The following is a 57,671-nucleotide window of genomic DNA, read 5'->3' as shown; positions in this document are numbered from 1 at the left end:
TGGAAAATTAGAATACTTGGAATACCCATTACTTCATATGTACCGGCAATTCCTTCTATTTCATCTGTATTTACCTCATACCACTCATAGTTATTAAACTCATCCAGAATTCCATCGATAAACATGTCCATTCTCTTACAATCCGGACACCAATCAGCAAAGAATTTTATAATCACTGGTTTTTCGCTTTGAATAACCTCATTGAATCTATCCATTGTTTGAATGTATTCCATATAATCAACTCTCCTTTAAAATCTTATCCCTATTGTATCTATTAAACAAACGTTTGTCTCACAGTTTGCCTACTCTTTATATTCTACTTTTCCTAATATATATGCGACAAATAAACCAGCTGCAAAAGTAACAACACTTAATAATAATGAAGTGGTTGATTCAGGCCAACCTGGAAATACAACAAAGATTGATCCGATTACTAAACCGATAATTAAAGAAAATGTTGCATTTCGATAATTAATTAGAAAGAAATTGATTATCTTGCTCATCGTAATGATACCAAGAAGAATCCCGAAACCGACAACAGCAATAATATCCAATTGCAGATTACTAATGGCACTAATAACTGTTGAATATACACCAAAAACCAGTAAAATAAAAGAACCACTGATACCTGGAAGTATCATTGCCGCACTAGCAATAAAGCCAGAGAAAAATAACAAAATATATGTTGAAAGGGTAATATTCTCTATTACCATTCCTTCACTTTCATGAAGAAATATCATCGAACCCACAGCTAAGGCTCCAATAACAAGGAAAATATAATGGTTTACTTTGAAGTTCACCTTAACATCTGCTTGGTTAAATAAATATGGCAATATCCCAATGATTAGCCCCAAAAAGAAAAATTGGGTTGGGCCAGGATAATGTTCGAACAACCACTCGATTAAGTGGCTTAATAAAAGAATTGCAGATACGACACCAATTCCTAACGGTACAAGGAAGCCTAATTGTTTTTTCCAGTCCTTGCTAACTAAACCATTAATAGCAGCTATCAATCGATCATAAATTCCGAGTAATACCGCAATAGTTCCACCACTAACACCAGGAATTACATCACTTGCCCCCATAATCAACCCACGATAAATATTTTTCCACTCCATCAAATAATCCCCTTTATTAAAATCTAATTATTATCATACCAAATAATGGTTGCAATTTATAGAAAAAGCAGTATACTAATAATAGGCTACTTTGCATAACAAGGTAGCGACTTTTATGTTCGGTAACTTGTTATACAAGGTAGGTGAGATAAATGTCATTAAGAAGTCAATTGTTAAAAGGGGTATTGGAAGGATGCATTTTATCCGTCATTAACAGGCAATCCACCTATGGTTATGAGCTGTCGTTGCGGTTGCAAGAATATGGTTTATCTGATGTTAGTGAAGGCTCCATTTATCCAATTTTACTCCGACTTCAAAAAGAGAATTTAATTGAAGGGACTATGCAAAAATCAGAATTAGGTCCTAAGCGAAAGTACTATCATCTTACAGAAGATGGTGAAAATGCATTGCGTGAATTCATGGAGCAATGGGAAAATATTAAACTTCCTGTTGATAACATTATAAATAAAGGAGGAGAAACTAGGTGAATTCTAAAGATTTTATTAAACTGAACAATGACATGCGAGAAAAATTATCAGAAGAGAACAAAGAGATTTATGAAGATATGCTTGTTTATATCCGCTTAAACGGAAACAAATCTGAACAACAGACAGAAGAAGTGCTATTTGAACTTTTGGAACACTTACTTGAAGCACAAAAAGAGGGTAAAACAGCTCGTGATGTATTTGGTCATAATCTAAGAAAATACTGTGATGAGTTAATTGCAGAAATACCTGGCGAGAAGCAATCATTCGCATTGCTATTTGGAGCCTATATCGTAATTTACTTCCTTGGTATCCTTAGCACTTTTCATGGGATAGCTAATTTTGTGTTACACCAATTCTTTGATGTCGGTTCTAATGATTTTACTTTTTCAATTGGTAGTGGAATTACAGTTGTCATCATTGATTTAGTCATATTATCTGGCTTTATATTAATCATTTTAAGATGGCTTAGAAACTCCACTTTTAAAGAGAAAAAACCTAAAAAGTGGGTTGAGTTTTTACAATTATGGTTCATTAGCATGATTTTTATAGGAGCGACTGTTTTAGTTCCAATCATAATGCCAAGCTTTGGTTCAGAAATCACCATTCCGGTTCTATTCTTTGCCGTAATTGGAGTTCTTCTATTCTTAATTTCTTTTGTGTTAAACAAAAAATTTAGAATTACTAAGTAATGCTTTTTCAAAAAGGAAGCTATATGGTGAATTGTTCATCTTTAGTTACAACTACTTTGTTCATAATTTCTATATAAGATATAACGAAGATTTACTATGCAGGAAAGAGAATATGTAGTTAATTTAGATACACAAATTGTGGAAGCCTAGCACTTATATAGCTAGGCTTCTGGCAACTTCTAGATGATGTCCTACAAATATTATTCTTCTATAAACTTTAAATCTGGTACCCAGATTGACATGTGTTCTTTAATCTCTTCATAGTGCTTGCTGGCATTTGGTAAGTCTTGATCGGTTAATTGGTACATTGGAATAACCTCATAATCTTGCCAATTTGAATATTTTACATACGTAGGTAGAAATTCTGGTGAGTGCACCTTCACTTCCTGCTCTCCACCCTTAGTTGTTTTTGAAATATAAAATTTAAATATACCACCGATTTGTCTATAAAATTCATCTTGACCCGACAGAAAATTCCCTAAGGAATAGACAACCAGTGTACGACTTCCCTCTGCACTTGTGACCCAATCAATTGGTTGCAAGACATGTGGGTGGTGCCCAACAACAACATCAGCTCCCTGGTCCGCAACAAATTGAACAAGGTCTTTTTGTATTTGGTTCGGCATCCGCTCATATTCATTTCCAAAGTGGAGGCTTAATACAACTACATCGGCTTTTTCCTTTGCATCTTTTATTTCCCTGGCTATGAGCTCTTGGTCAATTAAGTTTACTAAGTAGTCCCTTCCAACCGGAACTGGAATTCCATTTGTTCCATAGGTATAGGATAAAAAGGCAACAGATATCCCTTCTTCAGTCTCATACACTCTTACCCGGTCACGGTCTTGGCTATTCTTATATGCCCCTGTATACATCATATCAATGGTTTCCCAATGTGTAATAGCTCGCTGGATCGCTTCTTCACCACGATCTAACGTATGATTATTAGCTAGCGATACAACATCGACTCCAGCCCATTTTAAGGCATCACCAACCTCAGTAGGACTGTTAAATGTCGGATAAGACGATAAACCTAATTCGACCCCACCAATCATTGTTTCTTGGTTTGCAATAGAAATAGTAGCATCACTTAAAAAAGGTTCCACCCGTTTAAGCATAGGTTTAAAATCATATCCTTGTTTAACCTTTGCATCATTATAAACACTATTGTGTATGAGCATATCCCCAATTGCGGTTATCGATATTTCTTTTGTTATTTCAATTGATTCCTTTGGCTCTCTGGAATCCGATGTTTTTCCAGCATGTGAACCAGCAGTTCGATTTTGGTCAATATTTCCTTCCGATATATCTTTACCACACGAAACTAATATTACTACCATTAGCAATAATAGTATTACCTTGATAACTTTCCCCCTAGTCATAGACCATAACTCCTCATACTTTTTTACTAATTATACCATGTTAACAGGAAAATAATTCCTTATTATTCAAAAATTCTACAATTAGCGTTAGTTTGTCCAACATGGTTATTCTTAATATGACAAAATAGTAGTAGGAGCGTTCCAAAATGAAAATTGAAAAGTGTATAAACGACCAGAGTCTTAAGTTTATTGGTTTCCAACTAACCGTTTTCTCAAAAAAAAAACAACTGCCAATTTAAGCAGCTGCTTTTACAAATCTATTCCACTCGCTCGATAATGGTAGCATTAGCCATCCCCATACCTTCACAAATAGCTAGTAACCCATAGCGACCATTGATTCGCTCTAATTCGTATAACAGTGAAGTCATAAGCTTTGTTCCTGTTGCACCTAATGGATGCCCTAGTGCAATTGCCCCTCCATTTACATTTAACTTATTAGGGTCTGCACCTGTTTCTGCTAGCCATGCAAGTGGTACTGGTGCAAAGGCTTCGTTTACTTCATAGCGGTCCATATCCTCTATTGAAAGACCTGATTTCTCTAATACATGTTTCGTTGCTTCAATAGGTCCTGTTAGCATTAGGGTCGGATCTGAACCTACGACAACACGAGCTATTATTTTTGCTTTCGGTTTCAAACCTAATTCACTTGCTTTTTCACCAGACATTAGCAGAACAGCACTCGCTCCATCACTCATTTGACTAGCGTTTCCTGCCGTTATTTTACCGTCTGCTTGAAAGACTGGTTTAAGCGAGGAAAGTGCTTCCATAGACGTATCCTGTCTAGGGCCCTCATCTCTCCTAATGATTTGCTTATCTCCTCCTGCATCCTCTACCTCAACCGGTAGGATTTCCGCTTCAAACTTTCCCTTCTCTATAGCAAGCAATGCTTTTCTATGACTCTCTAGCGAATATGTATCTAGTTGCTCTCTAGTTAATCCCCATTCGTCTGCAATCTTTTCAGATGATACACCTTGATTTACAATTTCATATTTCTCTAGAAGTTTTTTACTAGGTTTTATTTTGCCCATATTTGCAAACATGGGAGCACGTGACATGCTTTCAACCCCACCAGCAATTACAATATCCATATCTCCTGCTGCAATTGCTTGGGCTGCAAAATGAATGGCCTGTTGACTAGAACCACATTGACGATCAATGGTTACCCCAGGTACATAAATTGGGAATCCCGCAATAAGCGCTGCAGTGCGTGCAATATTCCCACCTTGCTCATTTACTTGTGTCACACAACCTAAAATAACATCTTCCACACTACTTTTCTCAATAGTTGACCGTTCCACCAATTCCTCTAATACCATTGCAGCCAAATCATCCGATCGATAATTTGCGAATGCTCCACCTTTTCTACCTACAGCCGTACGTACCCCATCGATTATTACTACTTCCCGCACAATCTTCCCCCCTATACTCTTTACATTATATAATATTTTATTTTTTTAAATAATTCTACATTTTCTTTTTTATACTTTTTTTAGTAATAAATGAAACAATTATGAGGTAAAATCGTATAAAATAGCAATATACATATTAAGGGAGGAATTATTGTGAAACGAACTGCAGAAATGACACTTGGAATTATTGGTGCGGTTTTCTATGTATTCTCTGTAGCATTTGGAATACTTCGACTATGGATGGAAAATAATAAGGGATATTTAGAAGATTATATGATGGAAAACCAATCTGAATTTGACTTAACCTCAACTGACATGACAGCGTTAGAAGAAATGTTTAGTATGAACCTTGCACAGGGCGGAATATTAATAGTAATCTTGCCAATAATTGCTATCATTTTAGGTATTGTGGCTATGGTTCTATTAAAAGGAAATAAACGTCCAGTAGCTGCAGGGATCATCCTCATTGTAACTGGAGTTGGCTATGCTATTATTACTCTTGGTGGAGGTATCCTGAGTGGAATTCTTTATCTAATAGCAGGTATCCTTTGCTTAGCCCGTAAACCAAAGACGATTATTGAAGGTTAATAATTCATGATGTAAAAACTATGTAAAATAGGAGAAAAGTCTCACACTTTTCTTATACTATGTAATATAATTAACTATGATGTTTTAAGTAATCACCATACTCGAGGTGTTTTAAAATGAAACGCTATTTAACCGCAATATTTCTTGCATTAAGTGCGTTGATATTGTTATTCGGTTTACGGATTGATTTACAATGGACTGGAGTAGCTACTTGGGGACTGACCCTCATTTGTTTAATTTTTGCTGCATATTATACAAAATATATTCCAGATGAAAGAAGTAAAAAAAAGAGGTAGTAAACAATCATTTGTTTACTACCTCTTTTTCTCTTCAAAAAGAACTACCGCAACATATGGATTGGGATAAATATTAACCGATCATCATTTGCATATGGGTTTCCTCGTCCATCTGTATTATTGGTAATAACATATAACCCCTGATTTGTTGCTAACACATCACGTACACGTCCTAGTTCAGATAGTGTTTCATCCAGCATGTTTGTTTGAAGGTCATATACTCGAATACCCTCTCCTCTTAAAGAAGCAAAATATAATTTCCCCTCTAACAGCGCCATCCCTGATGGTGCCCATGTTTTCTCATGAGAATGGACAATCGGGTTTAACATTCCTTCTTTTGTCTCATCCCCTTGAATAATTGGCCATCCATAGTTCTTTCCTTTTTGAATATGATTTAGCTCATCATGTGCACTTGAACCATGTTCCGACGCATATAGATTACCTTCACTATCCCAGGCTAGTCCTTGTGGATTGCGATGTCCATAGGAATAAACATAGTTGTTTGGAATGGGATTATCAGAGGGAATCGTACCATCGATATTCATTCTCAGTATTTTACCGGCTAAGCTTGTTACATCTTGAGCTAGCTCAGGTACTGTTGCATCTCCAGTGGTAATATACAACTTTTGATCTGGCCCAATTTTAATTCTGCCACCTTGATGGAACTTCCCCCCTGGTATCTTATCCAGTAAAACATTCGTTTCCTGCCAGTGGTCATCTATTAACTGAATTTCAACAACACGCTGAAAAAAATCATTACCATCAACATAAGAATAATATGCAAAAGCCTTATTTGTAAAATTGGATGGAAAAGCTATTCCTAATAATCCCGCTTCAGGCTGGTTAGACAATCCCTTCTCCAGTCTGACAGGTTGCCGAAAATAGTTGTCCTCTTTAATTTGTACGATGGAACCAGTTCTTTCACTTATGTAAATGGTGTCATCCAACTTTGCAATTTCCCATGGTATTTCTAAATTTGACGCAATCACTTCATATTCATTTTGATTAATTGTTGATTCAGTCTGATAACTGGATGTGTCTTCTTTAGAACAACCTATCACGAAAATCAAAAGAAAAATTGGAAATAGTATACGTATGTCGATTCACTCCTTTAATTATATTTATAGCTAATTCTAGAGTAATTCATAACAATTTATAAGTAGAAAATTACAAAAAATAAATAAAGAAGATATCTGAAGGAGGCACTTCCCTAGATATCTTCTTACCGTTTAAACCAATTTTGCACGTTTTGCTGCTTTTTCACGTTCATTTTTATTTAGGATTTTTTTACGAAGACGAATAGATTCAGGAGTTACTTCGCAGTACTCATCCTCATTCAAATATTCTAATGCTTCTTCGAGTGACATGTTTCTAGTTTTACGAATTACCGAAGTTTGATCCTTTGTTGCAGAACGAACGTTGGTCAGATGTTTTTCTTTCGTGATATTTACGGTTAAGTCATTTTCACGATTATGCTCCCCAACAATCATACCTGCATATACGTCTGTACCAGGATCTACAAAAATAATTCCACGGTCTTCAAGACCCATAATCCCATAAGTTGAAGCTTTACCATTTTCCAATGCTACAAGAACTCCTTGGCGTCTGCCACCTACTTGCCCTTTAATAACCGGTTCATAAGCTTCAAAAGTATGGTTTAGAATTCCATAACCACGTGTTTGTGACATAAATTCAGTTGAGTACCCAATAAGTCCACGAGATGGCACTTTAAACTCAAGACGGACTTGACCATTACCAAAGTTCACCATATCGAGCATTTCGCCTTTACGTGCACCAAGAGACTCCATGATTGCTCCAGTATGCTCTTCTGGTACGTCCACTTGCACTCGCTCAATAGGTTCACAAAGAACACCATCAATTTCTTTTATAATTACCTTTGGTTTCGATAGTTGAAGCTCAAAACCTTCACGACGTAAATTCTCAATTAATATTGATAAGTGTAGTTCCCCACGTCCTGAAACAATCCAAGCATCTGGAGAATCAGTTGGATCAACACGTAAACTTACATCTGTTTCTAACTGTTTTAATAGACGTTCCTCGATTTTACGAGATGTAATATACTTACCTTCACGACCCGCAAAAGGACTATTGTTTGTAACAAATGTCATCTGAAGAGTTGGCTCATCAATGTGAAGAATCGGAAGTGCATCAGGATGATCTTGAGGACAAATAGTTTCCCCAACATTTAAATCATCAAGACCTGAGATTGCTACTATCTCACCTGCACCAGCTTCTTCAATCTCTAATCGTTTTAAACCGAAGAAACCAAATAGCTTACTAATACGGAAAGACTTTTGTGTGCCATCTTTTTTCATAACAACAACCTGTTGGCCAACATGAATTTTACCACGAGAGATACGTCCAATACCAATACGCCCAACATAATCGTTATAGTCTAATAAGGTTACTTGGAATTGTAGTGGATCTTCACGATTATCCACCGGGGCAGGAATATGTTCCAGAATCGTTTGGTAGATTGGTTCCATTGTTTCCTGTTGATCATCTGGTTCAAGTCCTGAAGTTCCGTTTAGTGCAGATGCATATACAACTGGGAATTCTAACTGGTCATCGTCTGCACCTAGTTCGATGAATAAATCTAAAACTTCATCAACTACTTCTGCTGGTCTTGCATTGGGACGGTCGATTTTGTTTAATACAACGATTGGTGTTAATTTCTGTTCAAGTGCCTTTTTTAACACAAATCGAGTTTGTGGCATTGTTCCTTCGTAGGCGTCCACTACTAAAGCAACACCATCAACCATTTTCAAGATACGTTCAACTTCGCCACCGAAATCCGCGTGTCCTGGTGTATCTAAGATGTTAATTCTTGTATCGTTATAGCTAATTGCTGTATTTTTTGCCAATATTGTGATTCCACGTTCACGCTCAATATCGTTAGAATCCATCATACGTTCATCAACTTGCTCATTTTCACGAAAAGTACCAGAGTATTTTAGTAACTGGTCTACTAATGTTGTTTTACCATGGTCAACGTGAGCAATAATTGCGATATTACGAATATCTTGTCTTAATTGCATAAAGTACGCTCCTCTTATTTCCGAGTAGAATGAAACTAGACAATTATATCATAAATGTCGATTGATGTCTTAACTTTTTTTAATTCTCTAATCTTACCAGCGGTCCTAATACACTTCGCTTTTACTTCCAGCATAGGGGTGAGTAACCACAGTACCAGGGAATGCTTCGTTAGCGACTCATCGCACGCGTAGAAAAAGTGCTTTCTCAATTCAAGGATTCTCCGTTTATTCGGACCGCTCAGTGCAAATATTTAGTCTTACTCATCTCTTTATTTCTAAACAGAATAGACCCTCAATGAAGCACACTAGGGAAGGTTAGGGTGAATTTGGCCCCGCCTAGTTGGGATTTTGCTGCCTGGATTTTTCCGCCGGATTGTTCGATGATGGCTCTTGAGATGGCGAGTCCTAGGCCAGTCTCTCCATTCTTACCTTTCACAAATCGGTGGAAAATATGTGGCATTAATTCTTCAGAAATACCTTCTCCGTCATCTTCAATAGTTATCTGCGTTTGACCATTTTGTACCAAAGCAGAAATTAGAAGTGTATTATGACCATGCCGTATTCCATTAACCGTTAAGTTCAAGAGGGCACGCAACATTCGTTCTTCATCACCCAAAAGATACAGATTCCCATCGACTTCTTTCCTAATCTCAATATCCTTCTCCGTTGCTAGAGGCAAAGCTCGCTCCACTACCTTTTCCAATAGAGTTGATAATTTAATCTTTTCATTTTGATAGGAAATCTCTTCACTTTCTAGTTTTGCAAGTAAAATCATTTCATTAATTATTTTCTTTAGTCGATTAACCTCTGAAACGATTACTTCCAAGCCCTTTTCTTCCTCTTGCTTATCAAATACTTTTTCTTTTATTCCTTCTGCATAGCCTTGAATTGTCATAAGGGGTGTTTTAAGTTCATGACTAGCATTTTGGAAGAAAGTCTGCTGAGTATTTATATACCGCTGCAACTCGCTTGCCATATCATATACACTTTGTGCTACCTCTTTTATTTCTCCAGAAGCGCTAATTGGTTTGATTTCATCAAACTCTCGCTTTTCGACTTTTTTTAGTTGGTATTTAAGCCTTGTTAAAGGAGTGACCAATTTTCTAGTAAGAAAGTAACTTAGACCAATAGCCGCAATTGCTCCAAATATGAATACAAGTAACATACGCATAATAAAATCTTGTTGGACTATTTGGAGGTCCTGTAAAGGGGTAAGTAGAATCAATTCTAATCCAAGGCTTTTTGGAACAAACAGGATACGTGATGTAACGTATTTCTCATTACCAAATGCCCAAAGTTCTTCATCCGAGTTCTTAAAGTCATTGTTCATAAACAATCCGGTCACAATTGGCGTTGGTAAAGTAGAGTAGAGCACGGAGTTTTGCTCACGATCATACAAGAATAACTGTAAATCCTGTTCCTTCAGAAATTCATTAAAACCAATGATATTTTCCCTTGATATAAAAGCCTCGTCTAAAACGTTAACTAAAATCTCACCTTTTTGCTCTAACTGTCTTTGTTCATCTTGAATTAGCAAATTTAGAATCAAGGAGTAAATCACATATCCTGTTATTGCCATGATAATTAGAAGTAAGGCGGTAAATGCAGCATTTAATTGATATTGCAGTTTCATCTATTAGTCCTCTTTATCCCGCAGACGATAGCCAAAGCCCCAAACAGTCTCTAATGGAATATCTTTGATTTTCTTGCGGAGTCTTTTCACTAAATCATCTACTGCCCGGTCACTTCCAAAGTAATCGTCTCCCCATACCCGCATAAGAAGCTCTTCACGAGAAAACGCCCGGTTGACATTTTCTGCAAATAATAGCAACATATCGAATTCTTTTGTGGTGACTTCCTGCTCCTCTCCATCCCAGAACACACGACGGTCACTCTTATTAATTACTAACTGCTCCACCATCACTCGATCATTGTTCTCAATCGGTTCTTTTTCCTCAGGTCGGTAACGCTTAAAAAGGCGCTTTACTCTAGCCATTAATTCTCTTGGACTAAATGGTTTTGTTAAGTAGTCATCTCCTCCAAGTTCAAGCCCAAGTATTTTATCAATTTCTTCATCTTTAGCAGAAACAATAATGATTGGGACATCACTCTTATTACGAATTGTTTTACAAAATTCATACCCATCCATCCCTGGCAACATAATATCGACTATCCACATATCCGGTGGATTAGACTTCCATAGCTCTAAGCCCTTTTCAGCAGAATCCATCACAGAGACATGATATCCTTCTTTTTTTAGGAAGGCTGATACGATGTTTTGAATATTTGGGTCATCTTCTATAACAGCAATATGATAATGATAATTCATTTTCCTCACCGCTTTTAACTGTTTTTTCTTTTATTTTTACATTATTAATAAGAGGAAACAATATATTTTGCTTATTTCCACATTTATTCCACAATTATCCCAAAGCTATTCCATTGCTTCTGGATATGCTATACATACAGTCTTTAAGGAAGGATGTATGGTAATGGAACATAATGAAAATGAACAGCAACCATTAGATTCAAAAAACGATAGTCACCAACAGCATCATTCTGAGGATTCCGATCATACTACTTATCAAACACATCAGACGAATGTTGATAACCTGGGGTTAACTAAACCAAATTCAGAGCTCGAAATGAAAAAGGATAAGACTAAAGGACCAACTACTATTAAATCTTTCCTTTCTGGCATGCTCGGTGGATTCATTCCTGTAATCGTGTTACTATTACTTATTTCTAACAATGTAATATCTCTTGAAAATATAAAAGATACAGAACTAGCTGCACAGAATACAACTAAAACAGATCCTGAAATCATCACAACCATGGCAGCAGAGGACGCTAAAAGCTCGACAAACCTTGCTGAAGTTGCTGAAGCTGTTGTCGGTGTAACAAACCTACAAAAACAAAGTATCTGGACAAATAGTCAAGAGGCTGGAACTGGTTCTGGTATCATTTATAAAAAAGAAGATGGAAAAGCATATGTAGTTACAAACCACCATGTTGTAAATGGTGCAGAACAAGTGGAAGTTGTATTATCCAATGACGAACGAGTTCCGGCAAAAGTTCTTGGAACTGATGAATTAACAGATTTAGCTGTGCTAGAGATCGATGGTGAAAATGTTAACCGGGTTGCTAAATTAGGGACAGCTGAAGGCAAACAAGTTGGAGAAACCGTATACGCAATCGGAAACCCACTTGGTATAGAATTCGCTAACTCTTTAACAAAAGGAATAATTAGTGGACTTGAACGATCTGTATCGGTTGACACAAATGGGGACAGTATAGCCGATTGGATTACTGAAGTTATTCAAACAGATGCGGCCATTAACCCTGGAAATAGTGGTGGAGCACTGGTTGATTCAAATGGTGAAGTTATTGGTATCAACTCTATGAAGATTGCTAGCACCCAAGTTGAGGGTATTGGATTTGCCATTCCGATGGAGTCCGCTCTACCAATTATGGAACAGTTAGAGACAACTGGTAAAGTGCAACGTCCATTTATCGGTATTAGCATGGCTCCGTTAAATCAAGTACCAATGCAATATCGCCATAATGTTGTCCTTCCAGAAGGTGTAGAAGAAGGTATGGTTATTGCAAGCGTCGAGCCAGGCTCTCCTGCAGCCGATGCTGGTTTACAACAATTTGATGTTATCACGAAGATCAACGATCATGAAACACCGACCGCTCTAGAACTTAGAAAATATATGTATTCTGAAACACAAGTTGGTGATTCAGTTAACCTTGAGATTTATCGAAACGGTGAAAAACAAATCGTCGAATTAAAGCTTACAGAACGATATGAATAAGTTGCGCCAAAAGAAGGGTACCTCCCCCCTTCTTTTTTTATTGGTGTTTTAATTCTATTAGACAGTTTTTCCTGGTTTCTCACTTATTTTGTCCGTGAGAAGCTTTCTATTAGACAGTTTTTCCTGGTTTTCTACTTATTTTGTCCTTGAGAAGCTTTCTATTGGACAGTTTTTCCTGGTTTCTCACTTATTTTGTCCATGAGAAGCTTTCTATTAGACATTTTTTCCTGGTTTTCCACTTATTTTGTCCTTGAGAAGCAATTATATTTTTAAGTTTTTTCCTTATATATTAAAGAAGGGTTTGATACACAACTTATTTGAGTATCAAACCCTTTAATCTTATCCAAAGAACAAATCTATAATGTTCGACCCTGTTGAACTGCGTTTGTTATAGAACTCCGAGTATCCACAATTCTTGCAGTAAACCACTATAAATTGATTATGCTGCATGTCGAACATTTTTGACAATCCTGTACCTGTCATCGCGACTTCCTTCTTATCCGCATCCATACTTCCACATTTGATACAACCTTTATTATCACTCATTCCCCATCACTCCTTTTACTATTTTACGGATTTATGGTGAAAAAGTTTCAAAAAATGCACAGCACATCCTATTGGACTGCTGTGCATTTCTTAATCCATATCTAATTCATTCTCATATTTATTATGATTCGGAGTTACCCCTGTAAAATTCCCATGCTGATCGGCTGCAACAAATCCTTCGATATCCTCTACGTTACCAACATTTTCATCACTGTTCGGATACATTTCATCAAAATTCTCCCGGTCACCGTAAAAGTCAGAAGCTGTTTCCGAAGTTCCGTAACGACTTACATCTTGCCACGCATCTTCTGCATCATAGCCAACTTGTTCTTCATCTGTTACTTCATCCGGGTTTATATTCGGACTAAATACTTCTTCTTCAACCGGTCTATTTCGCTCAAAAGTATCACTACTTGCATGATTGACACAACGATCAGCAGTTGGAACTGCTTGTAATCGTTCAAATGGGATGTCTGCTCCGCATTCTGTACATATGCCATATGTTCCCTCTTCAATTGCATGTAATGCCTCGTTAATCTCCTCTAGTTCTTTCTCTGCATGCTCATTTAAAGCAATGTCTTTTTGTCTTTCAAATAATTCCGTTCCATGATCTGCTGGATGGTTATCATAATTAGAGAGCTCACTCATGGACTCCTTCAATAACTCTAATGATAAACCATAATGGTCTTGAACATGATTAATCAATTCATTCTGCCGAGCTAATAATGCTTCTTTACATTGACCTAACTGTTCACCTGAAATCATGTAATAGCCTCCTCATAAAGCAATAATCCGTGATTACTTGAAAAAGGTTGCTAATCATACTATATGTAAAAGCATTAGATTGATTCTTTTATATCTACTTGAATTGCATGTCAATATGTGGTATTCCATCCTCTAAATATACGTCAGAAATTTGTATAAAACCTAATGAACGATAAAAGTCTTTTAAGTAGTCTTGCGCTTGTATTTTTATATTATTTTCCTTCCACTCATCAACGATAAAATCGATTGACCTTTCCATGATTTCCCGCGCAATGCCATGTGACCTAAACTTTTTGGAAACCAATACCCTTCCAATGGCAGCTGCATCTTCATACTTAAGCCCTTTGGGTAGCAACCTAACATAGGCGGCAATCTCATTTTTTATTGTTCCATAGTAATGGATTGATTCCTGATCATAATTATCTAATTCCGGATACGCACAATTCTGTTCTACAACAAAAACATCCGTTCTTGCTTTTAAGATTGAATATAATTCATGATTAGTTAATTCGTTAAAATTCTTACTATGCCACTGCATTTTCATCATTCCTTAATTGATTTTCCTTTTACAATATTGAAAATAATTATATAGTAAAAGCAGGAGGGAGTGGTGTTTCATGCTTAAAAATATCGGATTTATTGGAACTGGTGTTATGGGAAGTAGTATGGTTCAAAACCTGTTAACGGCTGGATATAACGTTTCTGTGTATACTCGTACAAAATCGAAAGCCCAACCATTACTTAACCAAGGTGCCATTTGGAAAGATTCTATTTCTGAATTAGCTTCTACAGTAGACGCTGTCATCACAATAGTTGGATACCCACAAGATGTAGAAGAGGTATACTTTGGAGATAATGGGATTATAGAAAATTCTAATAAAGGGACGTATATCATTGATATGACGACATCCAAGCCTTCTTTAGCAGTAGAGATTTATCAAAGGGCCAGAGAAAAAGGAATCTTCGCCCTTGATGCACCTGTTTCTGGTGGGGATATTGGCGCTAAAAGTGGAACACTTGCTATTATGGTTGGCGGAGATCCGGAAGCATTTGATGCCGTATTGCCAGTGCTAAAAGTAATGGGAGAAAATATCATCTTGCAAGGACAAGCTGGTGCAGGGCAGCATACGAAATTGAGTAATCAGATTGCCATTGCTACCAATATGATTGGGGTTTGTGAAGCAATCGTATACGCTAAAAAGGCTGGACTTAATCCAGTTCGAGTTCTGGACAGTATTACAACCGGGGCTGCTGGAAGTTTTTCTTTATCGAAGCTTGCCCCACGCATGATAGAAGGGGACTTTGCCCCAGGATTCTATGTGAAACATTTTATAAAAGATATGACCATTGCCATTGAGTCAGCAGAAGAATTAGGACTATCAACACCTGGGTTAGCACTATCATTAGAGCTATATAAAGAGTTAGCAGAAAATGGTGAAGCAGATAGTGGCACCCAAAGCCTAATTAAATTATTTGATTCATCGTATTAAAGCTTTTCTTCGTCAACTTTCGACTGAACAACACTTGCTAGATCATCGTTCCCAAAAAGTTGTAAGACATGTATAACAGTTTGAACTGAAATTTCGTCTGATTCCTCTTTGGGAACGGTTAATTCTATTGCTTCTTCTAAAGCCTTGTTGTTAACTTGATAAGGGTACGCTGTTTTATAAAGTTCTTCAGGATCCATATCGTTGTTTACACACCACTGTGCAAAAATTAATATCATCATTTTTTCATCGCTTTGATGATTTTTAATGATTTGTTCTTCTAGTTGTTTTTTATCCAAACTATTCACCTACTTTTCGAAGCAAAAATACCCACATAAAACTTAGGGCCTGTTTTAAAACTACTGGTAAATCCTGATGGTGCTCTTCTCTTACGCCTTCTTTATAAACACCAAGTTCATCCACTAATGAAAATCCTAATTCTTTAGCAAGTTTAAAAAACTCCCAGGGCATCATCGTATTATTTATGGATTTCTCACCAAATACCTTTGGATAGCTACTCGACCGCGGCCCAGCAGTGGGGCCCAAAATACCCACGCAAAGTATTCCATCCGGTTTTATCACTCTATGTATTTCTTTCAATGCAGTTGCAGGTACTTCAACCCACTCTAGAACATTAATGCTTAAAATAGCATCCACCGATTTATCAGCAAGTGGTAATTGATTCACATCTGCAACCTGAAATGGAACTTCTTGGAGACGTGTTCTTGCCAGTTTAATCATCTCTTCTGAAATATCAACACCCATTACTTCATGACCTAATGTATGTAATTTAAATGTCCCGTAACCATCACCACAACCAACATCGACAACAGTCGCTCGATGATCTAAATGTTTATCCAATAAGGGAACAATATCTTTTCGACTGCCATGATCCCACATACTTTGACTACGGGCACTCCAAAAATCAGCTCGGTTATTCCACTCTTCCTTTGATTTTTCTTTCCAATTGAAAGATCCCAAATCATGTCACCTCGAGTTCTCATCTACATAAAAAGGCTTATCTCAAACAGAGATAAGCCTTGTGGGTTTGTGTTAATTATAGTTTAGTTACGTTAGCTGCTTGAGGGCCACGGTTACCTTCAACGATTTCAAATTCAACATCTTGACCTTCTTCAAGAGTTTTGAAACCATCAGTTTGGATAGCTGAGAAGTGTACGAATACATCGTCACCGTCTTCGCGCTCGATGAAACCGAAACCTTTTTCTGCGTTAAACCATTTTACTTTACCAGTCATTTGTATGACCTCCTTATCGAATAGCTTGCAAAGTACAATTGAACCTTTAATACTTTTACACCTACTCTGATAAAGAGAACGTAAAGTATTACCAATTTCAATTTCCTTTTGCTACTATTAACTTTACCCTTTTGGTTAGAAAAATGCAAGTAAATCCGGATTTTTTAGGAAAAAAAATTATATTTTAGTCTTTACTACCTATTTATCTTATGATAAAATCTGTCGCATTTTGTAAATCGATCTAAATTCACAGTGACTTTACAATTGTACTGGGATAGACTTAGATTAAAACCAATTGATTTAGGGAGGTTTTCATATGTATACCATAACGGACCACCTCGGAAGAACAGTTACATTTTCACACCCACCCAAACGTATCATCTCTCTTGTTCCTGCTATTACAGAAACAATGTATCACCTGAATTTAGAAGATACTATAGTAGGTCGAACAAGATTTTGCATTTTCCCACAGGAAAAAGTCCTGATGGCTAAAAATATTGGCGGAACGAAGGATATAAATCTTGACCGCATTAACCAATTAAAACCTGATCTTATCCTAGCTGAAAAAGAAGAGAATACAAAAGAGATAGTTAAAACACTTGAAAAGCATTATCCTGTCTTCGTCTTCGAAGTACAAAAGGAGCTAGATGTTTACCGTATGATTAAGGATCTAGGGCGTTTAACCAATCGCAATGATGAATCCTTTCAGATGGTAAAGGAAATACAGCATCAATTCGATACCCTTCCACATGTTAATGGTAAAAGTGCAGCATATGTTATCTGGAAAAATCCCTACATGGTAGTTGGAAAAGATACATATATTCAATCTACTTTAACAAAGATGGGATTCATTAATCCTTTTACTTCATTAAATGGAAGATACCCTGTTGTAACAGAAGAAGACTTTCAAAATGCAGATCTAGATTATATTCTCCTAGCAACGGAGCCGTATCCATTCAGGGAAAAGCATATAAAGGAATTTCAAGCGATGGTACCACATGCAAAGATCATTATTGTTGATGGGGAAATGTTTTGGTATGGGGCTAAAATGATACAAGCTGCAGATTACTTTAAGAAAACGTTTGACGCATTATAGATACTAACTCGATAAACTTATAACCACTACTTTAACAAAATTGAAACACAAATCCTTACAGCACCTATTGAAATTTTTGTTGAAAGTTGCTAAACTATACTCTTGCAAGATAATAAAAAAGTAAATAAACACTACCAACATTTATATCTTGCAAATATGAATGATAGGTGGTAAATAACATGGAAAATTATCGAATATTATTGTACTACAAGTATGTAGACATCGAAGACCCTGAAACTTTTACAAAAGAGCATCTTGCTTTTTGTAAGGAAAATGATCTAAAGGGCAGAATTTTAGTAGCTAACGAGGGAATTAACGGAACCGTTTCTGGTACTGTTGAAGCAACAAACAATTATATGGAAATGATGCATAATGACCCTCGATTTAGCGATTTAACCTTTAAGGTTGATGAGCATGATGGCCATGCATTCAAAAAAATGCATGTTCGTCCACGTAAAGAGTTAGTGACACTTCGCTTGGATGAGGAAGAAAATCCAGATCCAAAAGAACTAACAGGTGAATTCCTTTCACCAAAAGAGTGGCGTGAAGCAATGGAACGTGATGACGTTGTTATTTTTGACACACGTAATGACTACGAGTACGAATTAGGTCACTTCCGAGGCGCATTAAATCCGGATATTGATAATTTCCGCGAACTACCAGAATGGGTACGTAAAAACAAACATTTGATTGAAGGTAAAAAAGTTCTTATGTATTGTACAGGTGGTATTCGTTGTGAGAAATTCACTGGTTGGATGATTAAAGAAGGTTTCGAAGATGTAGCACAACTTCACGGTGGAATTGTAACTTACGGGAAAGACCCAGAAGTACAAGGTGAACTATGGGATGGACAATGCTACGTTTTTGATGAGCGTATCTCAGTTCCAATTAACCGTAAAGAGCATGTTATCGTTGGTAAGGACTACTTTGACGGTGAGCCATGCGAACGTTTTGTAAACTGTGCAAACCCTGAATGTAATAAACAAATTCTCTGCTCAGAAGAAAATGAGCATAAATATATGCGAGGATGTACACATGAATGTCGAGTACACCCACGAAACTTATATGTACAAGAACAGAACCTTTCTCCAGAGGAAATTGAAAGTAGATTAGCAATTATTGCTGAGGAGAAGGTTGTGCAAGAAGCTTAAGATTAGACGGCCAAATGGTCGTCTTTTATTTTTCTTAATTTCTTCTATTTGTTATGATGAACAAAGGAGGGGATTGGCTATAATGAGTATATACGAATTGTCCGCAACAACACTTCAAGGTGATACAAAGGATCTAAACGATTATAATGGATACGTTTTATTGATTGTTAACACTGCAAGTAAATGTGGATTTACTCCTCAATATGAAGGACTACAAGAATTATATGAATCTTATCATGACAAAGGTTTAGAAGTGCTTGGTTTTCCGTGTGATCAATTTGGAAACCAAGAGCCTGGTACTAGTGAAGATATTGCAGGATTTTGCCAAAAAAATTATGGGGTTACCTTTCAAATGTTTGAGAAAATTGAAGTGAAAGGACCAAATGCACATCCTCTTTTCACTTACTTAACTAAAGAGGCAAAAGGATTTCTGACTGAGGAAATAAAATGGAACTTTACAAAGTTTTTAGTTGACCAGAATGGGAATGTAGTCAAGCGCTATGCTCCTCAGACAACACCTGATAAAATAAGTAAGGATATTGAAAAACTTTTACAATAGGAAAACTCGGGTGAGGACTGCTCACTCGAGTTTTTTTATAATAGTAACGGACATAACATCAACTAAAAAACGTGTCACATCAATTGGAATCGAATTAATTTTTGCCATGTTGCGAAAACAGTCTCTACAGTACTTTAGACAAAAAATCTTCCGCCCGCTTCGTCTTCGGATTCGTAAAGAATTCCTTAGGGTTACCTTCTTCCATTATCTTCCCTTCATCCATAAAGATAATGCGATCAGCAACTTCCCTGGCAAAATTCATTTCATGCGTCACGACAACCATTGTCATCCCTGTTTGGGTGAGGTCTTTCATCACATCTAATACTTCCTTTACCATTTCAGGGTCTAATGCAGAAGTTGGTTCATCAAATAGCATAATTTCTGGTTCCATAGCTAATGCTCTTGCAATAGCAACACGCTGCTTTTGCCCACCTGATAAACGGTTTGGATATGCATCAATCTTATCTTTCAGACCAACCTTTGCTAGTAATCCCTTCGCAATCTTTACCGCTAATTCTTTTTTCATATTTTTGACTTTAATAGGTGCATACATCACATTTTCTAGTACGGTCATATGTGGAAACAAATGAAAATGCTGAAATACCATACCAATGTCTTTCCTAATTTCTACTTTTTTAACCTTTGGACTTGTAATTTCTCTATTCTTTATCCAAATATAACCTTGCGACGGATTCTCTAATAAATTTAAACATCGAAGCAAGGTTGATTTCCCAGAACCCGAAGGACCGATAATTGCGACAACTTCACCTTGATCAATTGTGGTGGTGATTTCTCTTAATACAGTATGTTCTCCAAATGTTTTCGTCAGATCGATTGTCTTAATCACTTTTTCTCATCCTCCGTTCCAACCAATTACCAATATTTGTTAAGATAAAAATCATTACCCAATAAATAATCCCCGCAAATAACAATGGTTCAAAATTACGGTATAATTGAGCACCAACTATCTCGGCTCTTCTCATCAAATCCATATAACCAATAGTAGAAACCAGTGCGGACTCTTTAGTCAATGTAATAAATTCATTCATCAATGCAGGTAAGATATTTTTCGTTGCCTGTGGAAGAATAATGTTCATCATCATAGGCTTATACCCCACCCCTAAAGCTTCAGCTGCTTCTATTTGTCCTTTATCAACTGCCATAATTCCAGCCCGGATAATCTCTGATACATATGCAGCTGAATTGAGCCCGAATGCAAGAACTGCGCTTAAAAATACAGGAATATCATATTCAAATAATTGCGGTATAGCATAATGAATGATCATTAATTGCAGAATTAATGGTGTCCCTCGAAAAATCGATGTATAAATATCGGCAGGCAACTTTATCCATTTCTTGTTGCTTATTTTAAAAAGCGCTAGAATGGTCCCCAATACTAAGCCAAACATAATCGATACACTAACAAATTTCAATGTTGCTCCAATTCCCTCTAATATAAAAGGAATTGAAGGCACGATCTGGCTAAAGTCCAAATTCATGCCTTCCCACCTCACTCTCTAGCTGAAAAAAATTATTCGTAATCAGATAACCATTCATCCTTTAATTTTTGTATTGTTCCATCTTCTTCTAACTGCTTTAAAATTTCATTTACTTCCTCTACTAGTTCACTTCCCTTTGGAAATGCGATCGCCATTCCTGGTGAACTTGTAGTCGGATCGTCAAAACCTTCAAAGTCCTGTGAGTCGATATAACCAGTCGCAACTGTTTTATCCATATATGCAACATCAATACGATTAGAATTTAACTCCTGAATTAGAATACTTGCATCATCCACCTTCTTGACTTCAAATCCGTATTCTTCCGCTAATGCTTCTGCCCCTTCTTCTTGAATCGTCCCTAACTGTACACCCACTACTTTTCCTTCTAGGCTAGCTAGGTCCTTGATTTCATCTTCAGACTTAGCAATGAACATTTCTCCAGAACGATGGTACTCCGTTGAAAAGTCCACATTTTTACGTCTATCTTCTGTTGAGCTCATTCCAGCAAGAACGATATCAACGCGCTTTGCTTGAAGAGAACCGATTAAACCATCAAAATCCATATCCTCAATTTTCAACTCATAACCCAATTCATTTGCAATTGCTTTCGCTAGCTCAACATCAAATCCAATGAATTTCCCTTCGTTGTCATAGGATTCAAATGGAGGAAAATCAGCTGATGTTGCCATTTTTAAGACTTTTTGTTCTTCCTCATTAGTACTTGCTTCTCCTGAACCACAAGCTGCTAATAAAACTAATAATAAAATCCCCGTGATACCGAACATGATTTTTTTCATTAAAATCTCTCCCTTATAAAAATAAATAATTATGATTAAATATACATATATTTGTATAAAAATTATCTATTACTGAATTCCTTCATGATAGACGCTAAAAGCGTGCTATCTGTTAAAATATCAAATCCTGTATAGGCCAGTGCTAATGCACCAGACATTAATGTTTCGAAACCATCCTCCGTAATAGTTTGATCTGCAAATTCTTTTGTATGGGCAACAAGACCGGGCTTATTCAAACCAATATATGGATGAATTGCCGGAACAACCTGACTAACATTTCCCATATCAATAGAGCCATAAGAGCTTTTAGGCTCAAAAATTGGTAGATTACTAGTTTGTTCTAAGTTCTTTGTAAATGCATTGGATAATGAATGGTTCGTTATCATTTCATCATAGCTAAGTTCATAATTGGAAACCTCTAGACTTGCCCCGGTCATGAGTGCAGCACCACTAGCAATGTTTTTGACCTTTTCTACCACTTCATCTAAGTAATCACGTTTTTTGGCTCGGATATAAAATTGGGCAACAGCATAATCCGGTACAACGTTGGCTGCTTTTCCTCCTTCTGCTATAATCCCATGAATCCGTACATCTGATGGTAAATGCTCCCGTAGAGCATTTACTCCGTTAAACAATTGGATGACACCATCAAGAGCATTTATTCCTTTCTCGGGGGAGGCTGCAGCATGAGAAGCTCTTCCAGTATAGGCAAATTGAATGGCGTCCATTGCTAATGAATCTCCACTAATATAGGACTGATCTCCGGGATGTAGGATCATTGCTACATCGATATCTTCAAATATCCCTTGCTCACTCATTGGGACCTTTGCACCGTTCGTTTCCTCTGCCGGTGTACCAAGTATAACAATACTCCCACCCGTCTCCTGGATGAGTTTGCTAAGGGTAATACCTGCGCCAATGCTCATTGTTCCAATTAGATTATGACCACACCCATGCCCTACACCAGGTAATGCATCATATTCCGCAAGATAAGCGATTTTAGGACCTGGTTTTCCACTATTAAACTCTGCCTTAAACGCTGTCTGTCTTCCAACCATCCCGGTTTCAACTTCAAATCCATGTGCCTTTAACAAGATAACTAGAAGTTTCATAGATTCAAACTCTTGATCGCCTAATTCAGGGTTTTCATACAGTTGCTTACATATCGTCCAAAGATCTTGTTCTACTTTATGCAGTTCATCATTTAATAACTCTTTCATGCTTATTCACCCTTATGAATATTTATTAAGTAATATGTATATTTATACCATCTATTTTATAAAAACACAACACTTTATTTAAATATTTTTAACATAAAAAAGAGGGCCAAGATAACTAGGCCCTCTTCATCTTATTATTTTAGTATGCTTTTGCCCAATACACTTCTTCCTTAGCTTCTTTACCACAGCAAACGCAAGTATCGGCTACTTCTTCTTGTTCGAATGGAATACAACGGGAAGTTGCTGTTGTATCCTCTTTAATCTTTTCTTCACAAGCAGTATCGCCACACCACATTGCTTTAATGAATCCACCTTTTTCATCAAGCGTTTGTTTGAATTCATCCATGTTTGTTGCTACAGTAGTCTTTTCATTACGATGTGCAAGTGCTTTATCATAAAGATTTTGTTGAACTTCTTCTAGTAAAGCAGGCAGACGATCATTAAGTTCACTTAATGCAACGAATTCTTTCTCTCCTGTATCACGACGTACAAGGACAACTTGGTCTTTTTCAATATCCTTTGGTCCCATTTCAATACGAACTGGAATACCCTTCATTTCATACTCATTAAACTTCCAACCAGGCATTTTATCACTTGCATCGATATCAACCCGTACTAGAGATTTTAATTGGTCACGAAGCTCATATGCTTTATCTAATACACCCTCTTTATGTTGGGCAATTGGAACAATCATCGCTTGTATTGGAGCAATTCTTGGTGGTACAACTAAACCACGGTTATCTCCATGTACCATGATTAATGCCCCCATAATTCGAGTTGAAAGTCCCCAAGATGTTTGGTGTACAAATTGGCTCTTTCCATTTTCATCTAAATACGTTATATTGAATGCTTCTGCAAATCCAGAGCCAAAGTGATGAGATGTTCCAGATTGCAGTGCTTTACCGTCATGCATTAGTGCCTCAATTGTTAAAGTATATTTTGCTCCTGCAAACTTTTCTTTTTCTGTTTTACGGCCACGATATACTGGTACTGCCAAATAGTTCTCCACTAAATCAGCATATACTTCTAGCATGCGATCCGTTTCGTTTGCTGCATCTTCATCTGTTGCATGAGCAGTATGACCCTCTTGCCAATGGAATTCAGAAGAACGAAGAAATGGGCGGGTTGTCTTTTCCCAACGCACAACATTTCCCCATTGGTTATAAAGTTTTGGTAAATCACGATATGAGTGAATGTTTTTAGAATAGTAATCACAGAATAAAACTTCTGACGTAGGACGAACCGCAATTCGTTCTACCAGTTCCTCATCTCCGCCATGTGTAACCCAAGCAACCTCAGGAGCAAATCCTTCCACATGATCTGCTTCCTTTTGTAGTAAGCTCTCAGGAATAAATATAGGAAATTGCACATTGGAGTGACCTGTTTCTTTAATCATTCTATCCAATTCATCTTTAATGTTCTCCCAAATCGCATAGCCATATGGTTTGATGATCATGGTTCCGCGGACTTGACCGTATTCGACTAGTTCCGCTTGTTTGACAACATCTGTATACCATTGTGCGAAGTCATCTTCCATAGAAGTGATTTTCTCTACAAAATCTTTGTTTTTCTTTCCCATTACTAGACACCTCTTTATATTATTAATTTATTCATTTAAAAACATATTGTAAAAAATTCTACCTATCCATGTCCGCAGCCCGAATACACTACGCTTTCACTGCCAGCAGAGGGGCAACATCTGCTCGAAAAAACCATCGCAGTGTCTAACTTGCTGTGGGGCCTCACCTATGCCTTTCCTCCCACTCAAAATCAATATTTCTTTGAAGAAAGATTTTTAAAACACAAAAAAGCCTCCATCCGCATAAGGGACCGAGGATTGGTGGTACCACCCTTGTTTACTGCCCATGTCTTTCAAGCAGTACACTTCGTTTGATAACGGTCAGGGACCGCGCACAAATTCATGGGGAAGACCCAATCCAAAGGCGAACTCCAAGGCAGGTTCCAATTTATGTCTATGGAAATTCTCACCAACCATTTCCTCTCTGAATAGACGAGCTAAATTGTACTAATCCTTTTCAACGTTTCGTTATTGTTATTATGTTTAATATAATAATCTACTGAGTGAAAGTCAAGCTTAGCGAAGGAATGCCTTTTCATAAAGTGAAAATTTATCATTTCCTTCACCAATATGACCCATGAATCGAAATCCAGCATCCAGGTAAAATTTATTTAGAGCTTCATTGTTGCCTACACAATCTAGACGAATAAAACCATTTTCAATCGTATGATTTTCATCCATCCACGCTAATAATCTCTTCCCTATTTGTTTATTATGGTGCAGTTGACTTACTGCAAGTCGATGAATGTAAAAAGCATTGTCATTCCGCTTCCCCCACATATCCACATCCCATTCATTTTGCTCATTGGAAAAATTAAAGGTTGCTACCATTTCTTTGTTTTCATTTTCCATAATATATGTATTTCCAGCTAAAATGTCCGCTTCTATTTCATGATCCTCTCCGCCTTCTAGTAGATAACCCCATTGGTCAATACCTTTATCCTGTACCCATTTAGCAGCTGATTTAAGCAAATCTAAAACAGACCCTAAGTCTTCCCGAATTGCTTTTCTAACAATAAACCCTTCTAAGTTATTAGTCTTAAACATCAAATACCATCTCCTTTCATTCACTATAAAGGAATTGTTCTCATTTGCAATCCCCATAAAAGATATAGATATACAGCAGCTTCCGTTCATCATTACCAAAGCCGCTGTATCAAAGTTAGAATATTATGCTAAATATAAATAGAATAATCATCACGATTTGAATAAATACTTTCGCAAACGTTCCACTTAGAAAGCCTAATAATGAACCAATCGAGGCCTTGAATGCTTCATGAATGGTCCTTTTTTGTACCATTTCAATGACGAGAACCGCAATAAATGGAATTATGATAATACCAAATGGCGGTATGATAAAAGATCCAACGATTACAGCGATTGCAGCACCTCGTTCTCCCCATTTACTTCCGCCAAACTTTTTAACAAAGAAACTATTAGCGATAATGTCCGCAGCAAATAGAATGACCGTAAATACAACCATAATGGTCCAGAAAATGAATCCTAATTCATCTTCATTGATACCAAACTGGTACAATAAGAAGCCGATCCATATTAAGAGTACAGAAGGTATTATCGGATAGATAACCCCGATAAAACTTAGTATAAATAGTGCGACAATGATAATCCAAATAATAATATCGACCATTTGTTACCCCCAAGTCATTATTTTGCCTTTTTCTGAAACATGCTAGATAGCTTTTTCTCTTCTTTACTAATAATACGTTTATAATTCTCCAAATGTTTCATAACACTTAACAGGGACAGAAATATTACTATCATTGTTGGCTCAATCCCATAGAAATAATACGTGGTAACTAAAAAGGAGATATACATCATGAGCACACCGATAACCAGATAGTCGGTTGCGAATGTAAAAATTAATAAAATTCCTATACCAATTAGTGCAATCTTCCAGTCAATGGCCAGTAATATTCCCACGAGTGATGCTGTACCCTTTCCACCACTAAACTTCATGGTAACCGGGAAATTGTGACCCACTATAACAGCTAATGCTGTCACATAAACTAAAAGGATCTGAGCGTCTCCAGCTAAGCCATTTTCATTTAAAATATAGAGCATCAACAATACTGCGAGTGTTCCTTTAAATATATCGATTAGTGCAACCAGAATGCCATATTTCCATCCTAATAGAATAGTAGTATTGGATGCGCCTGCGTTTTTAACTCCTGATTTTTTGATATCAATCTTTTTATACTTTCCAATTAATTGAGAGCCATGAATACAACCGAAAACATAACCAATTAGAATACTAATTAGGACATACATCATGTTTCCCCCTTTGTTTTGATAAACATGTGCTAGTATTATTTTAATATAATTGAGTGGAATTGGATACAATCTTTTCTGAGGGATTGAATGTAGACAATTTGTTACATTTTCGGTAAAATAACATTATCTCGAATTAGAGATACTTTAAATAAGGAGGTTTTTATATGTATTTAAAAGGTATTCATCACGTCTCCGCTATTACCGCCAACGCGAAGAAGAACTATGATTTTTATACAAATGTGCTGGGTATGCGCTTAGTAAAGAAATCGATTAATCAGGACGACCCCTCTGTTTATCATTTATTTTACGCAGATGAAATCGGTAATCCAGGAACTGATCTTACATTTTTTGAAATTCCGAACGCTGGGAGGACACATCCTGGAACCAACAGCATTTCTGGAACCTCTTTACGTGTACCAAATGATAAAGCGTTAGAATATTGGGTTGATCGCTTTCATAAATTTAAGGTGAATCATGATGGAATTACAGAACAAAACGGGAGAAAAGTAATTCATTTTCGCGATCATGAAGATCAACGATTAACACTTGTATCAGATGAACATAATCAAGGTGTTTCTGGAGGAAAGCCCTGGAAATACAGTAGTGCATCAGTTGAAAATGGAATAATTGGATTAGGTCCTGTAAAGCTCACCGTTCCTGATGCACAGCCAACTATTTCTGTATTAACAGAGGTTTTATCCTTTGAACAAGTTGGGAGCTATCCATCTTCCATCCAAGGGGAAAGTGATATCCTTATTTTTGCTACTGGTGAAGGTGGAACAGGTGCAGAAGTCCATGTGGAAGAACGAAAAGATTTACCAAGAGAAAGACCTGGCAGAGGAAGTGTTCATCATGTAGCTTTTCGTGTGGAGAATGATGAAGAATTAGAAAAGTGGAAACAACGTTTGGTGGAAGCACGCTTACCGAATTCTGGTATTGTGGATCGTTATTATTTTAAAGCATTATACTTTAGAGAGTGGAACCGAATTCTTTTTGAATTATCTACGGACGGACCAGGATTTGCAACTGACGAGGATGTTGAACATCTTGGTGAAAAATTAGCCCTGCCCCCGTTTTTCGAGGACAGAAGAGAAGAAATCGAGTCCAAATTAGAACCTTTAGATACTAGTAATATATATGATTAGTTATAAAGCTCAGAGTTGCTCTGAGCTTTAGTTAATGTTAAAAAAGTCTATATTTCATTTATTGTGTGGGACGAGAAGTCGAGTCTCCATTAATATCTTCTTTTTCTTCCTCTACATCCGATGGAAGCGGATCAACAGTATGCTTATATCCATAACCCTTATCTAACGTTAAAATAGATAAAAAGACCACAATTACAGTAATCACGATACAAATAACTGCAACTATCCAAATCATGACTATTTTCCCCCTTTGTCGCTAAGAGTCTCTGTTTACTATTCTAACACGATTCCTGCATATTACGATTAAATAGATTAAATCTTTCTGTCGAATCTTCAGGATTCCAGAGCATGAATAACGATTAACTAGTATCTTTAAGAACAAAGGGGCTCTTCCAGTCACACCCTTGTCAATCCGAAATAATTTAAAATTATCTAAAAATATCAAGTTTGAATCCTCTTTTGTAACCCGATACCATTATACATGTAACTGTTTACAACTTACATATACTTTTTACCTACTCCTAATTCATTGGGTTTCTCGTACATTCTACCTCAATCAGTTACTTTCCTTTAACTTTTTTCATCTATTTATCAATACATCTGACCAATGTGTTAGAGTATTTAAAATTTATAGGAGGTCTTTATATTTTATGAAGAAAATATTATTAGCTCTGATCTTATGTTTAACAGTTGCTTTTGTTGCAGCATGCGGGTCAGAGGAAGAAAGCAAATTGGCCAAGCTTCAAGATGAAGGTAAGGTCACAATTGGATTCGCCAACGAAAAACCTTATGCATATGAGGAAAATGGTGAACTTAAAGGTGCTGCAGTGGATATTGCAAAAGCAGTCTTTGCAGAACTTGGAGTAGAAGAAGTAGAGTCGGAATTACTAGAATTTGGTCAGCTTATTTCGGGACTAAACGCTGGTCAATTTGACGTAATAACAGCTGGTATGGCCATTAAGCCTGATCGTTGTGAAAACGCAGCATTTGGAGAACCTGAAATGATGTATGGAGAAGGATTAGTCGTACAAAAAGGCAACCCTCTTAATCTAGAAAGCTATGAAGATATTGCAAATAACCCTGAAGTTACTATTGCTGTAATGCAAGGCGCTACAGAAAATGACTTCTTAAAAGATTCTGGTGTAAGCCCAGATCAAATTCTTTCCGTGCCAGATATACCAGCTTCTATTGCTGCAGTTCAATCTGGCCGTGCTGATGCAACAACAGCAACACAATTTACCCTTCAGGATGCATTTGAATCGGCTGGTACAGATGAGCTAGAGTTCGTAGAGTCTTTCCAACAACCAGATGTAGATGGCGTACCTAGTTATGGGGCAGCAGCATTTAATTTAAACGATACAGAGTTACTAAACGCATATAATGAAGCGCTTGCCGATTTAAAAGCTGATGGTACAGTTGCTGAGTTGTTAGAAAAGAATGGTTTCAGTGCACAAATGAATGTTGTACCAGAAGAAATCACAACTGAAAAGGTCTGCAACGGTGAGATTTAATTTATGATTCAACAAGACTCCATAGGGTTTTTCCCCATTAGGGGTCAGTCCCTATGGAGTTTTTTTATAAGGAATAAGAAGTAATTTCAGGAGATGTCTAGCTTCAGGCGCCAGCGACTAGCGAGACTTCCCTCACCTCCGCACTTCGCTAAGCGGGCGCCTTGCGCTTTTCAAAGGAGTGATTATGATTAATGCATTAATAGAAGTTTTCCCTGTATTGATGAAAGGGATTAATATTACGATTACGGTTTTTATTCTTTCAGCTATCTTTAGCTATCTGTTCGCTTTTATTGCAGGTCTTTGTCGAGTATCTAATAATAAATATGTCAGAGGAAGTACTAGTGTCTATGTGGAAATATTTAGAGGTACCTCTCTAATTGTTCAATTGTTTTGGCTCTACTATGCGATTCCGATGTTATTTGATGTTGGTATTGATAACCGACTCATGGCTGGTGTATTAGCAATTTCTTTAAATTACGGAGCTTATATGTCTGAGATTGTTCGCGGATCTATTCTAGCCGTGGATAAAGGACAAACAGAGGCGTCCATTGCATTAAATCTTTCTCGTGCACAACGCATGAGAATCGTTATCTTCCCTCAAGCTCTTCGCATGATGTTACCGGAGTTTGGAAATTATCTCATTCAAATACTTAAAGCAACGTCACTCGTTTCATTGATTGGAATGACAGATATTCTATACCATGGAAACATCTTAAGAAGTACTAATTTATCAGCAGCACCTACCGTGTATTTACTATTACTAGTATTCTACTTTATTATGGCATTGCCACTAATCTTCCTAACTCGTAAAGGGGAGCAGATTTCGAAGAGAGGAGTGGCTAGTTAATGGACATTAATTGGAAATGGGATATGTTTTTTGAAGCATTTCCTTATATCTTACAAGGATTAGGAGTTACAGTAGGACTAACATTTGCATGTTTTTTATTTGCTTTGATTTTTGGATTTGTATGGGTCTTTTTGAGAAGAATTAAATTCAAACCCGTGAATTGGCTTGTTACTTGGGTGATGGAATTTATTCGATCCACGCCTCCATTGATCCAATTATTCTTTATTTATTATGCTTGGCCAATGGTTCCAGGAATTGGGGTATCCCTTTCTTCGTTCGAAAGTGCTATTCTAGGTCTCGGTATACACTTTAGTACGTATATTGGTGAAGTGTATCGTTCAGGGATAGAGGGAGTTGATAAGGGACAGTGGGAAGCATCTACTGCATTAAACTTTTCAACTAGACAAAAGTGGACTAAAATCATATTACCACAAGCAATACCACCGACAATTCCAATGCTTGGGAATTACTTAATCATTATGTTTAAGGAAGTACCTCTCGCATCAACAATTGGGGTAGTAGGTATCTTAGCTCTAGCAGAAACATATGGTACGGATAACTTCCGCATGCTAGAATCCTATACCATTGTAGCGCTTATTTTCTTAGTGTTAAGTTATCCTTCAGCTATTTTAATTAATAAATTGGAAAAGAAAATGAACCGCCGCTTTAATAAGAAAGCAGCGCTTCAGGAAAGTAAAGGAGCGGTAGTATAATGGTTGAATCATTAAAAGAAGAAAATAATTCAAGTGCCTTCGCATCAAATATGGAACCTATTGTTGAATATAAAAATGTCCATAAATCATTTGGGGATGTGGAGGTTTTAAAAGGACTTGACTTAAATATTTTCCCTGGCGAAAAGGTTGCGTTAATTGGTCCAAGTGGTTCTGGAAAAACTACGATTATTCGTATGCTAATGACTCTAGAGCAACCCACTTCAGGTGAAATTATTGTTGATGGTAAAAATCTTTGGCATATGGAGAAAAACGGAAAACTAGTTCCTGCAAATGAAAAACATTTACGCGAAGTTCGTGGGGATATAGGAATGGTATTCCAGCATTTTAATCTTTTCCCACATATGACAATTCTACAAAATTGTATGACTGCACCAATCCAAGTGCAAAAGGAAGATAAAGAAGGTGCCAAAAAACGTTCGATAGAAATGCTGGAAAAGGTCGGGCTAGGGGATAAATTAGATAATTATCCAAGTCAATTATCTGGTGGACAGAAGCAGCGTGTTGCGATGGCTCGTGCTTTAGTTATGCGCCCAAAAATTATGCTATTTGACGAAGTTACTTCTGCTCTAGATCCAGAGCTTGTTGGTGAGGTTCTAGAAGTTATTCGTGACATTGCCGAAGAAGGTGAAATGGCGATGGTTCTTGTTACACATGAGATGGATTTTGCACTTGAAGTTGCAGATCGAGTTATTTTCTTAGATGATGGTGTAATTGCTGAAGAAGGATCACCGAGAGAGGTTCTTGAAGAATCAGATAATGAGCGATTACAACAGTTCTTGTATCGTTTTAGAAGTTAATTTATTATTCTTTTGGTTTAATAAAAACCATTTTAGGTAATACTAATACAGTAAATATCTTCCCCTTGATATTAAAGAAGCTGTGCGTCAATCGCACAGCTTCACTTTTTTATTCTAAATCCTCACCAATAATCCGTACTTCACGTTCAAGAGAAACTCCAAATTTATCCTTAACCGTAGTTTGAACATGGCGAATCAATCGAATATATTCTTCTGCAGTAGCATTATCCTTATTCACAATAAACCCAGCATGTTTTAACGAGACTTGGGCTCCACCAATTTGAGTGCCCTGCAATCCACTATCTTGAATTAACTTACCTGCAAAATATCCTGGTGGGCGTTTAAACACACTTCCACATGATGGATACTCCAGTGGCTGCTTTGATTCGCGTTTAAAGGTAAGATCATCCATTACTGCCTTTATTTCCTCATAGTTGCCTTCTTTTAAGGCGAATGTACCTTCTAACACAATATAGCCTTTGTCAGGTATATTACTTCGACGATACTCCAAATCTAATTCATCCGCATTTAGAGTCAGTAAATCACCATTTCGGTCAATAACAATCGCACTTTCCAAACAGTCTTTTATCTCTCCACCATACGCACCAGCATTCATGTATAAGGCCCCGCCAACAGAACCAGGTATACCACAAGCAAATTCTAATCCTGTTAGATTTTGCTTTAATGCCTCGCGGGATGTATCAATTATTCTTGCACCACTTTGGGCAATGACCTTTGTACCATCGGTTTTAATTTCGTTTAATTTATTTAGATTCATAACGATACCACGAATACCACCATCTTTAACAATCAAATTCGAGCCATTTCCTAGTAACGTAAATGGTACTCCTTCTTCGTTAGCAATCTTTACAATTCCCATAACTTGCTCATATGTTTCTGGTGTAACGAGTAAATCAGCTCTTCCACCAAGTCGTGTATACGTATGATTCTTTAAAGGCTCATTAACCATCACATTTTGCTCTGATGTAATGTTATTCAGTTTTTCATATACATGATGATTGTTCACTAAAAATCATTCCTTTGTAATATTCCTTAAATTAACCATCTGTACTATTGTAGGTTATTTTTTGCTTTCATGCCACCTTTTAATAATACTTTATCGTATTTATATGCCTGTATATAAATGGCATACCTTTTAATTAAAGATGGGCTTTTACCAATGTTTTTTGTTTTAGGATAAACCACGTAAAATAGGCAGCAATTCCTGCTAATAGTAGTTTCACGGCAACTAACGGTATTACAAAAAAAATGGTGAAAAGCATGGATACCCAAAGTAAGGATACTCCGACAATTTTTGCAGTTAATGGAATACCATTACCTTCTCGATAATTTTTAATATATGGGCCTAAGTACTTATTTGTGATTAACCACTGGTATAATCTATCTGAGCTTCTTATGAAGCAGGCAGCTGAGAGTAGTAATAATGGCGTTGTGGGTATGAGTGGCAAGAAAATCCCTATGACGGCAAGTCCTAGTGATAGTAGTCCTGAGATTACCAAAAATAGTCTTTTTATATACATTTCAACACCAGCTTTTTGATTTTGTTTATATTTATTATATCACTTGGGCTTTTTTAATCTGGCTGAAATTAGTACTTTTTTATGAAAACTTCGCTGTAAGAGCATTTCGGTTTATAATTCAAAACCAGGTTGAAATGATGTTTAGAGCTTCTATTCCTCATTACAATGCAAATCCCATTGCAAAATGATTTATAGCACCTTCTCAATCTTCATTTCTACCCTAATTTCCTGTCAAAATGATGCATTGCATAACACCTCTCTCCATTCTCTCAAAAATTTCCTGTTTAAAAATCAAGAACACATGACAATTTGCCATGTGTTCCCCTTAATTTAGATATGTTTATTAATTTCAGCTTGTTTCATTAGTTCTTCTACTTTTTGTTGAAGTGCATCTGCTTGTCTTTGGGATGTTAATTGGTTTTTGATAATTGGTTCCGCTTCTTCAAATGTCATGATATCATCCATATCTTTCTTTAATTGCTCATATGTTTCTTTAATGTCTGCATCTGTCACTTCTTCTACTTTTATTTCTTGATCCATGTAGTTACTTAATGTTTGAGAAAAGCGAATTTGATCCTTTAATGATTCCTCTGTTAATTTAAATTTCTCAAGATAATCATTAAATGTACCCTCATTTTGTGATTTTAATTCTTCAAACTCTTTTTGAACTTCTTCATCAGAGACTTCAATACCACTCTTTTTCGCTTCCTGTTTTATTAATTCCTGAGCAATAAGCTCGTTCATGGTTACTTCTTTTATATTCTCTTTATCCTCTGTATCTTGGCCAAACTGTGCTACTCGCATTTTTGTTTGTAAATAGATTGCATTATAACGGTCACCTTTAACTTCTGAGTCATTTATTTCAACCACAACTTTGTCGTCCGCGACCATTTCATCTTTTTCCATCGTAACTTCCTGTGGATTTGTATTGGCTTCTTTACTATCGTTATCTTCCTTTTCGTCGTCGCCACATGCAGCTAATAATATGATTAACCCTATTACAAGTATACTAATTATCTTTTTCATGATATACCTCATTTCCTAAAGTTGTATTTCTATTCAAACATAGTTGGTATGTAAAATGCAAGAAAGGCTGTTACAATATGAAAGAGCAACCCATGTTTAAAACCGGATTGCTCTTGATATCTATATTATTTACCTATTTTAATTCAGCTAGAATTTCCTCAATTTTAGCTAGTTCAGATTGTAAACCGCCACCACTTAAATACCATAGCGGACCATCTAAATAAACTACACGATCATTTTGATAAGCAACCGTTTGTTTAATAATGTCATTTTCTAAATCTTTATCAATATTAGATTCCCCACCTACAGCTGCGGTACGGTCAATTACAAATAATACTTCTGGATCAAGTTCTAGAATAGCTTCAAACCCAAAGTTAGAACCATGAGAGGAAGATTCAATATCCTCTGTTACCGGTTGGAATCCATATACATCATATACATACCCAAAACGAGAGTTTGTAGAAAATCCTGATAAATTACCCTCATTGTACATCGTTACTAAGCTAGTTTCGTAATTTCCAGCTAGGTTTTTAACCTCTTCTAACGCTGCATCAAACTTAGCTAGGTATTCTTCCGCTTCTGCTTCTTTTTCGAACATTTTAGCTGCAATATCGACAGAAGCTAAAAACGTGTTCCAGTAATCTTCTTGTACCGCACCAACAAATACAACATTTGGAGTGATTTCTTTTAATTGTTCATAGTAAGGAGCTTGACGGCCAGAGATAAAAATAACATCAGGGTCTAAGGCTGCAATATCTTCAAGTAACGGTTCTTTTAATGTACCGATACTTGCATACTCATCACCTGCATATTTTTCAAGGTGTTCTGGTAATGTAGAGTCTTTCGCAACCCCAACAATTCCTTCCACACCAAGTGCATCTAATGTATCCAAGAAACCATAGTCAAACACAACAATATTTTTAGGTTTTGACTCAAATGTTATTTCATCAAACGTATAAGATTCACTTCCATCTCTGTTTTCACTAGCACCTACAGTTGGAGAAATAGTCATTGGATATGCAGAACTAGCATCGTCTGACCCTTCTTCAGCTGTTTTAGTATTACTGCTAGAATTTTCTTCCTCTTTATTTGAATTCTCTCCGCCACATGCAGCAAGAACAAAAATAACCAATATAAACATGATGCTTAACAATTTCCAATTTTTCATTTAGGTTTCCCCCTATATGTATTTTCATTAATAATGAGAATCATTATCACTGATAACTATTCTCATTATATGTCGGTGTTTACCAATAGTCAACATAAAAATGAAATATTTTCTAAAATATTTTAACTAATCAGTGAATCTATTGAGAGACACGGGTTTCATCGCTTTTACTCAACTAATTCTCAATAGTCCCATAAAAAAACGTCTTAAACAAATAGCCGCTATATACGAACTCTTTAGTTAAGACGTTTTCATCTTATTTTACATTAGTTTTATCCATGAGAATTAAAATATACACAAATACGACAGCCATTTTGCACTTGAACTGGAATATCCATATCGTAAATTTCCCGAAGAGAAGTTGAATTAATAATTTCACTAGTAGGACCATCTTTTACTAGTTTTCCATCCTTTAAAGCAACAATACGATCGGAATAAACTGATGCAAAATTAATGTCGTGCAATACAATAACAACCGTTTTACCAAGTTCATCAACAAGCTTACGTAAAATCTTCATAATTTGAACGGAATGTTTCATATCTAGGTTGTTTAATGGTTCATCAAGTAATATATAATCTGTATCTTGTGCAATAACCATCGCAATAAATGCTCGTTGCTTCTGTCCACCAGATAGTTCATCTATAAACTGATCCTGCATGTCACCTAAATTCATATAATCAATAGCTTTGTCTACGTATTTTTCATCTATTTCTGTTAGACGACCTTTAGAATAAGGATAACGTCCGAATGAAATCAGTTCTCGTACAGTTAAACGCACATTCATAAAGTTGGATTGCTTTAAGATAGAGACACGTTTTGCAAACTCATCTGATTTCCACTTTTTCACATTATTTTGGTCTAGTAATACTTCACCTGTATCTGCTTCTAATAGACGACTGACCATGGACAACAATGTTGATTTACCTGCACCATTTGGCCCAATAAACGAAGTAATCGTACCAGGTTTAATAGTGAGTGAAACCTTTTCCACAACGCTCTTCTTTCCATAGCGCTTTGACAATTCTTTAATATTAATCATCTTGCAGCCCTACTTTCTTTAAGTAATAAGTAAATGAAGTATACACCACCGACGAAATTAATAATTACACTTAATGTTGTGCGTAATTCAAGTATATGTTCAACGAGGAATTGCCCTCCAACTAACGCAATAATACTAATTAAACTCGCACCTAAAATTAAAACCGAGTGCTTGTATGTTACTAAAAACTGGTAGGATAAGTTTGCCACAATTAATCCAAAAAATGTAATGGGGCCGACTAATGCTGTTGATGTAGCAATCAGTACCGATGATAAAATCAAGATGTTCATCACCATTCGGTCATAATTTATTCCTAGGTTCATCGCGTTCTCACGTCCAAGTGACATAACATCCAGCTTTGTCATGATACGGAAACCATAAACAAATGAAGCAATTAAAATAACAATAGCGATATATAATAATTCTGCTTTCACTTTGGTAAAGCTCGCAAATAGCATAGACTGTAGACTTAAATATTCAACCGGATCAATTATTACTTGTAAAAATGTAACGAGACTACCTAACAGCGTACCGATAATCATCCCAATTAGTAGTAGCAAATAAATAGGATGTTTATCCGAGCGGAATAGAAATCTGTAAAGTATTAGCGCAAATAAAACCATTGCAACTATAGCTGCTCCAAAGTTTAAATATTTATTAACTACCCATATCGACATGGAACCTGCAAAGAAGTATATCAACGTTTGGACTACTCCATACATGGAATCCATCCCCATAACAGATGGGGTCAAGATACGATTTTGAGTTATCGTCTGGAACACAACGGTAGCATATGATATCGCAACACCAGTCACAATCATTGCAGTAATCTTTAAAACACGCCTAGGAAAGGCATAATCAAAGCCACCTTTGATATCATAAAATGCATAAAGCAATATAGAAATAATGGCTAATATCGTTAATGAAATTAACTTTAGACTATTTTTTCGCATATGCTCTCCCCCTAAATAACATCACTAGGAAGATCGCACTTCCGATTACGGCAACAGTAACGTTTACTGGTATCTCATACGGATGGATGATGACTCGCCCAATAATGTCACAGATTAATAGAAACACAGCACCTAATGCCATTGTATGGGGGATAGTTTTTCTTAAATTGTCACCCATATAAAGCGAAACAATATTTGGTACAATTAGCCCTAAAAATGGTATAACACCTACAGTTAACACGACAGATGTTGCAATGATGGCTACGAGAACTAGCCCGATATTTAACACGAACTTATAACTTAAACCTAAGTTCTTGGCAAAATCCTCTCCCATACCAGCTACTGTAAATTTATTCGCATACAGGTACGCTAATATAATCGCGGGAACACTTACATAGAGCAGTTCATAACGACCTGCAATTATTAATGTAAAGCTCCCCATTAACCAAGATGATATATTTTGAAGTAAATCTGCTTCGTACCCCAAAAATGTAGTTATGGATGACAAGATGTTTCCATACATTATCCCAATTAATGGAACAAAAATGACATCTTTAAATTTTATACGATCTAAAATTTGCATAAAAATAAATGTTCCTGCCAATGCAAATGCAAAACTAAAAATAATTTGCTGTGTATAGGTTACATTCGTTAAGAATAACATGGAAATCATAATTCCTAACTTAGCCGCATCTAATGTCCCAGCTGTTGTTGGGGAGACAAATTTATTACGACTCAAGCTTTGCATGATGAGTCCAGCAATACTCATTCCCGCCCCCGCCAAGATAATCGCAAGTAAACGTGGTACTCTACTCACTAAAAAGATTTGTAGCTTATCAGATTCAAAGTCTAGCAAATCACTTATACTTATATCTATAGCACCTATAAAAAGCGATATGATGGACAGGACTATACCTAAAATTATTAACATCCACAATTTCATATGTCTTCCTCATAACCTGTTTATTCTTAGAATATTAATTGAAAATGATTATCATTCCAAGTACAACACTAATTATATAAATAGAACACAATAAAATCAAGCACATAAGGTAACCGGTATCACCATTAATGAAAAACTTCTACAAATAAAGTTCATAAATACTGCTCTTATTCGTTTCGTGAGTGCTGAAATCACAATCAAAATACGGCATAGCCAAGTACAGTCTGATTACTTATTACATAAAAAAAACTTGCTAGATACATAGCAAGCTTCCAATTACATGTTATTCATCTTCAACTTCACAATCTTTTCCCATACAATAAGTAGTCTTTGAATCAGATTTATTCAATGATTCTAAAGCAGGATTTTTACATTCTTCTTCCCAAACTTTAACAAGAACTTGTTCAAATACATCCTGTGGTTGTGCACCGGATAGAGAATATTTTTCATTAAAAACAAAGAATGGTATACCTTGTACGCCAATTTGTCTTGCAAGCTCCTTGTCTTCTAGCACACGGTTTCTAAAACGCTTTGTCTCTAGTACATCCTCTACTTCTTCCTCATCAAGACCAACTTCCATAGCAAGTCTTTTTAACGTTTCGTAATCACTAATTAATTCCGAGTCAGTAAAGAACGCATGTAACAACTTCTCCACTAGCTCTTTCCCTAGGTTTTTTGTTTCCGCATATTTGGCAATCCGATGAGCATCAAATGTATTGGTATGCTGCATTGTATCAAAATTATATAATAAACCAACTTTAGCAGCCTGGTTACCGACATTCTCATTCATTTGATTTGCATACTCTAAAGGCATCCCTTTTTTTGATTTAGCATCTGGGGCAAGTTCATAACTTTTAAACTCAATTCTTACTTGGTCCCGATGCTCAAAGTTTTCTAGAGCTAATTCTAGTTTCCTTTTACCGATATAGCAAAATGGGCATACAAAGTCGGACCAAACCTCTATTTTCATGTACCGCACCTCTCTCTATTGCTTACAAATATATTACCATAACATGATTTGCGGTAAATAATGTTGTGCTTATTAATAAAAAAAGAGGGGTAAATGTAATGACCATAATTTGAAATTAAATTAGAATCAATGCTCATATATGCCTTAGAAAGACGTTTGTTTTTGATTCAAGAATTTATAATGGAGAAAAGACAATTTATCTTCTCTCCCTTACTCTAGTTAATTCTGTTCATCTAACAGAGATCTTCCCATAATATTAACTCTATTTGTGTTCTTTAATTCCCCCAAATCCCTGGCACCAATACCGAACATTGAGATTTTTAATTCAAACTCAATTTGCTCCATTACTTTTGATACAGCCTCAACTGATTCTGTTGCCGCTTGTAGCAGTGATCTTGCAAATCCAATGACATCTGCACCAATCGTTATTGCTTTTGCAGCATCTAAACCAGTCTTCATTCCACCACTTGCTACTAACGGGACGTCCTCTAATTTACTACGTACAGAAACAATACAATCTTTCGTAGGGATTCCCCAGCTATTAAAGGCTTCCGCTGCAGCTTTTCGTAACGGGTCCTGTGAACGCAATTTTTCTACTTGGCTCCAGGAAGTACCACCAGCTCCAGCCACATCAATGAATGTTACACCCACGTCTTGCAGCTTTTTGGCAATAATACCATCAATTCCAAATCCAACTTCCTTTACACCAACCGGAACGGTTAACGACTTACAAACCGCCTCAATTTTAGGTAGTAAATTGTCAAAGTTTAGATCACCTTCGTCCTGGATAACTTCCTGGAGGGTATTTAAATGAAGATAAAGTGCATCCGCTTCCGTTAGGTCTACTATTTTTTGGGCATGTTCTGGCCCATAGCCATAATTAAGTTGTACCGCACCAAGGTTTGCAATTAATGGAACAGTAGGTGCCTGTTTTCTTATTAAAAAGGAATCTTGATGTTTATCACTTTCAAGTAGTGCTCTTGTGGAACCAAGTGCAATGGCCCAACCTCTTTGTTCCGCTGCCGAGGCAAGGTTCTGGTTAATTTCTGTTGCTAACTCAGATCCACCTGTCATAGAGCTGACTAGGAAAGGAGCCTGAAGTTCTTTATTTAAAAAATCGGTATTTATATTAATATCATTAAAATTAATTTCTGGTAATGCATTATGGATGAATGATATTCCTTCTAATCCAGTTGACTTATTCACACCTTCTACTTGATCAGTAAGGCATAATCGAATGTGTTCTGTTTTACGTTTATTAATTCCTTGTTCAGCCATATTCACACTTCCATTCCAATTTATCTACCTATAGTTTACTTGTTTCTTAAAGGGATTGAAAGTAAAGTGATGATGAAATGAGCTATACTTCATTAGGTGCTTTTCTTGGGAAAATTGTATAACTAAAGCTAATAACAAAATCGACTACTAGTATGAGTGACCAAAGCTTCAGTGTACCGATGAGTGCCTCTGTTTGATCTGTATTATCAATTAGTATAATAATACCAATCAATGTAAGACTACCCATAACCCATGCTAGAAAATGTCTAAACCAACCAACACGTTCAAGTTTTGCATGTTCGGCTCCATACTTTTTTCCACCTACCGGCTTTTCCCCACCGGCAAAGTAATAAGAAAATTGTTTATCAGCCCAAGCAATCATTTGATGTCCAAATGCAATACTCACTCCAATATAAATAGCCGCTATACCATGAATGGTAGAGGCAACTGCACCATTCTTCAAATCGATAAAGGTCACAATTAGGAGAACTATATCCACAATTGGCGTACAGATAAGAAGAACATTACTAAGCTGTTTGTTTTTTAGTATATATCTTGAAAATAAACCTGCAATAACAAAGACCCAAAATCCAATTTCACAGGCAATGATTAGCCATCCAATCAATCTTCACATCCCCTTTTTGATACAATTGTACTAATAATATAACAAGTTATTTTATTTAATACAACTGTGTTATACTAAAAATATGCCAAAGATTGTAAATCATAACGAAAGAAAAATTAAAATTGCAGAATCTACTTGGAATGTCATTGTTCGTGAGGGGCTCGAAAATGCTTCGGTTCGCAAAATTGCAGCTGAAGCGAATTTATCGGTCGGCTCCCTTCGTCACTACTTTCCATCACAATCAGATTTATTCCTGTTTTCGATGGAACTCGTATCAGAAAGGGTTAGAAAGAGGATCGAAGGTAAAAATTATGACGGTCCCCCACTCGAAATGTTTCAGGAGGCATTATCTGAAGTACTTCCAATTGATGAAGATAGAAAAATTGAAATGGAGGTTTGGTTAGTCTTCTCAGCAAAGACCCTTGTTGATCGGAGATTGGAAGAGTTAAGTAAGAACGTTTTTATACAAATACGAACAGGAATTGAAAAGATTATCAACACTCTTGATTCTCTCGAATTACTAAAAGAGAATGTTGATCAACATGCAGAAGTAATTCGATTGCACGCACTTATTGATGGATTAGCAACTCATCATATCCTACATCCAAATACAGTAACAAATAAAGAAATGATTCTTACACTTCGGTACCATTTACTTTCCCTCTGTAGGGAAGTGTAAAAAGTTAGGAGAGGCTATCATTGAAGGAGAAAGCAAAGGAATTTGCCACTAAAGCCCATGCGGGGCAAAAAAGAAAAAACTCAAATGCGGATTACATTACCCATCCTATTCGAGTTGCCGAACGATTGGAGAAAGAAGGATTCTCAGAAGAACTAGTATGTGCAGCCTACCTTCATGATGTCGTAGAAGATACCGTTTATGAAATTAAAGACATTGAGAGACTTTTTGGAAAAAGGGTGGCTAGTATCGTTGCAGCTCATACGGAGGATAAATCAAAATCGTGGAAAGAACGAAAACAACACACTATTGATACCATCAAAAGCGCGGATAAAGAAGTTAAGTATTTAATCGTTGCTGATAAGCTTGATAATTTATTAGGGCTGGAAAATGACCTTCATGTAAATGGACCAGTTGTATGGAACAAGTTTAATGCAGGTATCAAAGAACAGAAGTGGTACAATGAGTCTATCGTAAAGCATATGCGGGCAGGTCTATCTAACCGTGAAACACCTGGTTACTTTGATGAGTACGAACAAGTGGTATCTCGTGTTTTTGATTGACGCTACTTTATACCTATCCAATGGAAATCTATGGTACTTACGAATCATTCTTCCAATATACTATACAATTTTTTCCCAAACTTATATATCATGAGAGGTAAGTATTTTGTATTGGAGGAATGAATAGAATTATGGAAAATCAAGATCAGGTAATAATAGAAAAACCGGAAGGACCTAATAGAAAAGAGCAACTAGATAATTACTTTCAATATGTCATTCAAGCAATAAAAGACCCGGATCACCTTCTTTCAGATGAAGTGAAAGGCAAACATCAATTTGGACTCATAACCTTAATAGCTTTTCTCGGTCTCGTATTATTAAGTAATTTAGTAGGGATCTTTCAGTACTTAGATGCATTGAGGTATCTTGGTTTCAGTGATTACTTTGACTACTTTGATCGTACTATTTCATACGGGGTAACACTAGCATTATTAATTCTTTTTTTCAAAAATAATGCGTCTAAAATTGACAACAGATATGATTTAAACTTCTTCTTTGAAAAATTTGGAGCATTACTCGCTATTCCAAGTTTATTATTATTATTATCCATACCGTTAGAATTGTTGGATGTCACAATCTATTTGTGGTTTAGTTCATTAGCCTATACACTATTGTACCTGTCTGTATTTATGATTTCTTATCTATATGTTGCTAAAAACAACATAAAGACAGCAATTTTCTATGTTGCTGGTTTCTACTTTGTTTATCAAATTGTGTCATTAATTCTGTAAACCAAAAGGCATTTGCCCATAACTGGACAAATGCCTTTTTTACCTCTTTTTATGCCTATAATTTTCCCTTTGTGTCTTACTAATCTTCTTCCATTTACTTTTTTCTTCAAGCTTTGCTTTTTGATCTTGCTTTCTCTTTTCAAAAGCAATTTCTCGTTGTAGCTTTACATAACTCTTATATCGTTCTTCAGAGAGCTCGCCATTTTCCAATGCCTCTTGAACTCGGCAGCCGGGTTCACTTTTATGACTACAATCTACAAATCGACATTCCTTCTCAAAAGCTTCAATATCTTGGAATGTTGATTCCACCCCAGATTCACCATCCCACAGCTGGATTTCTCGCATTCCTGGTGTATCAATAAGCATCGCTCCATTTGGAAGCATAAACATTTCTCGATGTGTCGTGGTATGGCGCCCCTTACTATCATCTTCCCGAATATCCTTTGTTTCCTGTATCTTTTCACCGAACAAAGCATTAATTAAAGTGGATTTCCCAACACCCGATGAACCTAAAAGAGCTCCAGTCTTTCCATTTGGTAATTGGTCCATGAACGTCTCTATTCCATCTCCATTTAAACTACTAATAGCAAGAATTGGAACACCTATTGCAACCTCACTAACTAATGAAATAGCACTTTCAACTTCTTCTTCCGTCATCTGGTCCTTCTTCGTTAATAATACAATTGGCGCTGCTCCACTTTCATAAGCTAATAACATATATCGTTCAATTCTTCTTACATTAAGATCATGATTAAGAGAATTAACAATAAATACCGTATCAATATTAGCAGCCACAACTTGAGCATCCGTTCTAAGGCCAGCAGCCTGTCTAACAAATTGGCTCTTCCTTGGAAGTACCCTTTTGATAACTGCCTTCTTTTCGTCAGGTAACTTCTGAACTTCTATCCAATCACCAACTGATGGAAAATCTAACGAACTTATTGCCTCATTGATAAACTTACCACTTAAATGTGCAAGATATTCTGTTTCCCCATCAGAAATGCGATAACTATTTTTCTGTACCGTCATCACACGAGCAACATGTTCTTCATTTAAATCATGGTCGTTTTTCCAGCCTAGTTTTTCTAAATTATGCAAGTAATTTTTCCTCCTTGGGTTTCATGGAGGATACGTTCTTATGCCGACCGTTCCTCCATCTTAAAAGTTTTATTCTGTTTTATTCCCATTCTTTTCATTTCTCTCATAAAACATCACTCCTCTTTCTAATGGATGAACCATTTATTTACATTAATAGTCTACTATATTTTTTCGAAAAAGCTACTATTTTCCAAAAATATTCTTGCCTGATATTAAATCATTATAGGATAATGGTCATATTACGATTGTTTGGGGGATAATTATGTTAGCCAACTTTCATGAATTAGATCATGTCCACTTCATGTCTGACGCTTTAAACGAGGCAGAAAAGGCTGGTAAACGTGGTGATAGGGCAATTGGAGCTGTCATTGTTCATCAAAATGAAATTATCGCTAGAGGTTCAAATCAAATAGAGTCCGCTGACAGTAACCTCATCCACGCAGAAATTGATGCCATGAATAAATGTGCTTCTTATCTAAGAAAACATGCAAGGGAATGTGTCATATACACAACAGTTGAGCCGTGTATTATGTGCTTATCCACTATTGTAATGGCCAATATACGTAATATTGTTTATGCCACGGAAGATAGGTACATGAATATGAAACCATTTATCCAATCAAATCCGTATATTGAAAAACGTATACATAATTATTTGGGTGGAATACTGGCAGAACGCTCTATTGAATTATTAAAAATGTATTCACCGGAAACTGCTGAAGTTGTACTACATGGTCATAAGTTATAAAAGAGATGCAAAGGAGAAATATCCTCTGCATCTCTTTCTATCTATTTATTATTAAACTCCGCTGGATCTGGTCCGTTTCTATGATTACGATTTAATCCTTCAATCTTTTTCATATCCACATCACTTAATTGAAAATCAAACACATTGAAGTTTTCCTCAATTCGGGAAGGTGTTACCGATTTAGGAATTACAATATTGTCGTATTGCAGATGCCAACGAAGTATAACTTGTGCTGCGGTTTTGCCATGTGCTTCTGCAATTTCCTTTATCACTTCATCATTCAACACGTCCTTACCATTCATTAACGGACTCCAAGCTTCCACGTAAATACCATGTTCTTTACAGAAAGCCTTTAGTTCTGTTTGCTGAAGATATGGGTGACACTCCACTTGATTTAGAACTGGGATAACTTTACATTCATCTAAAAGACGTTGTAAGTGTTCAATATGGAAATTACAAACGCCAATTGCTTTCACTTTACCATCATGATAAAGCTTCTCTAATGCCTTATATGTTTCAACATAAGTATTTTCTTTCGGCATCGGCCAATGTATTAAGTACAGATCAACATAATCAAGGCCCAATCTTTCTAAACTGGCATCAAAAGCCTGTAATGTTTCATCATAACCTTGATCTGAATTCCAAAGTTTCGTTGTAATAAACAGTTCTTCTCGTGGTACACCGGAGGCAGCAATTGCACGGCCTACACCTTCTTCATTTTTATAGACCATCGCCGTATCAATGGATCGATATCCAACTTCAATTGCGTTCTTTACAGCGGTTTCTGCTTCATCATCTGGTACTAACCAAACACCAAAGCCTAGCTTCGGCATTTTTAAGCCATTATTCAATGTTACATATTCCATATAATCGCTTCCTTCTCTATAAGATCATTTCCATTTTAACATAACCAGTTTGCAAGAAAAAATTTCCTATACGGTGTTGTATAATAAAGGATTTTTTTAGATCTTGTCGAATATTTAAAACAAGACAAATTATGATTGCGAGGGATTGCATGCTCAATCATGTATGTGTTTTAACCATTAAAGTACAGGATATAGAAAAAGGCGTCCAGTTTTACACTGAAAAACTTGATTTTAAAGTATCGAAAAAGTATGGAGAAAACATCATTAGTTTAGAACATAATGGGCTGCCTTTAATTCTAGAAAAAGCAGAATCAAATAATGTACCGGCTTCTTCCAATGTATTACTAGCAATTCAGTCTAGTAATATTCAAGAAGATTTCAAGAAACTTCGAGACAAAGGTGTAAAAGTAATTTCTAAAGAACCAATGCCTTGTCCTCCAGGGTATTTCTTTGTAATAGAAGATAACTCAGGAAACCAATTAGAGATTGTTGAATTTGTAAATTAGGGGATGATGATGTGGAAACAAAAGATTTATTAGCTGAAATTGAAGCCTTAGAAAAAGAAATACATGATAAGAAAAATAGGCTTGTGGAGTTGAGAAAATCCGCACCTCATGTTGAAGTTGAAAATTATATATTCAAAGTCCCTTCAGGCGGAGAAGTGAGTCTACTAGAATTATTCGCTGACAAGGATGAATTGATTATTATTCAGAACATGGGAAAATCATGCTCTTATTGCACCATGTGGGCAGATGGGTTCAATGGTGTATATCATCATATTGTGGAAAAGGCTGCATTTGTGGTTGCTACACCTGATTCACCGGCAGTACAAGATGCCTTTGCGGCAGAACGCAGATGGCATTTCCCCATGGTTTCTACCATGGGAACATCCTTTAAAGAAGACCTAGGCTTTGAGAAGGATGGTTACCAACATCCAGGGGTTTCCACTTTTCAGAAAGACAAAGAAGGGCGAATCTTTCACATTGCCGATGCTCCCTTTGGCCCTGGAGATGATTTTTGTTCGGTTTGGCCACTTTTTGACCTCCTTCCATCCGGCCAGAAAGGTTATCACCCAAAAAGAAAAATTAATAAAGAGTCCGATTTTGATTTGACTAATAATATAGCAATCCGAGTTCAAAATCAGCCAGAAGCTATTAATTTCTATACTAATATACTCGGTATGACAAAAGCATGGTCCAATGAAGATGAAACTAAGCTAACATTTGGAGGACAAAATTTTTATATTGAAAAGAGTAACGGAAACAAAATATTCTTCGAGTTAGCGGTGAAGGATTTTAAGAATGCGAAAGAAACTCTACTAACTCACGGTTGTGTAGTAACAAAAGAATACAATGAAAAAAGCCTGATGTTTGCCGATCCCTATGGATTAAATTTTCATTTATTTGAACGAGCATAACCGAAACAGGAGATGTTATCTACTTACATGAGGAGAGATATTAATGACAAATGTATTCCTTGAAGCTGGTGTAATCGAATTGCAAGAAGCTATGGAATCGGGTAAACTAACTGCAAAAAGTCTAGTCACGGCATTCCTTGAACAAATTGCAACCTATAATCAAGATGGCCCAAAACTGAATGCAATCTTAGAAATCAATCCAGATGCACTATTCATTGCAGAGTCTCTTGATAATGAACGGACTGAAAATGGCGCTAGAGGACCACTTCATGGTATCCCTGTCTTGATCAAGGATAATATTAACACGGGAGATAAAATGCATACTACTGCAGGTTCTGTTGCTTTAGCAAACCATTATGCTACGGAGGACGCATTCCTAGTAAAGCAATTACGAGATGCTGGCATGGTGATCCTTGGAAAAACCAATCTAACCGAATGGGCAAACTTTATCGCAATGGATATGCCAAACGGTTTCAGTTCCCTTGGCGGTCAGGTACTAAACCCTTATGGTCCTGGAAAATTTGATGTTGGTGGTTCAAGTGCTGGAACAGGTGCAGCGATTGCAGCAAACTTTGCCCCTTTAGGTATTGGAACAGAAACAAGTGGATCGATTTTGAGTCCTGCTAGCAGTAATTCCCTTGTTGGTATAAAACCTACTGTCGGATTAATTAGCCGTACTGGTGTGATTCCTATTTCAAGTTCACAAGATACTGCTGGGCCGATGACAAGAACTGTAGCAGATGCGGCTGTCTTACTTGGTGCACTCACTGCGGAAGATACTAATGATTCAGCAACTTCTACAAACCCAAATAGACTGACCGATTATACTGAATACTTGAATGTGGAAGGTTTAAAGGGAAAAAGAATTGGTCTTTCTCAATCATATTTAGATGGCTTACCTAAAGAGGAGCTTCAATTAGTTGAAAGAGCAATTGAAGATATGAAGAATCTAGGAGCAACGATTATAGATCCCATTGATTTACCAACAGAGTTACCTTCTATTACGGTGATGATTCATGAATTCAAAAATGGATTAAATGCCTATTTAAAGAATGTGGATCCTACTATACCTGTCCACTCACTATTAGATGTTATTCAATTTAATCAAAATCATGCAGATACTGCACTAAAGTACGGGCAAAAAATATTCTTAGAGTCTGAGTCTAAAAGTGGAAGATTAACAGAGTCTGACTATATTAAGGATAGATTAGAGGATATAAGACTATCGCAAACAGAGGGAATTGACAAAGCTATAAGCGAATATAACCTTGATGCACTATTATTTATAAACGATTACGGTGCGGGAATTGCTGCAAAAGCTGGCTATCCATCTATTACTGTACCTGCTGGTTATACAAAAGAAGGCAAGCCAGTAGGGGTCACATTTACCGGGCTTGCCTTTTCTGAACCTACTCTTATTGAATTATCTTATGCTTATGAACAGGCTACGACTCATCGTAGAGCACCGAAACTAGAACAATAGAACAAGAAGCAATCCATTTTAGGATTGCTTTTTGTTTGGCTTTTTTGTTAAGAGTAGTGACCTGGAACCTTGCCTCTCCCCAAAAAAAGACCACTCTTATTACAAAAGTAGTCTCCTCAATCATTCATCATCATTCCATATAATTTCGCCACATTTTTCCGTATGATCAATGGTTACATCAAAGTCATGTTTTTCATAGAAATACTGTAGCCTGTCTACATGACCATAATCTCGCTTTACTAAGTCACCCGTGATATATTGTACATTCTCTTCCTTAGCAATCTCTTTTAAATGGTTCATTAAAACCGAACCATAACCTCTATTTTCTTCCCCTTTAATCGCAGCTATATGGACGGTACTATCATCTTTCACTTCTGCTTGAAGTGCTGAATGCCAGTTTCCTTGAAATGATCGTTTACAACTATGCAACATAAGTTGCCAGGTATCTTTATCCCTGTCAGCATAGACAACAACCCACTCATCATTTGGTGTTTGATCAATACTAATCACTTCTGACTTTTTAGCAATTTCTTTGATGTTATTCTGCATACGATAAAGCTGTATTTCTAAATCATCCAGTTCTTCCTTTAATTCGTTCTTACTTTTTTCTTCTTGTAAGAATGCCGAATTGGTCAAATTTTCCCCTCCACTCATCTCTTACTTTAAAGAAACATACAGTTTGCTATTCTACTAGAAAACTAGTACAAAATGCAAGACCCTAAATAAGTTGTCGATTATTTTCAAATAATACTTTAAAATTCGACAAAATAACCGATATAATAAAGACAATGTTATCTATACAATCGGGGGATATAGAAATGAAAAATAAAAAGATAAAAGTTCCAAAGGGTAACAAAGAGAAAAAGCAAAAAAGTCCAAAAACAAGGAATCTCTTCAACTGGCAAAATGTAAAACTTAGTCGTAAATTTTTATATGTTTTTTTAGTATCAGCCGTTCTTTTCCTACTTTCAGGGACATTTGTTTATTACCAACTAACAAAAGGGCAGCAAGATGTGGAAGCAATAGATCAATATAGTGCTCGTGTAAATGATATGTCTAACTTGGCTTCATTGATTCAAGTAAAGGATGTTCAAATTTCTGATTATTTATTATCTAAGAAAACTCGTTTTATTGATGCCTATGAAGAATATCAGGTGCAATTTGATGAATTAAAAGCAAAAATAGAGCCCTCTTTAGAGACAGAAGAACAAAAGACACTATTTAGCCAAATCGTTACAAACGATAGTAAGATGAATGATTTATTCTATACTGAAATTAGTGACGCGGTTGAAATTAACCAAGATTATCTAGCAGCTCTAACGAGAGCACAAACATCAGAGCTTCGTGAAGAAACGGTAAACCTTGTCAATCAATTAATGGAAATTGTAAAAGCAGATCAATTGGAAGTTGTTACAAAATCCAAAGATAGTTTACAAATGGGTATAACCTCTTTAGCTATTGCAAATACGCTTGCTGTTGTTCTAGGTATTGTTCTATTACTATTAGTAAGTAGAGGGATTACTAAAAATTTACAAAAAGTTGTTCACACTACAAATGAGATTGCAAATGGAAACCTTGTAGCTAAACCTGTTGATTACAATGGAAAAGATGAAATCGGTCAGCTTGCTAATGCCGTAAATACTATGAAAAATAATATTCAAGATATACTATTTAAAGTTGCAACGGCTGCAAACACTGTTTCAGCAAGAAGCGTAGAACTTTCTCAATCAGCCGACGAAGTAAGTGAAGGAAATGAGCAAATCGCTTCTACCATGGAGGAATTATCCTCTGGTTCTGAGAATCAGGCTAATAGCGCATCTAACTTGGCAGAAAGCATGAGTGACTTTGTTCAAAAAGTACGCTTTTCAGAAGAAAACGGACTTGAGGTTGCCAATACTTCAGAACATGTATTAACTTTAACTAACGAAGGACAGGAATTAATGAAATCCTCTGTTGTACAAATGAAGCAAATAGATCAGATTGTATCAGGAGCAGTTGAAAAGGTTCTCGGCTTAGATAAACAGTCCGCAGAGATTTCTAAACTAGTCTCTGTGATTAAAGATATCGCTGATCAAACAAACCTTCTATCACTGAATGCGGCTATTGAAGCAGCTAGAGCTGGAGAACATGGAAAAGGTTTTGCAGTGGTCGCAGAAGAGGTTAGAAAGCTTTCTGAACAAGTAGGTTCGTCCGTAGGAGAGATCACTACAATTGTAACCAGTATTCAAAAGGAAACTGGTAGTGTAGTTGAATCACTCAATAATGGTTACACAGAGGTTAAGGAAGGTACTGCACAAGTCGAGGAAACTGGTAAGAACTTTGCTATAATCCACAATTCCGTGACTGAGATGGCAGCAAAAATTTCAGCCATCTCAACAAACCTTAGAGAAATTGCTGGCAATAGTAGTGATATGAATAATTTAATTGAGGAAATAGCAGCTGTATCAGAAGAATCCGCAGCAGGTGTAGAACAGGCAGCAGCATCTGCACAGCAGACATTCAGCTCGATGGAAGAAGTATCCAGTAGCGCTGAGGAACTAGAAAAGCTTGCAGAACACCTAAATGATGAGCTAAAGGTATTTAAGTTAGCTTAGATGAAAAACAGCTAGTCAAACTGGTCCAGCCAAAGAGAAATCCGAATAAATTAGAATTCATCCATCTGAATACTAATTTATTCGGATTTTCTTTTTAGCTGTTTTGTGAAATTTGTTGCAGATTTGATAGAAACTGTGCGGTACTTAAGATTCTTGTTAGAGCATCTGACCCGCTACGGAAATACACTCCGCTTTCACTTCCAGCACAAGTGCGACATCTGCTCGAAAATACCTCGCAGTGTCTACCTTGCCGCAGACACGGCCTCAGCCTCCTCGCGGAAAGACCGCCGCTGCGGGGACTTCGGACACGTGCTATTCCCTGGACAATGGTTTACGATGGGCGAGTAAGCGCAGTCCCAAGGAAAGCTTCGGCAGCATTAACATCGCACGAAGAAAATCGTTTTTTATTTTCGAGAAGTCTCCGTGTATTACCTACGCTAGCATTGCGTAAACAGTTTACTCCACTAAATAATACATTAACAATCATTATCTAGAAAAGATTACTAGCGTAGGCAGAATACGGAGACTCCTGCGGGAGGATAGGCATAGGTGAGACCCCACAGTGCGATCGCACGAGGAGGCTCACCAGCCGCCCGCGGAAAGCGGAGTATTCTGCCGGATCGGTAGTTCCTAGCTTCATAAATATTTAAATGGTTACCGCACATTTTCTATCTACATGTATAATACCTTCTACTCCGTAACCACCCGTAGAGCCTATTATACGTAAAGATAGCAATCCTCTGTATGGTCATTTACCATTCCTGTTGCTTGCATAAATGCATAGCAAATAGTTGGACCAACGAAGTTAAAACCACGTTTCTTCAAATCCTTACTCATTGCTTGGGACTTCTCTGTTTGAGCAGGTACTTCACCACTACTCTTCCAGTGGTTTAAAATTGGCTCCCCACCAACAAAACTCCATATATATGTATCAAAGCTCCCGAATTCTTCTTTTACCTTTAGAAATGCTCTTGCATTAGCAACGACAGAACGTATCTTTCTCTCATTACGAATGATTCCCTCATTTGTTAAAAGGGATTGAATTTTTTCCTCATCATAATTTGAGATTATAGTTGGATCGAATTGATCAAATGCATCCCGGTAATTTTCTCGTCTTCTAAGAATGGTAATCCAACTAAGGCCAGCCTGAGCACCTTCCAAGATTAACATCTCAAATAATTTTTGATCATCGTGAACAGGTCTTCCCCATTCATTATCATGATAATCCCTGTATAACAAATCTTCTTCAGGTACCCATGCACATCGTTTTTTAGTCATTTGTTTCATCCTTTGTTTCTACTTCATTTTCTTCGTAAGAAATCCAATCACTAAAGCTTCCTGGATATAACTTAACATTTGAAAAACCAGCTATTTTCAGCGCAATTACATTTGGTGTTGCGGAAACACCTGAACCACAAGAAACAATGATTTCCTTTGTTTTATCTAGTTTAGCAAAATGTTTTTCTAATTCTTCTTTGCGCTTCCAATTTCCGTTCTCATCCAGAATATTCATCCAAAAGTAGTTTTTAGCACCTGGTATATGCCCTGCTTTTTTATATAATGGCTCCGTCTTTCCTAGATATCGATCATAGCCTCTAGAATCAATTAAAGTAGCTGTCTTACTATGTATATTTTCCCTAATTCTATCAATATCTACTATTTCTCCTGAACGTGGACTGGGAATGAATGTTTTTGCCTTTTTATGTGGTACTTCATTTGTTACAGAATGGCCCGCTTTAATCCAAGCTTCAAATCCACCTTCTAAAATATACACATGGTTATGGCCCATATAATACAAATTCCACCAGAACCGAGGTGCAAACATATCATTTCCATTATCATAAACAATTACCGTTGTGTCTTGATCAATTCCCGCTCTACCTAGCTTTTCTGCAAAAACATCTACGTCTGGCAATGGATGGTTTCCACCGTGCTCACCGGGTGTATTAGACAAATCTTCTTCTAAATCAAAATATACCGCCCCTGGAAGATGCGATTCATTGTATGCTTCCCTCCCAGCTTCTGGGTTATTTAATTGAAATCGAGCATCCACTATCACCATTTCAGGATTACCTGATAATAACTTTTCTACACACTCTTCAATACTGATTAGATATGACATGAAAATCCTCCTTGTATGGACTACTATATATAACTAATTCGCCATTAATCTATTATTTTCCTTTCCTTTCTTAGTTTTTAAGTTTCCTAAATATTTCGGAATACGGTATAATTATTTCCATATTAAAACAATTTTCCAACAAGGAGCGAATAACATTGAAAAAGGATATTATCAAACGTTTTACTACATATGTAAAAGTAGATACACAATCAAATGAGGATAATGAAACAACCCCGTCTACTCCCGGTCAATTAGACTTAGCTAAACTACTTGTTAATGAGTTAAACGAAATCGGTATGCAAGACGTAACAATCGATGCAAACGGGTATGTATTTGCAACCCTACCTTCTAACACCGATAAAGAAGTACCAACAATTGGATTCCTTGCTCACGTAGATACAGCTACTGATTTTACTGGAAAAAATGTTAAGCCACAAATCGTGGAAAACTTTGATGGAAATGACATTGTTTTAAACAAAGAACTAAATGTAGTATTATCTGCAAAAGAGTTCCCTGAGCTGCCTAGTTATAAGGGACACACATTAATTACAACTGACGGTACAACTCTATTAGGTGCTGATAACAAAGCTGGTATTGCTGAAATCATGACAGCAATGGATTATTTAATTAAACATCCTGAAGTGAAACATGGAAAAATACGTGTTGCTTTCACTCCAGATGAGGAAATTGGTCGTGGACCACATAAATTTAATGTCGAACGCTTTAACGCCGATTTCGCATATACCATAGATGGTGGTCCGCTAGGGGAACTTCAATACGAAAGTTTCAATGCAGCAGCAGCAAAAGTTTCGTTTAAGGGGAACAGTGTCCACCCCGGAACTGCAAAAAATAAAATGGTGAACGCTGGTAAAATGGCGGCAGAATTTATAAGTAAGTTTCCAGAACAGGAATCCCCTGAACAAACAGAAGGATATGAAGGCTTTTATCACCTTATCTCCATTAATGGCGACGTAGAAAACACTCGTGTTTACTACATCATTCGTGACCATGATCGTGAAAAGTTTGAAAATAAGAAAGCGACACTAACAGGATTTGTTGAAGAAATGAAAGCTAAGTACGGTGAAGCTAGTGTTGAACTAGAAATGAATGACCAATACTACAATATGCGTGAAAAAATTGAACCGGTAATGGAAATTGTAGAAGTTGCCAAACAAGCAATGCAAAATCTTGATATTGAACCAATTATCGAACCAGTTCGTGGCGGTACAGATGGTTCACAATTATCATATATGGGATTACCAACACCAAACATTTTCACAGGTGGAGAAAACTTCCATGGAAAATTTGAATACATCTCTGTAGATAATATGATTAAATCAACTGAAGTTATCGTAGAGATTTGTAAATTGTTTGAAGCAAAATAAAACGAAAGGGCTATCCTGGGAATCTCCTAGGATAGCTTAACTTTTATAAACACCGATAAGATAAAGCCTACTACCAACATGAGTGAAAGTATTAAAAATGTTGTAAAGTAACTTCCTATGGTCAATAAATATATCGCCACGATTGGTCCGAGCATCGCGCCCAAAAATAGGATAAACGCGTAGTAAGCATTGGCAAGTGCCCTTCTCTCTCCACCTAGTTCACCTATTAGTACCATAATTGCCGGGAAAATTAATGATATACCAAATACAAAAATGATACTCATCAGGATAAGAAAGACAATACTATCTCCAATTCCTATAAGGAACAGGCCAATAGCTGATAATATTAGACCAGTTCTTAATGTTGTGAGCACCCCAATTTTCTTGACAACCATACCTACAAACGGTGATATCAACATGCCAATAATACCAATTGCTCTTATACCTAAAATTTCTTTTTCATTCATATGGAAAGGTTCCCCACCTAGGAAACTCCCCAATAACGTATACATTCCCATAAAAGTTAACAAAAGCATAATCGTTATGGCATAGATTAATAAAAAATTTCTCTGCTTAAAAATTAACTTACTATGGTAAACATAAAACTTAATTCCTTCTTTATGATTTAGCTTATTTGGTGTTGGTAAAAGTAGTAACACAGCTAAAAATGTAAGGAAATACAAAACTCCGAATACATAAAAGACCAATTCCCAACTTCCCCATTGGTATAATACATCGGCTAGCACTTGCCCTATTATTCCGGATGTCACGTATCCAAAACTGATAAATCCAATAGTTGTCACCAGTTTTTTTGATGGAATAACATCAAAAGCGTATGCCAAGGCAGATGGTGCAAATGTTGATGCAATAAACCCCTGTAAACCTCGTAGTGCTACAAGTCCTCCAAAGCTATGCGTTAAACCAATAAATGGTGTTACAATCGCTAAAGAGGCTAACCCAAACAAAATAACCGGTTTCCTTCCAATTCGATCAGCTAGTGGACCAAACAATAAGAATCCCACTGCATAAAAAAAAGAAAACGAGCTGCTAGTCCAAGCAGACATCGTTTTCGATACTTGAAACGTATTTTCAAAGACAGAAAAGAGTGGTGTCGTTACATATGCACTAGATACCACAATTAAAGCACACCAAAACAAGATAAAAGTAATTATTCCCGTAGAATTCTTATCAGATGCATGTTGCAAAGATGCTATCTCAGCCATTTCTCCCACTCCTCTACGTATATCTTCTTTAAAGATATGTAGTAGAGGTGGAATATGTGCCTACCGCTAAGAAATAACTTCTTCTATTGCTAGCATGATATCGTAGGCTCCATCACTCTGGTTAGAAGTAATTACTACCTTATGGCCGTTTGGATATACAGCAGCATGGAAATTAACGCCAGGATCATATCCCATAACATGTTGTCTTGTTATATTACCGTCCTGCATATCAATCCAAATTCCATAACCATAATACTCATCTTCGCCACTTTCAGCATGTGGTGTTAGAAGTTTTTCTGTTGTATCTTTGGATAAAAGTTTATTACCAAATAATGCATTCCAAAACTTCATCATATCGTCAGCTGTAATAAATGCACCACCATCAGCTCCACCTTTGACTGGTATGGAGTAGATATTGCTTTTCCAAGTTCCATTCTCCTTATCATCTATATAACCAATTGCAGTATCCCCAGGTAATTGGTCTAAAGAGAAATAACCTGAATGGTTCATCCCCGCTTTTGCAAATACTTTTGATTCGATAAAGTCGGTAAAGCTCATGCCAGAAATTTGTTCAATAACAAGCCCTAACACGATAAAACCGGCATTATTATAGTGGAACTTTTCACCTGGATTGAAAATCATTTCACGACTTTGAAACATTGGCAGAAAGTCTTTCAGATTTTGCATCAAGTACATTGGCCGTTCTAACCAAAGCTCAGCAAAATCCTCCATGACAGACTCATCAAAGTAATCCGGCATTCCAGAAGTATGTGTGAGTAAATGTTGAATGGTGACATCCTTAGAGAAATGAGGAAAGTCAATATCCAAGCAATCTTCCAATCTAGTTTGGAAGGATAATTTCCCTTCATCTACTAAAATACCGATACCTACCGCAGTGAAGACTTTGCAACCTGATGCAATTCCAAATCGTGTATTCGGTGTATTTTTTAATTTCTCCGATCGATTGGAATAGCCATGTGCTGATTCATGCAAAACAGTACCGTTATGATGAACCTGTATCACTCCTGAAAAACCTACTTCTGAAACAACTTCTTCTACTTTTCTATCTAATAATTTGTTCATTATGCTTCCTCCCT

General features: G+C 36.6%; 63 protein-coding genes and 1 other annotated feature (1 of these 64 only partly in view). Of the genes, 23 read left to right on the top strand and 40 right to left on the bottom strand.

What is annotated here, in order from left to right; genetic code table 11:
- Positions 1–233, bottom strand: partial view of a thioredoxin family protein gene (locus TY11_RS02160; protein WP_042142397.1) — the 5' portion only. 88 nt of this gene lie to the left of the window's left edge; only the first 233 of its 321 coding nucleotides appear in the window; the start codon lies at positions 231–233; the stop codon falls past the left edge of the window.
- Between the two features lie 69 nt (positions 234–302).
- The gene (locus TY11_RS02155; protein ID WP_042142395.1) at positions 303–1,118 is read right to left on the bottom strand and encodes a DUF368 domain-containing protein; all 816 of its coding nucleotides are present in this window, start codon (positions 1,116–1,118) and stop codon (positions 303–305) included.
- A 152-nt stretch (positions 1,119–1,270) separates the two neighbouring features.
- Between TY11_RS02155 and TY11_RS02150 the strand changes: the two genes are divergently transcribed.
- Entirely contained in the window at positions 1,271–1,606 is a 336-nt protein-coding gene (locus TY11_RS02150) for a PadR family transcriptional regulator (RefSeq protein WP_042142393.1), read from the top strand.
- Positions 1,603–2,295, top strand: a complete 693-nt coding sequence (locus TY11_RS02145) for a DUF1129 family protein (protein ID WP_042142391.1) — start codon at positions 1,603–1,605, stop codon at positions 2,293–2,295. Before TY11_RS02150 ends, TY11_RS02145 begins: the two co-directional genes overlap by 4 nt.
- 200 nt (positions 2,296–2,495) lie before the next feature.
- On the opposite strand, the gene TY11_RS02140 is transcribed toward TY11_RS02145, so the two are convergent.
- Positions 2,496–3,674: a CapA family protein gene (locus TY11_RS02140; RefSeq protein WP_042142389.1), complete on the bottom strand. Its 1,179-nt coding sequence runs from the start codon at positions 3,672–3,674 to the stop codon at positions 2,496–2,498.
- A gap of 257 nt (positions 3,675–3,931) precedes the next feature.
- A complete protein-coding gene (locus TY11_RS02135; RefSeq protein ID WP_042142387.1) occupies positions 3,932–5,083 on the bottom strand; it encodes a thiolase family protein in 1,152 nt (383 codons plus the stop codon).
- 153 nt (positions 5,084–5,236) lie between these two features.
- Between TY11_RS02135 and TY11_RS02130 the strand changes: the two genes are divergently transcribed.
- Positions 5,237–5,671, top strand: a complete 435-nt coding sequence (locus tag TY11_RS02130) for a DUF4064 domain-containing protein (RefSeq protein WP_042142384.1) — start codon at positions 5,237–5,239, stop codon at positions 5,669–5,671.
- Positions 5,672–5,787: 116 nt separating this feature from the next.
- Positions 5,788–5,967, top strand: a complete 180-nt coding sequence (locus TY11_RS02125) for a hypothetical protein (RefSeq protein WP_042142382.1) — start codon at positions 5,788–5,790, stop codon at positions 5,965–5,967.
- Positions 5,968–6,011: 44 nt separating this feature from the next.
- On the opposite strand, the gene TY11_RS02120 is transcribed toward TY11_RS02125, so the two are convergent.
- The 4 genes from TY11_RS02120 to TY11_RS02105 all read right to left on the bottom strand — a co-directional run bounded on the left by TY11_RS02120 (position 6,012) and on the right by TY11_RS02105 (position 11,355).
- Positions 6,012–7,064: a PQQ-dependent sugar dehydrogenase gene (locus tag TY11_RS02120; protein WP_042142380.1), complete on the bottom strand. Its 1,053-nt coding sequence runs from the start codon at positions 7,062–7,064 to the stop codon at positions 6,012–6,014.
- Between the two features lie 132 nt (positions 7,065–7,196).
- Positions 7,197–9,026, bottom strand: a complete 1,830-nt coding sequence (gene typA / locus TY11_RS02115) for a translational GTPase TypA (RefSeq protein WP_042142378.1) — start codon at positions 9,024–9,026, stop codon at positions 7,197–7,199.
- 292 nt (positions 9,027–9,318) lie between these two features.
- On the bottom strand, positions 9,319–10,659 hold the full coding sequence (locus TY11_RS02110; protein WP_042142376.1) for a sensor histidine kinase: 1,341 nt from the start codon (positions 10,657–10,659) through the stop codon (positions 9,319–9,321).
- 3 nt (positions 10,660–10,662) lie between these two features.
- On the bottom strand, positions 10,663–11,355 hold the full coding sequence (locus tag TY11_RS02105; protein ID WP_042142374.1) for a response regulator transcription factor: 693 nt from the start codon (positions 11,353–11,355) through the stop codon (positions 10,663–10,665).
- Between the two features lie 163 nt (positions 11,356–11,518).
- Here TY11_RS02105 and TY11_RS02100 point away from each other — a divergent pair, with 163 nt between their 5' ends.
- On the top strand, positions 11,519–12,844 hold the full coding sequence (locus TY11_RS02100) for a S1C family serine protease (protein WP_052345694.1): 1,326 nt from the start codon (positions 11,519–11,521) through the stop codon (positions 12,842–12,844).
- Between the two features lie 339 nt (positions 12,845–13,183).
- Here the strand turns inward: TY11_RS02100 and TY11_RS02095 are convergent, their stop codons facing one another.
- The 3 genes from TY11_RS02095 to TY11_RS02085 form a co-directional block, all read right to left on the bottom strand.
- Positions 13,184–13,390: a zinc ribbon domain-containing protein gene (locus TY11_RS02095; RefSeq protein ID WP_042142372.1), complete on the bottom strand. Its 207-nt coding sequence runs from the start codon at positions 13,388–13,390 to the stop codon at positions 13,184–13,186.
- Positions 13,391–13,480: 90 nt separating this feature from the next.
- Complete coding sequence (locus TY11_RS02090) at positions 13,481–14,155, bottom strand: TraR/DksA C4-type zinc finger protein (RefSeq protein WP_042142370.1); 675 nt, start codon at positions 14,153–14,155, stop codon at positions 13,481–13,483.
- 94 nt (positions 14,156–14,249) lie between these two features.
- Complete coding sequence (locus TY11_RS02085) at positions 14,250–14,693, bottom strand: GNAT family N-acetyltransferase (RefSeq protein WP_042142368.1); 444 nt, start codon at positions 14,691–14,693, stop codon at positions 14,250–14,252.
- A 79-nt stretch (positions 14,694–14,772) separates the two neighbouring features.
- Here TY11_RS02085 and TY11_RS02080 point away from each other — a divergent pair, with 79 nt between their 5' ends.
- Positions 14,773–15,645, top strand: a complete 873-nt coding sequence (locus TY11_RS02080) for an NAD(P)-dependent oxidoreductase (protein WP_042142367.1) — start codon at positions 14,773–14,775, stop codon at positions 15,643–15,645.
- Here the strand turns inward: TY11_RS02080 and yxiS are convergent.
- The 3 genes from yxiS to cspD all read right to left on the bottom strand — a co-directional run bounded on the left by yxiS (position 15,642) and on the right by cspD (position 16,897).
- On the bottom strand, positions 15,642–15,941 hold the full coding sequence (gene yxiS / locus TY11_RS02075; RefSeq protein ID WP_042142365.1) for a protein YxiS: 300 nt from the start codon (positions 15,939–15,941) through the stop codon (positions 15,642–15,644). The genes TY11_RS02080 and yxiS overlap by 4 nt on opposite strands.
- A gap of 1 nt (position 15,942) precedes the next feature.
- Positions 15,943–16,623, bottom strand: a complete 681-nt coding sequence (locus TY11_RS02070) for a class I SAM-dependent methyltransferase (RefSeq protein WP_042142363.1) — start codon at positions 16,621–16,623, stop codon at positions 15,943–15,945.
- Between the two features lie 76 nt (positions 16,624–16,699).
- On the bottom strand, positions 16,700–16,897 hold the full coding sequence (cspD, locus tag TY11_RS02065) for a cold-shock protein CspD (protein ID WP_026908612.1): 198 nt from the start codon (positions 16,895–16,897) through the stop codon (positions 16,700–16,702).
- A 316-nt stretch (positions 16,898–17,213) separates the two neighbouring features.
- On the opposite strand from cspD, the gene TY11_RS02060 reads away from it, so the two are divergent.
- From TY11_RS02060 to TY11_RS02050, 3 genes are all read left to right on the top strand, one after another.
- A complete protein-coding gene (locus TY11_RS02060; protein ID WP_042142360.1) occupies positions 17,214–17,993 on the top strand; it encodes an ABC transporter substrate-binding protein in 780 nt (259 codons plus the stop codon).
- A 179-nt stretch (positions 17,994–18,172) separates the two neighbouring features.
- Complete coding sequence (gene trhO, locus TY11_RS02055) at positions 18,173–19,144, top strand: oxygen-dependent tRNA uridine(34) hydroxylase TrhO (protein WP_042142358.1); 972 nt, start codon at positions 18,173–18,175, stop codon at positions 19,142–19,144.
- Positions 19,145–19,226: 82 nt separating this feature from the next.
- Positions 19,227–19,703, top strand: coding sequence for a glutathione peroxidase (locus TY11_RS02050; RefSeq protein WP_042142356.1), 477 nt, complete (start codon positions 19,227–19,229; stop codon positions 19,701–19,703).
- Positions 19,704–19,827: 124 nt separating this feature from the next.
- Here TY11_RS02050 and TY11_RS02045 read toward each other — a convergent pair whose 3' ends face one another.
- From TY11_RS02045 to TY11_RS02010, 8 genes are all read right to left on the bottom strand, one after another.
- Positions 19,828–20,550 (bottom strand): amino acid ABC transporter ATP-binding protein, encoded by a 723-nt coding sequence (locus TY11_RS02045; RefSeq protein WP_042142354.1) that lies wholly within the window; start codon positions 20,548–20,550, stop codon positions 19,828–19,830.
- Positions 20,543–21,202, bottom strand: coding sequence for an amino acid ABC transporter permease (locus tag TY11_RS02040; RefSeq protein WP_042142352.1), 660 nt, complete (start codon positions 21,200–21,202; stop codon positions 20,543–20,545). The genes TY11_RS02045 and TY11_RS02040 overlap by 8 nt, the downstream gene beginning before the upstream one ends.
- 32 nt (positions 21,203–21,234) lie before the next feature.
- A complete protein-coding gene (locus tag TY11_RS02035) occupies positions 21,235–21,999 on the bottom strand; it encodes an ABC transporter substrate-binding protein (protein WP_042142350.1) in 765 nt (254 codons plus the stop codon).
- Positions 22,000–22,061: 62 nt separating this feature from the next.
- The gene (locus TY11_RS02030; protein ID WP_042142348.1) at positions 22,062–23,219 is read right to left on the bottom strand and encodes a M20 family metallopeptidase; all 1,158 of its coding nucleotides are present in this window, start codon (positions 23,217–23,219) and stop codon (positions 22,062–22,064) included.
- A 139-nt stretch (positions 23,220–23,358) separates the two neighbouring features.
- Complete coding sequence (gene proS / locus TY11_RS02025; RefSeq protein WP_042142346.1) at positions 23,359–24,798, bottom strand: proline--tRNA ligase; 1,440 nt, start codon at positions 24,796–24,798, stop codon at positions 23,359–23,361.
- A gap of 243 nt (positions 24,799–25,041) precedes the next feature.
- Positions 25,042–25,268 (bottom strand) — a binding site (T-box leader).
- A gap of 46 nt (positions 25,269–25,314) precedes the next feature.
- Entirely contained in the window at positions 25,315–25,845 is a 531-nt protein-coding gene (locus TY11_RS02020) for a GNAT family N-acetyltransferase (protein ID WP_042142344.1), read from the bottom strand.
- Between the two features lie 115 nt (positions 25,846–25,960).
- A complete protein-coding gene (locus TY11_RS02015) occupies positions 25,961–26,446 on the bottom strand; it encodes a DUF456 domain-containing protein (protein WP_042142342.1) in 486 nt (161 codons plus the stop codon).
- 17 nt (positions 26,447–26,463) lie between these two features.
- Positions 26,464–27,087: a glycerol-3-phosphate acyltransferase gene (locus TY11_RS02010; RefSeq protein ID WP_042142340.1), complete on the bottom strand. Its 624-nt coding sequence runs from the start codon at positions 27,085–27,087 to the stop codon at positions 26,464–26,466.
- Positions 27,088–27,254: 167 nt separating this feature from the next.
- Between TY11_RS02010 and TY11_RS02005 the strand changes: the two genes are divergently transcribed.
- Positions 27,255–28,235 (top strand): ring-cleaving dioxygenase, encoded by a 981-nt coding sequence (locus TY11_RS02005; protein WP_042142337.1) that lies wholly within the window; start codon positions 27,255–27,257, stop codon positions 28,233–28,235.
- 58 nt (positions 28,236–28,293) lie between these two features.
- On the opposite strand, the gene ytzI is transcribed toward TY11_RS02005, so the two are convergent.
- On the bottom strand, positions 28,294–28,470 hold the full coding sequence (gene ytzI / locus TY11_RS20010; RefSeq protein WP_081755799.1) for a YtzI protein: 177 nt from the start codon (positions 28,468–28,470) through the stop codon (positions 28,294–28,296).
- A gap of 415 nt (positions 28,471–28,885) precedes the next feature.
- Here ytzI and ehuB point away from each other — a divergent pair, with 415 nt between their 5' ends.
- The 4 genes from ehuB (at position 28,886) to ehuA (ending at position 32,124) form a co-directional block, all read left to right on the top strand.
- Positions 28,886–29,746, top strand: coding sequence for an ectoine/hydroxyectoine ABC transporter substrate-binding protein EhuB (gene ehuB, locus TY11_RS02000; RefSeq protein ID WP_042142335.1), 861 nt, complete (start codon positions 28,886–28,888; stop codon positions 29,744–29,746).
- A 220-nt stretch (positions 29,747–29,966) separates the two neighbouring features.
- Positions 29,967–30,593, top strand: coding sequence for an amino acid ABC transporter permease (locus TY11_RS01995; RefSeq protein ID WP_042142466.1), 627 nt, complete (start codon positions 29,967–29,969; stop codon positions 30,591–30,593).
- A complete protein-coding gene (ehuD, locus tag TY11_RS01990; RefSeq protein ID WP_081755798.1) occupies positions 30,593–31,306 on the top strand; it encodes an ectoine/hydroxyectoine ABC transporter permease subunit EhuD in 714 nt (237 codons plus the stop codon). Before TY11_RS01995 ends, ehuD begins: the two co-directional genes overlap by 1 nt.
- A complete protein-coding gene (ehuA, locus tag TY11_RS01985; RefSeq protein WP_304413171.1) occupies positions 31,306–32,124 on the top strand; it encodes an ectoine/hydroxyectoine ABC transporter ATP-binding protein EhuA in 819 nt (272 codons plus the stop codon). Before ehuD ends, ehuA begins: the two co-directional genes overlap by 1 nt.
- A 109-nt stretch (positions 32,125–32,233) precedes the next feature.
- Here the strand turns inward: ehuA and murB are convergent, their stop codons facing one another.
- The 10 genes from murB to TY11_RS01935 all read right to left on the bottom strand — a co-directional run bounded on the left by murB (position 32,234) and on the right by TY11_RS01935 (position 41,668).
- Entirely contained in the window at positions 32,234–33,151 is a 918-nt protein-coding gene (gene murB / locus TY11_RS01980) for a UDP-N-acetylmuramate dehydrogenase (RefSeq protein WP_255342647.1), read from the bottom strand.
- Positions 33,152–33,284: 133 nt separating this feature from the next.
- The gene (locus TY11_RS01975) at positions 33,285–33,665 is read right to left on the bottom strand and encodes a YbaN family protein (protein WP_042142333.1); all 381 of its coding nucleotides are present in this window, start codon (positions 33,663–33,665) and stop codon (positions 33,285–33,287) included.
- A gap of 330 nt (positions 33,666–33,995) precedes the next feature.
- The gene (locus tag TY11_RS01970; RefSeq protein WP_042142331.1) at positions 33,996–34,691 is read right to left on the bottom strand and encodes a SurA N-terminal domain-containing protein; all 696 of its coding nucleotides are present in this window, start codon (positions 34,689–34,691) and stop codon (positions 33,996–33,998) included.
- Between the two features lie 133 nt (positions 34,692–34,824).
- Complete coding sequence (locus TY11_RS01965; protein ID WP_042142329.1) at positions 34,825–35,859, bottom strand: siderophore ABC transporter substrate-binding protein; 1,035 nt, start codon at positions 35,857–35,859, stop codon at positions 34,825–34,827.
- Positions 35,860–36,131: 272 nt separating this feature from the next.
- Positions 36,132–36,899, bottom strand: coding sequence for an iron ABC transporter ATP-binding protein (locus TY11_RS01960; protein ID WP_042142326.1), 768 nt, complete (start codon positions 36,897–36,899; stop codon positions 36,132–36,134).
- The gene (locus tag TY11_RS01955; RefSeq protein WP_042142324.1) at positions 36,896–37,852 is read right to left on the bottom strand and encodes an iron chelate uptake ABC transporter family permease subunit; all 957 of its coding nucleotides are present in this window, start codon (positions 37,850–37,852) and stop codon (positions 36,896–36,898) included. Before TY11_RS01955 ends, TY11_RS01960 begins: the two co-directional genes overlap by 4 nt.
- Complete coding sequence (locus TY11_RS01950) at positions 37,839–38,795, bottom strand: ABC transporter permease (RefSeq protein ID WP_042142322.1); 957 nt, start codon at positions 38,793–38,795, stop codon at positions 37,839–37,841. The genes TY11_RS01955 and TY11_RS01950 overlap by 14 nt, the downstream gene beginning before the upstream one ends.
- Positions 38,796–39,078: 283 nt before the next feature.
- A complete protein-coding gene (locus TY11_RS01945; RefSeq protein ID WP_042142321.1) occupies positions 39,079–39,765 on the bottom strand; it encodes a DsbA family oxidoreductase in 687 nt (228 codons plus the stop codon).
- Between the two features lie 219 nt (positions 39,766–39,984).
- On the bottom strand, positions 39,985–41,043 hold the full coding sequence (gene fni, locus TY11_RS01940) for a type 2 isopentenyl-diphosphate Delta-isomerase (protein WP_042142319.1): 1,059 nt from the start codon (positions 41,041–41,043) through the stop codon (positions 39,985–39,987).
- Positions 41,044–41,125: 82 nt separating this feature from the next.
- Entirely contained in the window at positions 41,126–41,668 is a 543-nt protein-coding gene (locus TY11_RS01935) for a hypothetical protein (RefSeq protein ID WP_042142318.1), read from the bottom strand.
- Positions 41,669–41,750: 82 nt separating this feature from the next.
- Here TY11_RS01935 and TY11_RS01930 point away from each other — a divergent pair, with 82 nt between their 5' ends.
- From TY11_RS01930 to TY11_RS01920, 3 genes are all read left to right on the top strand, one after another.
- On the top strand, positions 41,751–42,347 hold the full coding sequence (locus TY11_RS01930) for a TetR/AcrR family transcriptional regulator (protein ID WP_042142316.1): 597 nt from the start codon (positions 41,751–41,753) through the stop codon (positions 42,345–42,347).
- Between the two features lie 20 nt (positions 42,348–42,367).
- Positions 42,368–42,907 carry an HD domain-containing protein gene (locus TY11_RS01925; RefSeq protein WP_042142315.1) on the top strand — a complete coding sequence of 180 codons (540 nt, stop codon included), beginning with the start codon at positions 42,368–42,370 and terminating at the stop codon, positions 42,905–42,907.
- 119 nt (positions 42,908–43,026) lie between these two features.
- The gene (locus tag TY11_RS01920; protein WP_155982645.1) at positions 43,027–43,638 is read left to right on the top strand and encodes a hypothetical protein; all 612 of its coding nucleotides are present in this window, start codon (positions 43,027–43,029) and stop codon (positions 43,636–43,638) included.
- Between the two features lie 39 nt (positions 43,639–43,677).
- Here TY11_RS01920 and rsgA read toward each other — a convergent pair whose 3' ends face one another.
- A complete protein-coding gene (gene rsgA / locus TY11_RS01915) occupies positions 43,678–44,736 on the bottom strand; it encodes a ribosome small subunit-dependent GTPase A (protein ID WP_042142312.1) in 1,059 nt (352 codons plus the stop codon).
- A 262-nt stretch (positions 44,737–44,998) separates the two neighbouring features.
- Here rsgA and TY11_RS19730 point away from each other — a divergent pair, with 262 nt between their 5' ends.
- Positions 44,999–45,484, top strand: a complete 486-nt coding sequence (locus TY11_RS19730) for a nucleoside deaminase (RefSeq protein WP_052345690.1) — start codon at positions 44,999–45,001, stop codon at positions 45,482–45,484.
- Between the two features lie 41 nt (positions 45,485–45,525).
- On the opposite strand, the gene TY11_RS01905 is transcribed toward TY11_RS19730, so the two are convergent.
- Positions 45,526–46,350 (bottom strand): aldo/keto reductase, encoded by an 825-nt coding sequence (locus TY11_RS01905; protein WP_042142311.1) that lies wholly within the window; start codon positions 46,348–46,350, stop codon positions 45,526–45,528.
- A 149-nt stretch (positions 46,351–46,499) separates the two neighbouring features.
- Between TY11_RS01905 and TY11_RS01900 the strand changes: the two genes are divergently transcribed.
- Genes TY11_RS01900 through TY11_RS01890 form a run of 3 tightly spaced genes read left to right on the top strand, consistent with a single transcriptional unit; the run spans position 46,500 to position 49,250 of the window.
- The gene (locus TY11_RS01900) at positions 46,500–46,856 is read left to right on the top strand and encodes a VOC family protein (protein ID WP_042142310.1); all 357 of its coding nucleotides are present in this window, start codon (positions 46,500–46,502) and stop codon (positions 46,854–46,856) included.
- A gap of 11 nt (positions 46,857–46,867) precedes the next feature.
- Complete coding sequence (locus tag TY11_RS01895) at positions 46,868–47,767, top strand: DUF899 family protein (RefSeq protein WP_042142308.1); 900 nt, start codon at positions 46,868–46,870, stop codon at positions 47,765–47,767.
- Positions 47,768–47,810: 43 nt separating this feature from the next.
- Positions 47,811–49,250 carry an amidase gene (locus tag TY11_RS01890; protein WP_042142306.1) on the top strand — a complete coding sequence of 480 codons (1,440 nt, stop codon included), beginning with the start codon at positions 47,811–47,813 and terminating at the stop codon, positions 49,248–49,250.
- A gap of 120 nt (positions 49,251–49,370) precedes the next feature.
- Here TY11_RS01890 and TY11_RS01885 read toward each other — a convergent pair whose 3' ends face one another.
- Positions 49,371–49,886, bottom strand: coding sequence for a hypothetical protein (locus TY11_RS01885; RefSeq protein WP_231495752.1), 516 nt, complete (start codon positions 49,884–49,886; stop codon positions 49,371–49,373).
- A 182-nt stretch (positions 49,887–50,068) separates the two neighbouring features.
- Between TY11_RS01885 and TY11_RS01880 the strand changes: the two genes are divergently transcribed.
- Positions 50,069–51,844, top strand: a complete 1,776-nt coding sequence (locus tag TY11_RS01880; protein WP_042142302.1) for a methyl-accepting chemotaxis protein — start codon at positions 50,069–50,071, stop codon at positions 51,842–51,844.
- A gap of 717 nt (positions 51,845–52,561) precedes the next feature.
- Here the strand turns inward: TY11_RS01880 and TY11_RS01875 are convergent.
- Positions 52,562–53,131: a DNA-3-methyladenine glycosylase I gene (locus TY11_RS01875; protein ID WP_042142301.1), complete on the bottom strand. Its 570-nt coding sequence runs from the start codon at positions 53,129–53,131 to the stop codon at positions 52,562–52,564.
- On the bottom strand, positions 53,115–53,966 hold the full coding sequence (locus TY11_RS01870; RefSeq protein ID WP_042142299.1) for a sulfurtransferase: 852 nt from the start codon (positions 53,964–53,966) through the stop codon (positions 53,115–53,117). The genes TY11_RS01875 and TY11_RS01870 overlap by 17 nt, the downstream gene beginning before the upstream one ends.
- Positions 53,967–54,121: 155 nt before the next feature.
- On the opposite strand from TY11_RS01870, the gene pepT reads away from it, so the two are divergent.
- Positions 54,122–55,351, top strand: coding sequence for a peptidase T (gene pepT / locus TY11_RS01865; protein ID WP_042142297.1), 1,230 nt, complete (start codon positions 54,122–54,124; stop codon positions 55,349–55,351).
- A gap of 26 nt (positions 55,352–55,377) precedes the next feature.
- Here the strand turns inward: pepT and TY11_RS01860 are convergent, their stop codons facing one another.
- Positions 55,378–56,574 (bottom strand): MFS transporter, encoded by a 1,197-nt coding sequence (locus TY11_RS01860; protein ID WP_042142295.1) that lies wholly within the window; start codon positions 56,572–56,574, stop codon positions 55,378–55,380.
- Positions 56,575–56,640: 66 nt separating this feature from the next.
- Positions 56,641–57,657, bottom strand: a complete 1,017-nt coding sequence (locus TY11_RS01855; RefSeq protein ID WP_042142293.1) for a serine hydrolase domain-containing protein — start codon at positions 57,655–57,657, stop codon at positions 56,641–56,643.
- Positions 57,658–57,671: the final 14 nt, after the last annotated feature.

The organism is Paucisalibacillus algeriensis (genome assembly GCF_000577245.1).
Classification (GTDB): Bacteria; Bacillota; Bacilli; order Bacillales; family Amphibacillaceae; genus Ornithinibacillus.
The sequence above is the reverse complement of the archived record's forward strand: the minus strand, read 5'-3'. Positions and strand labels throughout refer to the sequence as shown.

Excerpts from the sequence above, each read along its gene's own strand:
- TY11_RS02155 (WP_042142395.1), bottom strand. The coding sequence starts at position 1,118 with ATGGAGTGGAAAAATATTTATCGTGGGTTGATTATGGGGGCAAGTGAT.
- TY11_RS02150 (WP_042142393.1), top strand. The coding sequence starts at position 1,271 with ATGTCATTAAGAAGTCAATTGTTAAAAGGGGTATTGGAAGGATGCATT.
- TY11_RS02140 (WP_042142389.1), bottom strand. The coding sequence starts at position 3,674 with ATGACTAGGGGGAAAGTTATCAAGGTAATACTATTATTGCTAATGGTA.
- TY11_RS02125 (WP_042142382.1), top strand. The coding sequence starts at position 5,788 with ATGAAACGCTATTTAACCGCAATATTTCTTGCATTAAGTGCGTTGATA.
- typA (WP_042142378.1), bottom strand. The coding sequence starts at position 9,026 with ATGCAATTAAGACAAGATATTCGTAATATCGCAATTATTGCTCACGTT.
- TY11_RS02110 (WP_042142376.1), bottom strand. The coding sequence starts at position 10,659 with ATGAAACTGCAATATCAATTAAATGCTGCATTTACCGCCTTACTTCTA.
- TY11_RS02105 (WP_042142374.1), bottom strand. The coding sequence starts at position 11,355 with ATGAATTATCATTATCATATTGCTGTTATAGAAGATGACCCAAATATT.
- TY11_RS02100 (WP_052345694.1), top strand. The coding sequence starts at position 11,519 with ATGGAACATAATGAAAATGAACAGCAACCATTAGATTCAAAAAACGAT.
- TY11_RS02095 (WP_042142372.1), bottom strand. The coding sequence starts at position 13,390 with ATGAGTGATAATAAAGGTTGTATCAAATGTGGAAGTATGGATGCGGAT.
- TY11_RS02090 (WP_042142370.1), bottom strand. The coding sequence starts at position 14,155 with ATGATTTCAGGTGAACAGTTAGGTCAATGTAAAGAAGCATTATTAGCT.
- TY11_RS02085 (WP_042142368.1), bottom strand. The coding sequence starts at position 14,693 with ATGCAGTGGCATAGTAAGAATTTTAACGAATTAACTAATCATGAATTA.
- TY11_RS02080 (WP_042142367.1), top strand. The coding sequence starts at position 14,773 with ATGCTTAAAAATATCGGATTTATTGGAACTGGTGTTATGGGAAGTAGT.
- cspD (WP_026908612.1), bottom strand. The coding sequence starts at position 16,897 with ATGACTGGTAAAGTAAAATGGTTTAACGCAGAAAAAGGTTTCGGTTTC.
- TY11_RS02060 (WP_042142360.1), top strand. The coding sequence starts at position 17,214 with ATGTATACCATAACGGACCACCTCGGAAGAACAGTTACATTTTCACAC.
- trhO (WP_042142358.1), top strand. The coding sequence starts at position 18,173 with ATGGAAAATTATCGAATATTATTGTACTACAAGTATGTAGACATCGAA.
- TY11_RS02050 (WP_042142356.1), top strand. The coding sequence starts at position 19,227 with ATGAGTATATACGAATTGTCCGCAACAACACTTCAAGGTGATACAAAG.
- TY11_RS02040 (WP_042142352.1), bottom strand. The coding sequence starts at position 21,202 with ATGAATTTGGACTTTAGCCAGATCGTGCCTTCAATTCCTTTTATATTA.
- TY11_RS02035 (WP_042142350.1), bottom strand. The coding sequence starts at position 21,999 with ATGAAAAAAATCATGTTCGGTATCACGGGGATTTTATTATTAGTTTTA.
- TY11_RS02030 (WP_042142348.1), bottom strand. The coding sequence starts at position 23,219 with ATGAAAGAGTTATTAAATGATGAACTGCATAAAGTAGAACAAGATCTT.
- proS (WP_042142346.1), bottom strand. The coding sequence starts at position 24,798 with ATGGGAAAGAAAAACAAAGATTTTGTAGAGAAAATCACTTCTATGGAA.
- TY11_RS02020 (WP_042142344.1), bottom strand. The coding sequence starts at position 25,845 with ATGTTTAAGACTAATAACTTAGAAGGGTTTATTGTTAGAAAAGCAATT.
- TY11_RS02015 (WP_042142342.1), bottom strand. The coding sequence starts at position 26,446 with ATGGTCGATATTATTATTTGGATTATCATTGTCGCACTATTTATACTA.
- TY11_RS02010 (WP_042142340.1), bottom strand. The coding sequence starts at position 27,087 with ATGTATGTCCTAATTAGTATTCTAATTGGTTATGTTTTCGGTTGTATT.
- TY11_RS02005 (WP_042142337.1), top strand. The coding sequence starts at position 27,255 with ATGTATTTAAAAGGTATTCATCACGTCTCCGCTATTACCGCCAACGCG.
- ytzI (WP_081755799.1), bottom strand. The coding sequence starts at position 28,470 with ATGATTTGGATAGTTGCAGTTATTTGTATCGTGATTACTGTAATTGTG.
- ehuB (WP_042142335.1), top strand. The coding sequence starts at position 28,886 with ATGAAGAAAATATTATTAGCTCTGATCTTATGTTTAACAGTTGCTTTT.
- TY11_RS01995 (WP_042142466.1), top strand. The coding sequence starts at position 29,967 with ATGAAAGGGATTAATATTACGATTACGGTTTTTATTCTTTCAGCTATC.
- ehuD (WP_081755798.1), top strand. The coding sequence starts at position 30,593 with ATGGACATTAATTGGAAATGGGATATGTTTTTTGAAGCATTTCCTTAT.
- ehuA (WP_304413171.1), top strand. The coding sequence starts at position 31,306 with ATGGTTGAATCATTAAAAGAAGAAAATAATTCAAGTGCCTTCGCATCA.
- TY11_RS01975 (WP_042142333.1), bottom strand. The coding sequence starts at position 33,665 with ATGTATATAAAAAGACTATTTTTGGTAATCTCAGGACTACTATCACTA.
- TY11_RS01970 (WP_042142331.1), bottom strand. The coding sequence starts at position 34,691 with ATGAAAAAGATAATTAGTATACTTGTAATAGGGTTAATCATATTATTA.
- TY11_RS01965 (WP_042142329.1), bottom strand. The coding sequence starts at position 35,859 with ATGAAAAATTGGAAATTGTTAAGCATCATGTTTATATTGGTTATTTTT.
- TY11_RS01960 (WP_042142326.1), bottom strand. The coding sequence starts at position 36,899 with ATGATTAATATTAAAGAATTGTCAAAGCGCTATGGAAAGAAGAGCGTT.
- TY11_RS01955 (WP_042142324.1), bottom strand. The coding sequence starts at position 37,852 with ATGCGAAAAAATAGTCTAAAGTTAATTTCATTAACGATATTAGCCATT.
- TY11_RS01950 (WP_042142322.1), bottom strand. The coding sequence starts at position 38,795 with ATGAAATTGTGGATGTTAATAATTTTAGGTATAGTCCTGTCCATCATA.
- TY11_RS01945 (WP_042142321.1), bottom strand. The coding sequence starts at position 39,765 with ATGAAAATAGAGGTTTGGTCCGACTTTGTATGCCCATTTTGCTATATC.
- fni (WP_042142319.1), bottom strand. The coding sequence starts at position 41,043 with ATGGCTGAACAAGGAATTAATAAACGTAAAACAGAACACATTCGATTA.
- TY11_RS01930 (WP_042142316.1), top strand. The coding sequence starts at position 41,751 with ATGCCAAAGATTGTAAATCATAACGAAAGAAAAATTAAAATTGCAGAA.
- TY11_RS01920 (WP_155982645.1), top strand. The coding sequence starts at position 43,027 with ATGAATAGAATTATGGAAAATCAAGATCAGGTAATAATAGAAAAACCG.
- TY11_RS19730 (WP_052345690.1), top strand. The coding sequence starts at position 44,999 with ATGTTAGCCAACTTTCATGAATTAGATCATGTCCACTTCATGTCTGAC.
- TY11_RS01905 (WP_042142311.1), bottom strand. The coding sequence starts at position 46,350 with ATGGAATATGTAACATTGAATAATGGCTTAAAAATGCCGAAGCTAGGC.
- TY11_RS01900 (WP_042142310.1), top strand. The coding sequence starts at position 46,500 with ATGCTCAATCATGTATGTGTTTTAACCATTAAAGTACAGGATATAGAA.
- TY11_RS01890 (WP_042142306.1), top strand. The coding sequence starts at position 47,811 with ATGACAAATGTATTCCTTGAAGCTGGTGTAATCGAATTGCAAGAAGCT.
- TY11_RS01880 (WP_042142302.1), top strand. The coding sequence starts at position 50,069 with ATGAAAAATAAAAAGATAAAAGTTCCAAAGGGTAACAAAGAGAAAAAG.
- TY11_RS01875 (WP_042142301.1), bottom strand. The coding sequence starts at position 53,131 with ATGAAACAAATGACTAAAAAACGATGTGCATGGGTACCTGAAGAAGAT.
- TY11_RS01870 (WP_042142299.1), bottom strand. The coding sequence starts at position 53,966 with ATGTCATATCTAATCAGTATTGAAGAGTGTGTAGAAAAGTTATTATCA.
- TY11_RS01860 (WP_042142295.1), bottom strand. The coding sequence starts at position 56,574 with ATGGCTGAGATAGCATCTTTGCAACATGCATCTGATAAGAATTCTACG.
- TY11_RS01855 (WP_042142293.1), bottom strand. The coding sequence starts at position 57,657 with ATGAACAAATTATTAGATAGAAAAGTAGAAGAAGTTGTTTCAGAAGTA.